Below are 52,405 nucleotides of genomic sequence, written 5' to 3'. Positions count from 1 at the left end.
GACGGCCCTTTTTGCTGTGTGTGATATTCACTTTATTAATGTAATAACCTTTCTCTTACCCTCTGTTTGTGACAACATCGAGAATAACTCGTTTCCGCCACACGTTTTTGCTCGTTGTTTTCACTGCGTTTTACCAAATTATAACAATTTACTTGTGCCGTATGCATGCGCATACCTTCGCACGCTTTTATGACTCTTATAGGGATTTTTACTATGGCAGATGTAACACCACCGCTTGCACAGCAGCACCTGGACCCCCATGATACACGCAAGCGGATTTTCGCCATTGTGGGAACCTCATCCGGTAACCTGGTGGAATGGTTTGATTTTTACGTCTATTCGTTCTGTGCACTCTATTTTGCCTCCGCGTTTTTCCCCAGTGGTGATGCCACGACGCAACTCCTGCAAACCGCTGGCGTATTTGCCGTCGGGTTTCTGATACGTTCGATCGGTGGCTGGTTATTTGGCTATATTGCCGATAAGCACGGTCGCCCCACCTCGATGCTTATTTCCGTTTGTATGATGTGCTGCGGCTCATTCGTTATCGCCTGTTTACCTACCTATAGAGTGATTGGCCATTGGGCACCTGCTTTGTTGTTGCTTGCCCGTTTGTTTCAGAGGCTTTCTGTTGGCGGAGGAGTATGGCACCAGCGCAACCTACATGAGTGAAGTCGCCGTTGAAGGCAAGCGTGGTTTTTATGCCTCCTTTCAATATGTCACGTTGATCGGTGGACAGTTATTGGCGCTGTTGGTGTTGGTTATCCTGCAACAGTGGCTCAGCGCTGAAGAACTGAAGGCCTGGGGATAGCGCATTCCCTTTGCATTGGGTGGGCTGCTGGCGATTGTGGCGTTATATCTGCGGCGTTCACTGCATGAAACGTCGAGCACCACCACGCACCAGCGTAAAGATGCGGGAACGTTTTCTGGTTTGTGGCGTAATCGGCGTGCTTTTATGATTGTGCTGGGTTTTACCGCCGCAGGTTCGTTGAGCTTTTATACCTACACCACCTACATGCAGAAGTATCTGGTGAACACAGCGGGTATGGATGCAAAAACCGCAAGCGGTGTGATGACGGGCGCTCTGGTGATATTCATGCTGCTGCAACCGTTGTTTGGTGCGTTGTCGGATAAAATCGGGCGACGCACCATGATGATCATTTTTGGCTCGATGGCAGCGTTGTTTACCGTTCCAATCCTCAGCACCTTGCAGAATGTGACAAGCCCATACGCAGCCTTTGCCATTATCGTGATGGCGTTAATGATCATCAGTTTTTACACCTCGATCAGCGGAGTGCTGAAAGCAGAAATGTTTCCTCCTGAGGTACGTGCGCTGGGTGTAGGGCTTTCCTATGCAATAGGCAACGCGCTGTTTGGCGGTTCGGCTGAGTATGTCGCACTGTCGTTAAAATCAGCGGGGATTGAAACGACGTTCTTCTGGTATGTCTCTGCTATGTGCCTGATGGCGATGTTTGTTTCTCTGCTGCTGAACCGAAAAGGGAAAGAAGTACAGATGTAAACGGCGCTACACAGTGCGCAGGATGAAGATTATTCAACTTCGGCCTGTGCGCTGTACAAGTAGGGGAAAACTGGTTATCTTCATGCATCTGGATGTCTAAACGTATAAACGGTTGCAGTGAGGTGTAGTGTCATGCCAATTCGGATCCCTGATGAGTTACCCGCAGTAAGTTTTTTGCGCAATGAGAATGTGTTTGTTATGACCACTTCTCGTTCCAGTACTCAGGAAATTCGTCCGTTAAAGGTGTTGGTATTGAACCTCATGCCGAAGAAGATTGAGACAGAAAACCAGTTCCTGCGTTTGCTCTCCAACTCGCCGTTGCAGGTGGATATCCAACTGCTGCGTATTGATAGCCGTGAATCCAAGAACACAACTACAGAACATCTCAATAATTTCTACTGTAACTTCGAGGATATTGAAAACAAAAACTTCGATGGTCTGATTGTCACCGGCGCGCCGCTGGGGCTGGTCGATTTCTGCGATGTGGTTTACTGGCCGCAGATCGCAAAAGTGATCGATTGGGCAAAAGATCATGTCACGTCCACGCTGTTTGTCTGTTGGGCGGTGCAGGCTGGATTAAATCTGCTGTATGGCATCCCCAAGATGACCCGCAGCAAAAAGCTTTCTGGCGTATATACGCATCACACGGTGCAGCAGCATGCGCTGCTTACCCGCGGTTTTGATGAAACCTTTCTGGCTCCCCATTCGCGCTACGCTGATTTCCCCACAGATATTATTCGTGAGTATGCCGATCTGGATATTTTGGTGGAGTCTGATGAAGCCGGTGCTTATCTGTTTGCCAGTAAGGACAAACGGCAAGTGTTCGTCACCGGGCACCCTGAATATGATGCTCATACCCTTGTGAGTGAATTCTTTCGTGATCGCGATGCAGGCTTGAATCCGACCGTGCCGTTGAACTACTTCCCTGATGACAACCCAGAGAATGCGCCAAAAGCGAGCTGGCGCAGCCACGGGCATTTGTTGTTTGCTAACTGGCTTAACTACTGTGTCTATCAGATCACGCCGTTCGATCTGCGCCGTATGAACCCAACGCTAGACTAAAACCTCCTTCCGTTTTACTCAGGGTGCCCAATGGCACCCTGAGTTGCTGACAAACTTATTTGAAACAGCCATACCCACCTACTTCGGTCATTTCTGTCGACCCCGTCATTCCCGCCCACCACCGTCATTCCCACGAAGGCGGGAATCTCTTGCCGAAGAAACGCGTTCATTCTCACGAAGATCCCCAACTTTCGCCGAGAGTGGCGAGGTAAAGTGACTTTGTTATTAGTCTGATGGGTGCCGAATGGCACCTTTTTTTATGCCTGCCCACTTTCATTGAAAATAATTTCCCTGATTTTTTAATGTTTTTATTTTTTTAAATAATAAAGATAAATTCTTTATTTGATAAAAATGGAAATCGTTTTTGATTTTTAATGTAATTGGATTACGCTTAATTCTGTTGGTTGAAAATTTCGCCCCTTGATAACCCCTCTCTGTTAACAGGGAGCGTGGTACTGAGAAAAGGAACCCGAGAGATGACACAGCAGACAATAAGCCGAGAGTTGGTATTCAGTGAACGTTTTGGCATGGCAGAGCATTCTGACAGAAGAGGCCACCGATTTTCTGGCAGAGTTGGTCAACCGCTTCTTGTTACCAAGAAATGGATTGTTGCTGGAAAGACAGCTACAGCAGCAGAAGATCGATGCAGGTGAGTTGCCTGATTTTATTTCGGAAACGGCTTCCATTCGGAATGCTGACTGGAAAATTCGTGGTATCCCTGCGGATTTACAGGATCGCCGCGTGGAGATTACCGGGCCTGTTGAACGGAAAATGATCATCAACGCCCTGAACGCTAACATGAAAGTGTTTATGGCGGATTTTGAAGATTCGCTGTCTCCCTCATGGGAAAAGGTGATCGATGGCCAGCTCAATTTGCGCGATGCGGTGCGGGGCACCATCTCGTACGTCAATGATGAAGGCAAGATCTACCAGCTTAAACCGAATCCTGCCGTGCTGATTTGTCGGGTGCGCGGTCTGCACCTGCCGGAAAAACATGTCACCTGGCAAGGAGAAGCCATTCCCGGTGGGCTGTTCGATTTCGCGCTCTACTTTTACCATAACTATCAAGCCTTGCTGGCAAAGGGCAGTGGTCCCTATTTTTATCTGCCAAAACTGCAATCCTGGCGTGAAGCGGCCTGGTGGAGCGAGGTGTTCAGCTATACCGAAGATCGCTTTAATGTGCCGCGCGGCACCATCAAGGCCACGGTGCTGATTGAAACGCTGCCAGCGGTGTTCCAGATGGATGAGATTCTGCATGCGCTGCGTGACCATATTGTTGGGCTGAATTGCGGCCGTTGGGATTACATCTTCAGCTATATCAAGACATTGAAAAACCATGCCGATCGCGTATTGCCTGACCGGCAATCCGTCACCATGGAGAAGCCGTTCCTCAATGCCTATTCACGTTACAGCAGGCGAAAGCGGGCATTGAAGCGATTTATCTTTCCGGCTGGCAGGTGGCGGCGGATGCGAATTTAGCGTCCAGCATGTATCCGGATCAGTAGCTCTATCCGGCGAACTCGGTGCCAGCGGTGGTGGCACGCATCAACAATACCTTCCGCCGGGCCGATCAGATTCAGTGGGCCAACCGTATTGAGCCCAATGACGATCGCCATGTGGATTATTTCCTGCCGATCGTAGCGGATGCGGAAGCCGGTTTCGGCGGAGTGCTGAATGCCTTTGAGCTGATGAAATCGATGATTGAAGCCAGGGCGGCGGCGGTCCATTTTGAGGACCAACTGGCCTCAGTGAAGAAGTGCGGGCATATGGGCGGCAAAGTGCTGGTGCCAACGCAAGAGGCAATTCAGAAACTGGTGGCTGCTCGTCTCGCGGCGGACGTGATGGGCGTGCCGACGTTGCTGGTGGCACGCACGGATGCCGATGCTGCCGATCTGCTGACGTCAGATTGTGACCCTTACGATCGTGAGTTCGTGACCGGTGAGCGCACCGTCGAGGAATTCTACCGCACCCATGCTGGTATTGAGCAGGCTATCAGTCGCGGTTTGGCCTATGCGCCCTACGCCGATCTGGTGTGGTGTGAAACCTCAACGCCAGATTTAGCTCTGGCACAGCGTTTTGCCGATGCCATTCATCGCCAATATCCCGGCAAGTTGCTGGCTTACAACTGCTCTCCCTCCTTCAACTGGAAGAAGAATCTGGATGATGCCACCATTGCGCGCTTTCAGGATGCGCTGTCGGAAATGTGCTACAAGTACCAGTTTATTACACTGGCGGGCATTCACAGCATGTGGTTCAACATGTTCGATCTGGCACATGCGTATGCACAGGGCGAGGGGATGAAACACTACGTGGAAAAAGTGCAGCAGCCGGAATTTGCCGATATCAACAAGGGTTACACCTTCTCCTCTCATCAGCAGGAGGTGGGCACTGGCTATTTCGACAAAGTGACCGCACTGACGGGTTCGAAGGAAGAGCAGCAATTCTGATCCTCATCGACCAGTCAGCAGGCTGGCCGTTGTTGCGGAGCACATCATGAGGCGTAATCTGGAGCAACTGGTGGCGCAGACCATTCTGCAAGGATTCGATGCGCAGTATGGCCGCTTTTTAGAGGTGACCGCAGGCGCGCAGCAGCGTTTCGAACAGGCTGACTGGCAGGCGGTGCAGCAGGCGATGAAGCAGCGTATCCACCTTTACGATCACCACGTTGGGTTGGTGGTAAAGCAGTTGCGCTGTATCACCGGGCCACGCTGTTACGACGCGACGTTTCTCGCCAGAGTGAAAACCGTGTACACCAACTTGTTACCGGACTATCCCCGTTTCGAGATTGCTGAAAGTTTCTTTAATTCCGTCTACTGCCGATTGTTCAATCATCGTGAACTCACGACGGATAAGCTGTTTGTGTTCAGCTCGCAGCCTGAGCGAAGGATGGGCGAGATATCGCGCCCACTGTGCCGCGATATTGTTCTGCGTGAAGGCTGGCATGATACGCTGGACAAACTGCTGTCGGAATTGCCGCTGCGCCTGCCGTGGGACGATTTAACGCGGGATATTGGCAATATTGTCACCAGCCTGACGCAGACGTTTAGCGCACAGCAGTTAGCCGGGGCGCGCTTACAGGTGGCTAACGAGTTGTTTTACCGTAACAAGGCGGCGTGGCTGGTGGGCAAGCTGATATTGCCTGAGGAGACGCTGCCGTTTTTGCTGCCCCTTCACCAAATCGAACAAGGCGCGCTGTTTGTCGACACCTGCCTGATCAGTAAAGCGGAAGCCAGCATCGTGTTTGGTTTCGCGCGCTCCTACTTTATGGTGTACGCCCCGCAACCGGGAGCGTTGGTGGCGTGGTTACGGGAGATCTTGCCAGGGAAAACCACGGCGGAGCTTTACTGTGCCATTGGCTGCCAAAAGCACGGTAAAACCGAGTACTACCGCGAATACCTCAATCATGTCGCCGCCTCTCACAAACAATTCATTATTGCCCCTGGCGTTAAAGGAATGGTGATGCTGGTCTTCACTCTCCCGTCCTTCGATCGGGTGTTTAAGGTGATCAAAGATCGCTTTGCACCGCAGAAAGAGGTCAGCGCCGCGCGGGTAAGGTCCTGCTATCAGTTGGTGAAAGAACACGACCGGGTGGGGCGTATGGCAGATACTCAGGAGTATGAAAACTTCGTGATTGATAAGCGCCGGATCAGTGCGGAATTGCTAGAAGAGCTCTACCGCGAAGTGCCTGAGAAACTCGAGGATTTAGGCGATCAGCTTCTGATCAACCATCTCTACATGGAACGCCGCATAACGCCGCTTAACCTGTATCTCGCTAGTGCATCGGTGCAGCAGCAGAGTGATGCGATTGAGGAGTATGGTAATGCCATTAAACAGTTAGCGGCGGCCAATATTTTTCCCGGCGACATGCTGTTCAAAAATTTCGGCGTAACGCGCCACGGGCGGGTGGTGTTTTATGATTACGATGAGATTTGCTACATGACTGAGGTGAATTTCCGCGATATTCCCGCGCCGTGCTACCCGGAGGATGAGCTGGCGAGCGAGCCCTGGTACAGCATAGCGCCTAACGATATCTTTCCCGAGGAGTTTCGCCAATTCCTGTTTGCCGATAAGGCGCAGTTGGCGATGTTTGAGGAGATGCACAGCGAGCTGTTTTCCGCTGATTACTGGCATCATCTACAGGCGCGCATTCGCGACGGCTATGTGGAGGATATCTACGCTTACCGCAGGCGGCAACGCTTTTGCGTGCGCTACGGTAAGCATCAACAGGCCAGCTAACGCCGGACACCGCTCTAGCTATAGCACTTAGCTATAAAAATAGCGCACCACGTGGAAGAACACCGGGGCGGCGAAGCACAGCGAATCGATGCGATCCATCATGCCGCCGTGACCTTCCAGCATGGCACCGAAATCTTTCACGCCGCGAGCGCGTTTGATGGCCGACATGCATAAGCCGCCAGCAAAGCCCAACAGGGTGATCAACAGCGAGATAAAGAAGGCTGCAACCGGGCTAAAGGGCGTAACCCAGAACAGCGCGGCACCGATCAGGCTGGCGCTGAGAATGCCGCCGACAAACCCTTCCACCGTTTTATTCGGGCTCAGCTTGGGCACGATGGCGCGCTTGCCCCACAGCTTGCCGAACACGTACTGCAATACATCCGAAATCTGTACCACAATCATCATGAACAGTACCAGCTTGATGTTCTCACCCTCAAAACCGGGAATGGAGAGCATCAGAAGCGCTGGGGCATGGCTGACGCAGTAGACGGCGATCATCAGGCTCCATTGGATCTTGGCACAGCGTTCGAGGAAGTGCATGGTATCGCTCGCCAGTGCCACGCGGGCGGGAATAAACAGAAAGGCATACACCGGAATGAAAATGACAAACAGGTTGTACCATTCGATCCCTACCAGCAGATATTGCAGCGGCAGGATGATAAAGAAGCACCAGAACAGCGCTTCATGATCGCCCCGACGCGTGGGCGTCAACGTCACGCATTCGCGCAGTGCGTAGAACGACATCAGCGCAAATAACACCACGGAGCCTATTGGGCCGATCAACATAGCGATCACCGAGATGGTACACATCACCCACCAGGCGCGGATTCTGGCGTTGAGGTTGGCAATCGTGTCGTTTTGCTTGCGGCGTGAAAGTATGAACCCGATCAGGCTGGCAACTATCAGCAGAATAAACAAACCGCCTAACAGCAGGAGTAATTCATTGTCGACTTTACGCATGTGACAACGCCTCCAGTGCCTGTTTCGCCCGGTTCAGAAACTCGATTTTAGTTTCATCCGGCACAGGACCAGTAATGGCCTCGCCGAAGGTGGCGCTACAAATAATGGGAACGACCAATCTTGAGCCTTTTGGCAGCACGCGATTCAGGTTTTCCAGCCATATCGGCACCAAACGCGCATCGGGGTAACGTTGCAGCAGGTGGAACAGCCCGCTTTTGAATTCGCCTAATTCGTCCCCGCCACCGCGTGTGCCTTCGGGGAAGAATATCAATGACTCCTGCTTTTCCAGCACCGTTACCAGTGGAGCCAACAGATCTTCACTGGAGAATGACGCTCCGGATTTCCGTTTACGCTCAATCAGCACGGCACCGAAAATGCGCGCAGAGAGATAGCGGCGCAGTGCCGATTTTTGCCAGTAATCGGCGGCAGCGACGGGGTGGACCCGATCGCGCATCGTGGCAGGCAGGCTGGCCCAGATCACCAAACCATCAAGATGGCTGCTGTGATTCGCGTAATAAATGGTTGGCTGTTCTACCTGCGGGGTGGTGCGCCAGCGTGCCTTGATACCCGTCAGTAAGCGACATACGGTAACCAGCAGCGCACGTACCAGCGTTTTGTCGGGGCTGAATGTCATGACGGTTCTCCTGATGACAAGTCGCGGATAATCTGGCGAGTACGATTGATGCAGGTTGCCCCGGCACCTAGCAGTATCGCAGCAAGGATGAGGGTAAAAATAGACTCTCCCCACTGTGGCACCATCGCGGCCACCACGGCACCGACGGTGAACAGCGCCATGCGATGCTGTTTCGCCATGGGACCGCTAAAGCGCTGCGCCAATCCGCAGGTGCCACCCAGCAGGCGAATATACGCGGTTGCCAGTGCCAGCAGTGCCGCACCCCAACCCTGCATCGGTGCGTAAGAGTGTTGCAGTATGCCGTAGCCTACGCCCAGCAGCAGCAAAGTATCGGATACGCGGTCGGGCAACTCGTTATACACCGCCCCAGCCGGACTGCGCATGCCCCCCTCAACCGCGACCATGCCGTCAAGCAGGTTACACAGTAAACGCCCCTGAATACCGAGCGCGCCAGCGATCAATAGCCCCCGTTGCAGGAGTACGCTGTCACAGCGCCACACGATGAGAAAACAGAGCGCGCCAAGGGCGGCGAACAGAATACTAAAGAGTGAGATAGCATTGGGCGTATAGCCTTTACGGCGTAAATAGCGTGCTGCCGCCGTTGCCCATCGCGTCTCGCGCGCCCGAATCGGACGGCGATCCTGGATGTCCTTTTCCATAACTGAGTGCTCGTGAAGTGAGGTCGAGAGCGCACATTATAGCCAAGTTTACAGAAATATTAACGGGTTCCACCATACGCCAGCGTCACCTCTTTGGCAGCGCTAATTACTAACGCCCCGAGTTCGGTCACGCGATCATCCGTGATGCGGGATATCGGGCCGGAGATGGAGATGGCGGCAAACGGTTCACGGTGCTCGTCGAACAGACAGGCCGCGATGCAGCGCAGCCCCAGCGCGTGTTCTTCATCGTCAAAGGAGTAACCGCGTCGGCGGATTTGCGCCAAATCTTCTTTCAGGTGCACTGGTGAAACCAGCGTGGCATGGGTATAAGCATGTAATCCTTTCCGATGCAACAGGCTGCTGACCTGATCGTCGCTCAGGTTTTCCAGAAAGGCTTTTCCTGCGCCGAAGGCGTGCATCGGGAGCTTTCCACCAATCGGTGCAGACATACGCATCAGCGCGGTACACTGTACCTGGTCGATAATAATAGCCTGATGATCGCTGTTGTCCAACACCGCCAGATTGACGGTTTCGCCCGACGCTTCCATCAGCTTGCGCAACATTGGGGGGCACCATGGCAAGCAGGTTGCGGCTTTGCAGAAAGCTGCTGCCGACGATAAAAGCATGAGAGCCGATGGTCCAGAACCCTAAATCACCCACCTGACGCACAAAGCCTTGCTGCTGCATGGTGGTCAATAAACGGTGGGTGGTGGAGTTGGGCAGACCCGCCTGCTGCGCCAGATCGGTAAGCGCCACGCTGCCGTTGGCTTGTGCGATCAGTTCCAGCAGCGTTAACCCGCGCGTCAGTGACTGTACCTGGCCTGTCGCCTGTACGTTGGTGCTGACCGCACCCCGTGGTTTTTTGCCGCGTTTGGCAGGCTCCGGTGGCGTCATATTTCGGCTCCTTTCTGTATGGTGGAATTAGTTTTCATTTTTTCCTCAAAGATTACAACTATTCTTTAGGTTTCAGGCAGGTTAGTAGCGAAAGGCACAAAAAAGGGGGGAAAGACTGAAAAACTCTCATGTGACGCGGAACGGGCAGATTGTTACGATAGGCAATCATAATTTGAATAAGACTAACAAGTTCGGTGGGGTTAGGGTGTCAGAGCAAAAACAGGTAACGGCGGTGAATCGGGTGGCGGCCTTGCGCGAGCAACTGGCGCAGCGCATTTTGGTGCTGGACGGCGGTATGGGCACCATGATCCAAGGCTACCGGTTGCAGGAAGCCGACTATCGCGGTGAACGCTTTGCCGATTGGCACAGCGACCTGAAAGGCAACAATGACCTGCTGGTGATCACCCAACCTGCGATTATTGCTGCGATCCACGATGCCTATTTTGAGGCTGGCGCGGATATCATCGAAACCAACACCTTTAACGCCACGCCGATCGCGATGGCTGATTACGACATGGCTTCACTGTCGGCGGAGATCAAACTGCTGGCGGCACGCCTGGCTCGCGCCAGTGCGAACAAATGGACGGCGCAAAACCCGGCCAAACCGCGCTATGTGGCAGGCGTATTGGGCCCAACCAACCGCACGGCATCCATTTCTCCGGATGTAAACGACCCCGCTTACCGTAATATCAGTTTCGATCAATTGGTCGATGCCTATCGAGAATCAACCCGCGCGTTGGTTGAGGGCGGCGTCGATATCATCATGATCGAAACCATCTTTGATACCCTGAACGCCAAAGCCGCAGTGTATGCGGTAGAAACCGAATTCGAAGCGCTCGGTATTGAATTGCCGGTGATGATCTCAGGCACCATTACCGATGCCTCTGGTCGTACCCTGTCAGGGCAGACCACGGAAGAGTTTTACAATTCACTGCACCATGCGCGCCCGCTCTCTTTTGGCTTGAACTGTGCGCTCGGGCCGGATGAGCTGCGTCAATACGTGGCGGAACTGTCCCGCGTTGCCGAATGCGTTCGGAGAATACGATCTCGATGCCGCCGATATGGCGGTGCATATTGGGGAATGGGCGCGTGCCGGATTCCTCAATATCGTTGGCGGCTGCTGCGGTACCACACCGCAACACATTGCCGCCATTGCCAAGGTGGTTGACGACGTTGCGCCGCGCCCGCTGCCGGATATCCCGGTGGCGTGCCGCCTTGCCGGACTGGAGCCGCTGACCATTGATGTGGCGACGCTGTTTGTTAAGGTAGGGGAACGTACCAACGTAACCGGTTCGGCACGTTTCAAACGCCTGATCAAAGAAGAAAAGTACGGCGAAGCGCTGAATGTTGCTCGCCAGCAGGTGGAGAGTGGCGCACAGATTATCGACATCAACATGGATGAAGGCATGTTGGATGCTGAAGCGGCCATGGTGCGCTTTCTTAATCTGATTGCCGGTGAGCCGGATATCACCCGTGTGCCGATCATGATCGACTCCTCCAAGCGGGAGGTGATTGAAAAAGGACTCAAGTGCATTCAGGGCAAGGGCATCGTGAACTCCATCTCGATGAAAGAAGGGCTCGACGTCTTTATCGATCACGCGCGTCAGGTGCGGCGTTACGGCGCTGCCATGGTGGTGATGGCGTTCGATGAAGTGGGGCAGGCGGATACCCGCGCGCGTAAAATCGAGATCTGTCGTCGTGCCTACCAGATCCTGGCGCAAGAGGTTGGCTTCCCGCCGGAAGACATTATCTTTGACCCGAATATCTTTGCCGTTGCCACCGGTATCGAAGAACACAACAACTATGCCGTGGACTTCATCGAAGCCTGCGCGGATATCAAGGAACAGTTGCCGCACGCGATGATCTCCGGCGGCGTCTCGAACGTGTCGTTCTCCTTTCGCGGTAACGAACCTGTGCGCGAAGCGATTCACGCCGTGTTCCTCTATCACGCGATTCGCAACGGGATGGACATGGGGATCGTCAACGCCGGTCAGTTGGCTATCTATGACGACTTGCCCGCCAAGCTGCCCGATGCTTTAGAGGATGTGGTGCTCAACCGCCGTGACGATGGCACCGAGCGACTGCTGGAGATGGCAGAGCGCTATCGCGGCAGCAAAACCGACGATGAGAGCAACAAAACCCAGGCGGAATGGCGCGGCTGGCCGGTGACAAAACGGCTGGAATACGCGCTGGTTAAAGGCATTACCGAATTTATCGAACTGGATACCGAGGAAGCGCGTCAGGAGGCCTCTCGCCCCATCGAAGTGATTGAAGGGCCGCTGATGGACGGCATGAACGTGGTGGGCGACCTGTTTGGTGCCAGGAAAATGTTCCTGCCGCAGGTGGTGAAGTCCGCGCGCGTGATGAAGCAGGCGGTGGCTTACCTGCAACCCTATATTGAGGCGAGCAAGACCAAAGGCAGCAGAGCAGGCAAGGTGTTGCTGGCGACGGTGAAAGGCGACGTGCACGATATCGGCAAAAACATCGTCGGCGTGGTGTTGCAGTGCAACAACTACGAAATTATCGATCTGGGCGTAATGGTACCGACCGAGAAAATCCTGAAAACCGCCCGCGAAGAGCACGTCGATATTATCGGCCTGTCTGGGCTGATCACCCCGTCGCTGGATGAAATGGTCAACGTGGCGAAAGAGATGGAGCGTCATGGCTTCACGCTGCCGCTGCTGATTGGCGGCGCGACCACCTCCAAAGCGCACACGGCGGTGAAGATCGAACAGAATTACAGTAGCGCAACGGTGTATGTGCAGAACGCCTCGCGCTCCGTCGGCGTGTTGTCAGCGCTGCTGTCGGATAGCCAGCGCGATGAGTTTGTAGCGCGTACCCGCAAAGAGTATGAAACCGTGCGCATTCAGCACGGGCGCAAGAAACCGCGTACTCCACCGATGACACTGGCGGCGGCACGCGCTAACCATAGCCCGTTGGATTGGGATGACTACACTCCGCCAATGGCACACCGCGTTGGTGTGCAAGCCGTCACCGCCAGCATTGAAACCTTGCGCAACTATATCGACTGGACGCCGTTCTTTATGACCTGGTCGTTGGAAGGCAAATATCCGCGCATTCTGGAAGATGATGTGGTCGGTGAAGAGGCCAAGCGCCTGTTTGCCGATGCGAACGCCATGCTTGATACCCTCAGTGAGCAGGGAACGCTGAATCCGTGCGGCGTGGTAGGCTTGTTCCCCGCGAATCGGGTAGGGGATGATGTTGAGGTGTATACCAACGAGCGCCGCGATGAGGTGCTGTTGGTGACTCACCACTTGCGTCAGCAAACGGAAAAAACGGATTTACCTAACTACTGTCTGGCGGATTTTGTTGCGCCAAAAACCTGTGGCAAGCCGGACTATCTCGGCGCGTTTGCCGTCACCGGGGGCTTGGAGGAAGACGCACTGGCAGAGGCTTGGAAAGCACAGCACGATGATTACAACAAGATCATGGTGAAGGCGCTGTCAGATCGTCTGGCGGAGGCGTTTGCGGAATACCTGCATGAGCGGGTACGTAAGGTGTATTGGGGCTATGCCGCTAACGAAAACCTCAGCAACGAAGAACTGATTCGTGAGAATTATCAGGGTATTCGTCCGGCACCGGGCTATCCCGCCTGCCCGGATCACACGGAAAAAGCGCAAATCTGGCAACTGCTTGATGTAGAAAAGCACACAGGCATGAAGTTGACAGAATCCTATGCCATGTGGCCGGGGGCCTCGGTCTCGGGCTGGTATTTCAGTCACCTGGAAAGCAAATATTACGCCGTAGCGCAGATTCAGCGCGATCAGGTCGAAGACTACGCCGCGCGTAAAGGCATGTCAGTGTCCGATGTCGAACGCTGGCTGGCCCCCAATCTGGGGTATGATGCGGATTAATACGATGGGATAGGCTCTTCACGGTCAGCAAACTTACTGCTTGCTGACCGTGGGACGACTTCCTAAGCGATTACTTCAATAGTGGTAGCGGCAGGCGGCTATAAGAATGGAACCCTCTGCAATGGCATAAACCAGGCGATGCTCTTCGGTGATGCGCCGGGACCAAAAACCGGACAAATTGTGTTTCAAAGGCTCTGGCTTACCCTTACCTTCAAAAGGCGTTCTCAAAACATCTTTAATTAGTGCGTTGATCTTCTTAACCATGCGTTTATCTGCATCCTGCCAGTACAGATAATCCTCACATGCTTCTTCAGACCACGTTAGCTTCATTCAATGATGTCTTTTTCTGTTCCTTCACCTGCTTTCAAACTTTCTATTGCGTTCATAAGCCTTTTGGCATTTGCCGGCGAGCGTAACAGATAGGCGGTTTCTTCCAAAGAGTTGTACTCTTCTAGGGACATGAGAACACAAGCCTCACCGTTTTGCCGGGTAATCAATATGGGGGCGTGATCTTCCACCGTTTTCATCATAGTTGCTGATAAATTCTGGCGGGCTTCGCTGTAACTGATAGTTCTCATCATGTTCTCCTCTTTGCACCTCATCATTGTACAATGATGAGTTTTTTCACTAGTACTAAATAGGGTATGCACTACGTTCCGGTTTTGTGTATCTAACATCTTGATGCCCACAGCGATCCAAGTGTTATATTATTTAATGAGAATTGTTATCATCTTTGTTGAAGCGGTTTTCTGCAAGTGTTAAGGTAAAGTCTGTGGTATTCTCCCTCGACCATTTCCCCAGCCGCGCTGGCCTGACGGTGGACCCCTGACGATGATGAACGCCTACTCCCCCTCGCTGCCCGAACACCAGTTTTCCGTTGATGATTTCTTTGCCTTTGGCGAACGCTACGGGATCGACTACCGCTTCCCTGAGCTGGTCTCCAGCCGCGATCGGCGCAAAGCGCAGCGCGTGGTGGTGCAAGGCCATGTGGAAGAGATGATTCTCTCTTCTGGCATCAGCCTGACCAGTTCCGATGTGCACGTGATGCAACCCTATGAGTCCACGTCGCTGCAAGGTTCACCGCTCTACACGCTGGTGGTGCTGGGCGGTTGTATCAACCTGCGGGTGAACCAGCGGGAATTTGTGGTACGTGCGGGTATGGCCTTCAGTACCCGTCTTGGGGAGCAGGAGGTGATGCATGTGCGTCAAGCGGTCGATCATCCGCTGCGCACCTTGGCGTTGGGTATTCATCCCGGCCAGTTGCAACTCCCCCCGCTGCTTGCCGCGTTACTGCATCAGTGGAAATGCCGTGAGAACGCAGCCTTTGTATGGCCGGTGCCCGATTACCTGCTGGCGGGCTTGCAGCATGCGTTATCCCCTTCGAGTGCAAGCCTGGCGCGTCAGTTGATGCTGGAAGGTACGATGCTGCAACTGCTGGGTCATGGCCTGGCGCTTGATCCCGTGGGTCAGCAAGGGCGTATAACCGCGCCACCCAGTGAGCTGCGGCGGCTGGATGCGTTGCGCGATCAGTTACAACTGCACCCGGAAAAGCCCTACACCCTGACGGCGTTAGCACAACAGGTCGCCATGAGTCCTACCAGCCTGTGCAATAAGTTCCGGCATGCCTATGGTATCTCGGTATTTGATTTCCTGCGCAACAGCCGATTGGCGCTGGCTTACCGTTTGCTGGAACAGGGCCATCCGGTCCAACAGACTGCCTGTATGTCGGGATATCAACACGCCACCAATCTGGCTACCGCTTTTCGGCGTCACTACGGCATTGCTCCCAGCGACGCGCATAGCGTCTAAGTCTGGTTTATTCCACTCGAGGTTCCCCGTCGCGTGCACCTTTGTCATTGCGCATACGTAACCCGTTAGCGCGCATAGCTTGCTCTTGCATGAAAACGGTAATAATTCGCATTTACAAGCACAGGTGAGGCGGAGAAGGGTATGTTGAGAAAAACACAGTTAGCGCTGATGGTTGGCTATCTGGCAAGCGGGTTTACCGGAAGCGTTCTCGCGCAGGATAACGGTAATTCAGCAACGGACAATTCGACAACGAACAAACCGGATACGCTGATTGTCACCTCTCAGGTGCAAAGCGGGGCCACCAAGCTGGCAACGCCCGATATTGAAACGCCGCAGTCTGTATCAATTGTTACGCGCGAACAGATGCTACAGCAGGGCGCAACCAATGTGCGTAAGGCGCTGGGCTATACGCCGGGTGTCTACAACAATCAGGTGGGTGGCACCAACCGCTTTGACTATATCGTGATGCGCGGTTTTTCGGACGGTAGTCTGGATAACGTGTTCCTCGACGGGCTAAAAATCATGGGAGACACCAACTCACACAGTTCGCTAGTGGTGGACCCCTGGTTTCTTGAAAGTATAGAAGTGGTGCGTCGCCCGGCCTCGGTGCTGTATGGCCGTGCCTCTCCGGGGGGCATCGTGGCATTGAGTTCTCGCCGCCCGGCCTTTGAGCAAAGTGGACAAATCAAACTGTTCGCAGGGAATAATTCACAGCGCGGTGCCACCTTTGATCTAACCGGTCCGCTGGACGATGACGACCGTGTGGCATTCCGCCTCGGCGGGATCGTGCGCAAAGCGGATACGCAGTTCACCACCAAAGAAGAGCGCTACGCATTGATGCCCAGTTTGACCTGGCGCATCAGTGATAACACCCGTCTGGATCTGATGGCGTGATCCGGAAGGGGGCAATCACTCGGGTGTACCGTATGAAGGTTCGGTGGTACCGCACAATGGCCGCTATATCTCAAACGGCTTCTACGATGGCGAGAAGAACATCGAGAAATACGATCGTCGCCAGAATATGGTCGGTTACAACATTGAGCACAATTTTGACAGCGGTTGGTCGGTGCGCCAGAAAGCGCGTTATTTGCAAACCCGGGTGCATCTAGATCAGGTCTATGGTTACGGTTGGTCGGGGAATAGCGATGAGCTGATCCGCTACTACCAAGGCGCGCGTGAAAAACTCAAAGCATGGACGCTGGATAACCAACTGGATGGCAGCATTGACACCGGCGTACTGAATCAACGTGTGTTGGTGGGGATGGATTATCAGCAACGTCAAAATGACGTTAACTGGCCTACAGGGCTTTTCCCTAATCTCAATGCTTTCAACCCGGTGTACGGTGCGGGCGCGCTGGACTGGTATGCGCCTACCCGAGAAAGGCACAAGCTGCAACAAACCGGCTTCTACGCGCAGGATCAGATTTCCCTCGACCGCTGGCGTCTGACGCTGGGTGGCCGTTATGACACGGTTAAAATCTCAAGCACCAACCAAACTACCGAAGCGCGTAGCGAACTGGACCAAGGCCATTTCAGCGAACGCGCGGCGCTGCTTTACCTGTTTGATAGCGGCGTTGCACCTTACGTCAGCTACTCCACGGCGTTTACGCCCACCAACTTTACCGATGCCAGCAGTGGCCTGCTCAAACCCATGGAAGGCAAACAGTGGGAAACCGGGTTGAAATATCAACCCGTCGGCACGCAGGATCAATACAGCGTCTCCCTGTATCGCATCAATCAGACCAACGTGGCGACGAAAACCCAGCCGAGCGATCCCTACCGGGCCATTAGTGAGATTGAGTCGGAAGGAGTGGAACTGGAAACGTTAACCCATATTACTGATAACCTGAGCATTCAGGCGGCTTACAGTTATAACGACATTCGCTACAAGAAGAGCGGTATCGCCATCGAGCAAGGTCAGCGCGCCGTGTATGCGCCACGAAACCAGCTCAGTGCCTGGGTGAGCTACGACGTCACGAGCGACATATTGGATGGCTTAACGCTGGGGAGCTGCGTGTGCTATGTGAACGGCGTGGTGAGCGATCGTGCTAACACTCATACCTTGCCGTCTTACACGCTGGTGGATATGGCGGTGGGCTATGACCTCTCCAAGGTTGGCTTGAAGGGGCTGAGCGCGCAACTGAACGTCAACAATCTGACGGACAAACGCTATGTCGGTGCCTGTAACTCACTGGATTACTGCTACTTTGGTGCAGAGCGCAGCGTAGTCGGCAGCCTGTCTTACGCTTTCTGATCGCTTTCCTCCCCCGACGCCTGTCGGGGGAGTTTCAAATTCCGCGCTTTCTCAGGGCTACAACGCTTATTCGTCCATTCATTGTGATAGTTTATTCCTTTTTTTCAAATAATTAACAAATAAAACGGAATTTTATGAACGTAACGTCAATTAACGATACGCCACATTATTATCGGCAGGCTGATAACTGTATCAATGTTGAAATGGGCTCGGTGGGCTGTGCCACGGATAGAATGTCTGTATTGCACACCGAGTGTCTGACCTATTGCTGCGCGTTAGCGGTGCTGTCGAAATGGAATGGGCGGTGGTATCAACAGCGTACGCTGCTGCACATCATCGGTGGGTACTTGTTTTGTGGGATAAGGTCAGAGAGCGATCGTAGAACCGATCTCGCCAGCCGATGGATAGCGAAGCTCAAGTCAGAGCTGGCTGACGGCGGGAAGATTATTTTTGTCGGAGGCATCAATTCCTCCTCGGACATGGCGTTTAGCTTGAGCATTCATCAAACCGATGATGAGGGTCACAAACCGCTCACCCTGCCGGGAACCGATATTACGATGGCGGGGGCACTGGGCTTAACGATTCATCCCAATGGTGAGGTGGTATTCGATGTGGCGGGTAGCCGGGGTGAACTCAACCAACAGGAATGTTTCTCAATATTACGCGAAGAGATATAGCGCTGTTCAGGAGATGTTCCCTGCCACACAACGTGGCAGGGAGGCAATTCAACTAATAAAGCCCGACGGCTTTCCACCACAGTAATCCCGCGGTCATAAATACCGCCTGATTCACCAGACTGATAATGAACCCGGAGCGCCACCACACGGCGGTAGGCACATAACCTGCGCCGAACAGTATCGGACCGCGAGCATGGGTATATTGCGTCAGCGAACAGTACAGGCTGCTGGTGAATGCCAGCATCAGCGCCATCGGCACGGGGGGAATACCGAGATTAATCCCCACACTGAGAAATACGGCATAGAGCGCAGCAATCTGCGCATTGCCGCTGGCAAAGAAATAGTGGGTATAAAAGTAGGCGGCGTTCAGCAGCAGTAACACCAGAACCCAACTGGTTCCGGCCATCAAATGACCGACGCTGCCGCCAATCAGATCGCCAAACCAGGTAGTGAAGCCCAGCTTTTTAAGCTGGTTGGCCATCATCAGCAGTGCGGCAAACCAGATTAACGTATCCCAGGCCCCTTTTTCGCTTTTGATGTCCTCCCAGCGCAGCACGCCGCTTAACAGCAGGAAGGAGAGGCCTACAAAGGACGCCGTGGTCGCGTCTACGCCCAGCGAGTCACCAAAAATCCACAGTACCAACAGCAGCAGTACGGTAAAGGCCATCAGCCATTCACCACGCGCCATCGGTCCCATTTTTTCCAGTTCGCTTATCGCCAGTTTAGGCGCATCAGGCGTGTGGCGGATTTCCGGTTTGGTCAGCCACAGCACCAGCGGTGGAACAATCATCAGGGAGATCAGGCACGGCACCACGGCGGCCAAAAACCAACTGCCCCAGGTGATGTGCACGCCGGCATTGGCAGCCAGTTTTACGGCCAGCAGGTTGCCGGTATAGGCGGTCATAAACAGTGCGGCGGTAATATCGTTGACGTTGCCGATGCAGACCACCAGAAACGTCCCGATCTTACTGCGCGAGGCATCTTCTGGCTTGGAGTCGAAACTGCGCGCCAGTGAGTCAGCAATTGGGTATATCACACCGCCGCAGCGTGCCGTATTGCTTGGCATGGCGGGTGACAACACCAGATCGGCAAAGGCCAAGCCGTAGGCCAGCCCTAGCGTTCTCTTTCCCAGCAGACGGATCATCTGCAATGCGATGCGTCGGCCTAGTCCAGTTTTGATAAAGCCGCGTGCGATCATAAATGCCACGACGATCAGCCAAATCAGGGAGCTGTTCAGATCGCTCAACGCGGTTTGAATAGCACCGCTGGCGCTGGTATCGCCTGCGGCGGCCGTTAGCGCAAACAGCGTCATACTGATGATGCCGATAGCACCAATGGGAAGCACGTTAGCCACGATAGAGACGATGGTGGCGACAAAAATCACTGCGGAATGCCAGGCGGGAGCGCTGAGGCCGGTTGGTGGGGACAGGTGCCAGAAAAAGGCGCCGATAAGCAGAATAATCGCCAAAGCAAGCCAGTTCAGGCCATACGACGTTTTGGTCTTCATCCGTTTTCCTTACAACTTGATAGGTGTCTGAAGGAGGAGCTGTAATCAGTGTAATCCCTAAGGGTTACAGGGTTACAGGGTTATCAGCGATCATAGCCGCACTGCTAGAAAACGCGAGATGAAAATGACACGCTTATTGATTTGAATTGGTTTTTATAAATATTGTTAGTTAAATAATTATGTGAAGCGTGTCACGTTTTAAGTGTGACAAAATATGACAAAGGCAGATGCCGTGCGGGGTGAGTAAAAAAAGCGCGAAACGCCTGAAAAGAGCTTCGCTAACCGGTGTGTAAATAATTCTTATACTTTTACTTTGCTTAACATTTCCCGCCAGAAAACCCCTCGCTTGTTAGGCATTGTCTGGCGGGTAAACCGGTTACGGTTTCTCTTTTTCCAACGATTTTCCTGACCAGTAGCCTGCCAGCAGGGGGCCGGAAAGGTTGTGCCACACGGAGAACAGCGCGCCGGGCAGAGCAGCGAGTGGAGAGAAGTACATCTTGCCCAGCATGGCGGCAAGGCCGGAGTTCTGCATGGCGACTTCGATAGCCAACGTGCGGCACGTAGACTCGTCAAAGCCGAACAGTCTGCCCCCCCAGTACCCGCCCAGTAAGCCAATGCCGTTGTGAAGTATGACGGCAATAATCACCATAAAACCGACGGATGCGATATGGCTCTGGCTGCCTGCGACCACGGCGCTGATAATCGCCAGAATAAACACCATCGAAAGCATTGGCAGATAGGGCTCAATGCGTTTTACCACACCGCTGAACAGGTGGTGAACAATCAAACCTGCGCCGATCGGGATCACCACGATCTTCAGGATGCTGAGCAACATGCCCATCACGTCCACGCTGATGGCGGCATCAACATACAGCCGGGTCAGCAGCGGTGTGGCAAACACGCCAACCAGCGTCGAGATGGATGAAATGGTGAATGACAGGGCGACATCGCCTTTAGACAGGTAGATCATCACGTTTGACGCCGTGCCGCTGGCAACGCTGCCCACCAGCACCATACCTGCCGAAAGGCCAGGCGGCATGTTAAACGCACGCGCCAACACCCAGACGGCGAGCGGCATCACCAGATAGTGCAGGAATATCCCAGCGGCAACCGGGGCTGGGCGTGTCAGCACCCGCTTAAAATCCCCGATATGCAGGGTCACGCCCATGGCGAACATGATGAGCATCAGCAGCGTGCTGATATGGGGACTGATGCCGTTAAAGGTGTCTGGTGAGGCATAGGCGGCAACGGAGAGCAAAACGGCCCATAACGGAAACAGCCGAGTCAACATGGCGAGCATAAAATATCTATCCTTATCACTATGAGGGTCCAGATAAAAAAACCGACCCAGAGGCCAGTTTTTTTGGGTGCAATGGCAGGGCGTTATTCAAACAGGCTGTGGTGTAGCGTCTGCACCACGCGCTCTGCGTCGTTGCCCGGCACTAGGAAACACAGGTTATGACTGCTGGCACCGTAGCAAATCAGGCGAATGTTAAACGGCTCCAGCACGCCAAACACCTCTTTGCCGACGCCGCACGCCTGAGAAAGCTGATTGCCGATCAGCGCGACCAGCGACAGGTTCTCTTCCACCTCGACGCGGCACAGGGAAGAGAGTTCGGTCAGCATGGCGCTGGAGAGCAGGCCGTCACCCGCAGAGGTGGAGCCGGTGGTGTCCAGCGTCAGAGCAACGTTCACTTCCGAAGTGGTTATCAGGTCCACCGAAATATTGTGGCGCGCCAGAATGCTGAACACTTCTGCCAGAAAGCCGCGTGCGTGCAGCATGTCCAGACTATGCAAGGTAAGCAGCGTTTGTTTACGGCGCAGTGCCAGCGCGCGGAACAGCGGTGGATTTTCTGTTTTATTGCACACCAGGGTGCCGCCGGCAGAGGGATCCTTGCTGGAGCCAACGAATACCGGAATATCGCTGCGCACGGCGGGCAACAGCGTAGCGGGGTGTAGCACCTTGGCACCAAACGTCGCCATTTCCGCCGCTTCTTCAAAGGTGATCTGGTCGATACGGTGCGCCGTAGGTACCACGCGAGGATCGGTAGTGTAGATGCCGGGAACGTCAGTCCAGATATCGATGCGGTCGACGTTCAACGCTTCACCCAGCAGAGCGGCGGTGTAATCGCTGCCACCGCGGCCCAGCGTCGTGGTGCGCCCTTTGGCTTCACTGCCGATAACCCCTTGAGTAATGATCAGGCTTTCTGCCAGAGGTGGCTGCAACTGGCTGCGCGTCAATGCGCCCAGTGTGTCGCAATCCGGCTCTGCGCGGCCAAAGCGATCGTTGGTACGCATGATTTTGCGCACATCGAACCACTCAGCGCTGATGTGGCGTTCGCGCAGGATCTCAACGAACAGCAGCGTTGACATCAATTCGCCGTGGCTGACCAACTCATCGGTCAAGGCGTTAGAGGTGGCGAGCGCAGCGGCTTCAACAGGCGCGCCACGTTTTCCAGCATGCGGTCGATCTCTTCACGGATCACTTGCGGATGGCTCAGACGATCGATGATGGCATATTGGATATGACGAATTTTTTCCAAATGGACATCGCGCTGTTCTTGCGCCACGCCTTCCGCTAAGGCAACCAGCAGGTTAGTGATGCCGGCAGAGGCGGAAAGCACTACAACGCGCACAGCAGGATCGGCCAACACAATATCCGCACTGCGGTTCATGGCGTCGAAATCGGCCACGCTGGTACCGCCAAATTTAGCGATTCTCAGAGAAGTAGTTGTAGACATAAATAAAAAACACCTCGTGTCAGGGGCGCTGTGGCGATAGTTGTCGCATATCAGCCGTCCATAAAATCAGCCTTGGCACAAGGAAAGAGCGGTAAGCAGGGAGCAGGCGTAGATAAGTAAGCGTCACTAGGGTACACCCAGAAGCGCTCCACCTTGCTGAGCGTGCAGTTTGTATTAATAACCGGCACGTTGCTGGTGACAACCCAGAGGATTCAGCCCCTGTAGTCTATGATGGCATTCCCGTATTGCCCATCATCTCGGCACCGCTCCCCCTGGTTTATCGTCACTGGATTTACGGATCCTGGGATAAATTACCTGGGCGGCGCTCCTCTTATGGCTTATGCAACCGCCTTCGGCGTGGATGCATAAGTTCACCCTTAAAAATAACGGGTTATCTTGCGACTGTCAACCTGCAAACTCGTAGTTGATCCGTAATTTACACTAAATAATTCGCGTTGCAGGAAGGTGGTAAGTGAAGGACAAATCTGTCTGGAACAGATTTGAACGCCGCGTGCGGCGGCCTCGTAAGAGGTGAGGCCCAGGGATGGGCCGAATAACGAGCGCAGCCAACGCATCTGCAACGTGAAGTATGACGGGTATAGCAAGAAAAGGGAGTGCAAGTGATGGTTTAAGGGATACAATCGATTCAGCCTTAGCGATTTTATTATCGGAGACAAGAGTGTTGTTATGAAAAATATCAATCCCAGCCAAACTGCCGCATGGCGCGCTCTGCAACAGCATTTTTCCACGATGGAACAGGTGCAAATCAGCGAACTGTTTGCTCAGGACCCGGATCGTTTCTCACGCTTTTCCGCCACGTTTGATGACCTGATGCTGGTGGACTACTCCAAGAACCGTATTACTCAGGAAACGCTGGATAAGTTGCTCAGTCTGGCGCGCGAAACACAGTTGAGCGAGGCCATTGCCTCAATGTTCTCTGGTGAGAAAATTAACCGCACCGAAGATCGTGCGGTACTGCACGTTGCGCTGCGTAACCGTAGCAATACGCCGATTGTGGTGGATGGCAAAGATGTGATGCCAGAGGTCAATGCGGTATTGCAGAAGATGAAAGGTTTTAGCGAGCGCATCATCAGCGGTAGCTGGAAAGGCTATACCGGCAAAGCGATTACCGATGTGGTGAATATCGGCATCGGCGGTTCGGATCTCGGCCCCTTCATGGTGACGGAAGCGCTACGGCCGTTCAAGAACCACCTTAATATGCACTTTGTGTCCAACGTTGACGGCACTCATATCGCTGAAACCCTGAAAACGCTGAACCCGGAAACCACGCTGGTGCTGGTGGCCTCAAAAACCTTCACCACGCAGGAAACCATGACCAACGCCCATTCGGCGCGCGACTGGTTCCTGAAAACCGCGCAGGATGAGCAGCATATTGCCAAGCATTTTGCCGCGCTCTCCACCAATGCCAGCGCGGTCAGCGCGTTCGGTATTGATACCGCCAACATGTTTGAATTCTGGGATTGGGTCGGCGGCCGCTACTCGCTGTGGTCTGCCATCGGCTTGTCGATTATCCTCTCCATCGGTTTTGACAACTTTGAGCAATTGCTGAGTGGCGCGCACGCTATGGACCAGCATTTTGCCACTACGCCAATCGATAAAAACCTGCCGGTGCTGTTGGCGCTGATCGGGATCTGGTACAACAATTTCTTTGGTGCGGAAACCGAAGCGATCCTGCCTTACGATCAGTACATGCACCGTTTTGCGGCCTACTTCCAGCAGGGCAACATGGAGTCCAACGGTAAGTATGTCGATTGTGACGGCAATCCGGTGACCTACCAAACCGGGCCGATTATCTGGGGCGAGCCGGGCACTAACGGGCAGCATGCGTTTTATCAGTTGATTCACCAAGGGACCAAACTGGTGCCGTGTGATTTCATCGCACCGGCCGTGAGCCACAACCCGCTGGGCGATCACCACGGTAAGCTGCTCTCTAACTTCTTTGCCCAGACCGAAGCGCTGGCATTTGGTAAATCCCGTGAGGTGGTGGAAGCCGAGTTTGCCGCCCAGGGAAAAACGGCGCAGCAGGTTGAGCATGTGGCACCGTTCAAAGTGTTTGAAGGCAATCGCCCAACCAACTCCATCCTGTTGCGTGAAATAACGCCTTACAGCCTGGGTGCGCTTATCGCGCTGTATGAACACAAGATTTTCACCCAGGGTGCGATTCTGAACATCTATACTTTCGATCAGTGGGGCGTCGAGTTGGGCAAACAGCTGGCCAACCTCATTTTGCCGGAATTGAAAAATGACCAGCCAGTAAGCAGCCACGACAGTTCGACCAATGGTTTGATTAACTGCTTTAAAAACTGGCGCGCCTGAGTCGTAGGCACCGATAGGGGGGATATCCCCCTTTTGTCACCAACATGGAGGTACGTATGCAGAAACGTGCTTTACTGGGCATCGCCGTGGCGGTTTTACTGGCAGGATGCAGCACCAGCACAGAATTGAGTTCAGCCGGGAAGTCGGCCAAGTTTACCGATAAGCAACCTGGCAGCGAATGTCGTCTGGTGGGTCAGGTGACAGAAGCGCAGTCCACCTGGTTAACGGGTCACGATGAAGGCAACGCGCAGCGCGGCGCGGCCAACGATCTCCGTAACAAGGCGGCGGCGCTCGGCGGCAACGTTATCTATGGCGCCACCAGTTCCAGCGAAAGCTTCTGGTCGAGCTTCGCTCCGCTTGATAGCAAGCTGGTCGGGCAGGTTTATCACTGTCCCTAAGCGACAGGCCTTCACAGGCGGATGCTCGCTGAGCCGCCGCCTGTGAAGGATTTCTCTGTTAGTTGGGCTTCAGCAACTGCAAATCCAGCAGCGTTTTGCTGGCTTCCCCGCCAATCTCGCGCGTTAAACGCGGCACCAGATAGCCGGAGACCTGCGACAGTAGTTTTTTCATGATGTCGCGTGCTTCCTCATCGCTCACCAGAAAATGCGCTGCGCCTTGTACTTTGTCCAGCACGTGCAGGTAGTAAGGCAGTACGCCCGCGTTAAATAGCGCGTTGCTCAGCGCCGCAAGCGTCGAGGCGTTATCATTCACGCCGCGCAGCAATACGCTTTGATTCAGCAGCGTAACGCCAGCCTGACGCAAACGTGCCATACTTTCACTCAGTTCGCTGTCTATCTCGTTGGCATGGTTGATGTGTGTCACCAGCAGCACGCGAAGGCGCGTTTGCGATAAGCGTTGACACAACGCCTCGGTAATTCGCGCCGGGATCACCACCGGCAACCGGCTGTGAATACGCAGGCGTTGTACGTGAGGGATGGTTTCCAGTTCGCTGATAAGCCAGTCCAGCTCATGGTCTTTCGCCATCAGCGGATCGCCACCGGAGAAAATAATTTCATCCAGTTCAGGATGCTGGCGAATATAGTCCAGCGCCTGACGCCAGTTGCTCTTGTTGCCCTGATTGTCCTGATAGGGAAAGTGGCGACGGAAGCAATAGCGGCAGTTGACCGCGCAGCCGCCTTTGACCAGCAACAAGGCGCGGTTGTGGTATTTATGGAGTAATCCAGGCACCACGCTGTGCTGTTCATCAAGCGGATCGACGCTGAACCCAGGGGTCACCACGAATTCGTCCTGCGCGGTCAGCACTTGCAGCAATAGCGGATCGAGAGGGTCCCCTTTGCGCATCCGCGCGGCAAAGGACCAGGGTACGCGCAGGGGAAATAGCGTGCGCGCTTGCGCCCCTTTGCGTAGTTCAGGGTGGTCATCCTGCGCCAAAAAGTGCAAAAGTTGGAGAGGATCGGTAATGACATCCGCAAGTTGATGTAACCAATCTTCTCTGGGATGGGGTTTTAGGGTTACAATGTGTGCCATTTTTTGGCTGAGTACCAGTATTAAATAGTAGAGGGCCTTTATGGCGACTTATTTTAGCAACGATTTTCGTTCCGGTCTTAAAATCATGTTTGAAGGCGAGCCTTACGCTGTCGAATCCAGTGAATTCGTTAAGCCAGGTAAAGGGCAGGCTTTCGCGCGCGTGAAAATGCGCCGTTTGCTGACCGGCAAACTGATTGAAAAAACCTTCAAATCCACCGACAGCGCCGAAGGTGCTGATGTGGTCGATATGAACCTGACCTACCTGTATAACGACGGTGAGTTCTGGCATTTCATGAACAATGAAACGTTTGAACAACTGGCCGCTGATTCCAAAGCTGTTGGCGACAACGCCAAATGGATGCTGGATCAGGCTGAATGTATCGTGACGTTGTGGAACAGCCAACCGATTTCGGTAACGCCACCAAACTTCGTGGAACTGGAGATCGTGGATACCGATCCGGGTCTGAAGGGCGATACAGCAGGGACTGGCGGTAAGCCGGCAACCTTGACCACCGGTGCTGTGGTAAAAGTGCCGTTGTTTGTTCAGATTGGCGAAGTGATCAAAGTGGATACGCGTTCTGGCGAATACGTTTCCCGCGTGAAATAAGCACTTCGCTGCCAAAAAACACCGTCGGCTTTGCTGGCGGTTTTTTTTGTCCTGCATCCGGCCAATGTTAACGTTTGCTGCCCATTCAGCCCCGATCTCTGCGTCATGACAGGACGCGCACCTTCAGATATCAAGGCGTAAGCTTACGAACCGGGAAACACCCGCTCGCACAGAAAATCTACCAGTACGCGTACCTTCGGCGACGGATGTTTGCTCGTGGGCCACAGCACGTGAAAAACGCCTGTACGCTCCACATAATCGACTAGAATGGGCTGTAATCGGCCATCAGCCAGCAGATCGCGAATAGAGAAGTCGGGCATATAGGCGATACCCAACCCTTGCAGTGCGAAGCACACGCGCGTCTCTATGTTGTTGCAGATCATCGCCGTAGGCAGTTGCAACGGTGGCTCTCCGGGAGCGAGCCGCAACGCCCAAGGCTCCAGCTTGCCGCTGTGGGGAAAGCGATAGTGCAGGCAGCGGTGTCGCAGCAGGTCGGCAGGCACCTGCGGTGTGCCCTGCCGCGCCAGATAGTCCGGAGACGCAACCAGCAACGAGCGGAAGGCGCCAAGCCGACGAGCGGTGAGGCGCGAGTCTTATGGCTCACCGGTGCGAACCACTGCATCAAAGCCTTCTTCGATCACATTGACGATCTGATCGGTGAAATCGAGATCCAGCTCGATCTCTGGATACGTATGCATAAATTCACTGAGCACCGGCAGTACCAGCGAACTGACCAGCGGCAGGCTTACCCGCAAGCGCCCACGCGGTATGCCGTTGGCCTGTAGATCTAACTCTGCGGCTTCGATCTCGGCCAGAATGCGCCGACAGCGCTCCAGAAACAGGGTGCCCTCAGCCGTCAGGGTAATGTTACGCGTGCTGCGATGGAACAGGCGTACGCCCAGTTTTTCTTCCAGGCGTGCCACGCTCTTGCCGACGGCCGAGGCTGACACCCCTAGCAACCGTCCCGCTGCCACAAAGTTGCGTGTTTCTGCCACCTGTACGAACACCACAAAGCGGTTAAGGCTGTCCATATCGCTCTCCCATTGCGGACATTTTATTCCGTATAGCAAGAAACTGTATCCATCTTTTTCTTGAGTCACAAGTTCTCTATCGTCAAGGCATTCCCGATTTAGCAACCGATGAAATCAAGGACTTTAACGTGACGATTCCTCTCTATCCTCTGCGCTCAGGTATTCCCTCTGCGAATCTCTCCACCCGTATTCAGGATGTTATCCAGCAGGCGTTGGAGACGCATCGTCTGGTGGGTAGCGTTGTCTTGGTGGCGCACCACGGTGCGTTGATTTACTAGCAGGCAGCCGGATGGGCCGATCGTGAACACGCACAGCCGATGGCGTTGGGCACGATCTTTCGGCTGGCGTCGGTGAGTAAACCCATCGTGTCGACGGCGGCGCTGGTGCTGGTGGCTCAGGGAAAACTCGGTCTGGATGACATTATCTCTCGCTGGCTGCCCGGCAGCAGGGTTTCCGCGCGACGGCGTGTTAACACGCCAGCCGGGCCGGCATCCTCAGCCACTGTCAAACCCCTTCGCGCTCTGTGCTACAGGCAGGCACTTTCTTGCGGCGTAACCACTGTGCTGGTTTCAGTTCTCTGACCAGCACCCCGATAACAATCAGCGCGGCACCCACAATCGCTAAGCCGGGCAAACGGTCACCGGCAAGACGACCGACAATGCCCGCCCACACCGGTTCGCTGGCGTAGATGACGGTGGCACGCGCAGGGGACACTGCATTTTGCGCCCAGTTCATGGTCAGTTGAATCACAATGCTGGCGGCACCGAGGCCGATGCCGCCCAGCAACCAAGCCCAGGAGAAGGCGGGCAACGATTCACCGTTTACCGGCATCAGCAACAGTGATAGCAGTCCCGCCGTCAGCAACTGTACGGTAGTCACCCGGCGCACATCGACGTTCCCGGCGAAATGGCCGATCAGAATGATTTCGGTCGCAATCGCCAGCGCACTGAGCAGCGTGGCCCATTCGCCCTGACTCATACTGAGATGGCCCGCATCGGGTCCTGCCAACAGCATCAGGCCGACAAACGCGAAAACAATCCCCACCAGACTCATGACGCCGGGGCGTCGCCGTAGCACCAGCCATTGCAGCAGCGGCACCAGAGGGACATACAGCGCGGTAATAAACGCCGATTGGCTGCTGGTGATGGTTTGCAGTCCATAGGTTTGTAAACCATAGCCCAGCAGGATACTCGCCCCGATGGCAAAACCCGCATAGCACTCCTGAAGCGTTAGCCCCTCCAATGCGCGCCGAAAGACCAGAAGACTGATTATACCGGCCGTGGTAAAGCGCAGCCCAACAAAAAACAGCGGACCACTGTGCTGCATGGCCAGATGAACCACTAAAAAGGTAGTTCCCCACACTAGTGTGATCAGGATTAACGCCCACTCCTGGGGTTTGATGCCCAGTATGGGATGGGGGATGGCAGAAAAGTAACGTTGCATTGCAGGTTCAGACAAAAGAGATCAGCTTTCTATCATAGGGGGAATGTTGTCGATAAGCCATCCCCCTCGTTGTCTAACGTAGTGTACAGGCGACCTCCTCCAATTGGCTGATGGCCGTGTTTCACTCTTCAAAAAAACCTTATTTTTCATGTTTTTAATGTGTGGTTTCGTCCTGATGGATAACCTGAACGGTGCAGCAACTGCCTAGCGCGTAGTCAGACAACGAAATGAGCGTGGTAAAGGCCAATTCGGGGATGGCCGGCCGCCAGCCTGCGGTCAGCATCGACGTGAACACGATACGGGCGTGGGGGATCACCTCCAAAAAGCACCCGATGTGTTCACTGCGATCGTCGTCTGGTCCCTGAATCCAGGTATGAAATGCTCCGCCAGGTTGCAGATTGAGGGCGATAACCTCAGTCGTGCCCGGTTTAGGGCTCCACCAGACTTTGAGCCATTCTGGGTCTGACCAGGCACGCCATATTGCATGTCGCGGGGCGTCCAGCACTCGGGTAATCACAAGATTGCGGGTATCCACAGGTTGGGGGATTGACAGTGTCATGGCATGGCTCCTGATAAGCGTGAATGCCAGTGTGCCGCCTATTTTCAGTGACACCGGAACAAAAAACGCTTATCGCGGCAGGATTGACTACACTTACTGAAGGCGGTGGAGATCGCCTCGGTAGTATTACTTTCCCTTTTACCTCTCCCTTGAGAAGGAAAATAACCATGTTCAAAAAAAGCGTGCTTATTCTTGCCTCATTGCTGATGCTCTCTGCGTTGACCGCTTGTAATACTACCCGAGGTATTGGGCAGGATGTCGAAGCAGGTGGGAAAGCCATTCAACGCATCAATAAACGGTCCGAACATTGCGCTACATGGCGATGAAAGGACGCTGAGCGGCGTCATCCTATAGACAGCCTGCCCACCGCAGTGATATATCCGTGATCTTTCTTCACGCCACTCTCGTGGCCGGCAGAAAAATGGGTATTTTGCGTAGCGGAATGGATGGAGAAGTACGATGTCGCCGTTGTTTATTACTGTAGGCATGCTGACCCTGAGCAATGTGTTTATGACGTTCGCCTGGTATGGTCATTTGCGTTATTTCAGTGGACGTACCTGGCTGATTGCCGCACTGGTCAGTTGGGGAATTGCGTTATTTGAATACCTTTTGCAGGTGCCAGCCAACCGCATCGGCTATCAGGTGGCCTCTGCGGGGCAACTAAAGATTTTGCAGGAAGTGATCAGCCTAACGGTATTTATTCCGTTCTCAATGATTATTCTGAAAGATCCGTTTCGTACCGATTTCATCTGGGCCGGTCTCTGCTTGTTGGGCGCGGTATTTTTCATGTTCAAAGATAAGATCCTGGGGTAATTGTTGCTGCATTTCCCCTATCGCTACGGCTGGCTTGTGTAACCAGCCGTGTTTTACCTTAGGCTAATTTCCGCACGACAGCCGTTGCTGGCATTAATACAGAACCATCCTCGGCATGCGGCACCATGTAGGGAATCGGGTTGCCCGTGCGCGTATCAATCAGATCTGAGTGCCGCTCACCGGACTTGAACCGGTGTTGTTCTCCCCATTGTCGTAGCGCCACTATCACCGGAAACAGCTTTTCTCCCTCAGACGTCAGTACGTACTCCTGATAAGCCGTACCGTCTGAGGCGTCCCGCATCTCTAGAATGCCTGCATTAACCATCTTGCGCAGACGATCGGAAAGGATGTTGCGCGCCACGCCCAGACTGCGTTGAAAATCACCGAAACGGCGTACGCCATCAAAGGCATCACGCACAATGAGCAGCGACCAGCGATCGCCAACCACATCGACACAGCGTGCAACGGGACAAGGTTCGTTGTTTATGGTTTCACGGTTTGGCATGGCATTTCCTGGCCGTTTGGTGTGGAACAGCAATCAAGTTGCATTTTAAAACCAGATAACCTAGCATTCAATCGGTTTTATTTTGCAACTGGATTTTGTGGCATTATATGATGAAGCGTTCCCTCACATCACCGTTGAATCAAAACAGCTCGCTGGCCCAGCCAACTTATATGCCGCGCAGCCTGATAGTGCTGTTTGCTATCGCCAGTGGCTTGAGCGTGGCAAATGTCTATTACGCTCAGCCTCTGCTTGATGCGCTGGCGGCGGATTTTGGTATCAGCCAGGCCACGGTCGGTGGAGTGGTCACGGCGACTCAGTTTGGCTGTGCCCTGGCACTGTTACTGCTGGTGCCATTAGGCGATCGCGTTGAACGTCGTCGCTTGATGATCATGCAACTCGCCGCGCTGGTGACAGCTTTGTTCATCGTTAGCATGGCATCGTCCACACTGGTGCTGTTGGTGGGAATGCTGGCGATTGGACTACTGGGAACCGCGATGACACAAGGGTTAATCGCCTATGCTGCCAGCGCTGCCGCCTCCTATGAACGGGGGCGCGTTGTTGGCGCAACGCAAGGCGGTGTGTTTATAGGCTTGTTGCTGGCGCGGGTGTTTGCGGGAGGCGTAAGCGAGTTGCGGGTTGGCGAGGCGTTTACTGCGGTGCTGCGGTACTGATGGTAGTGACAGCGCTACCGCTATGGTCACAGTTACCGGTTTTGCCTCCCTCACCGCAGCGCATCAGCTATCCACAACTGATTGCATCGATGTTGACGCTACTGCGACAGGAGAGGCTGCTGCAAGTCCGTGGCATGTTGGCATTGCTGATGTTTGCCGCCTTCAACATTTTCTGGAGTGCGCTAGTGTTGCCCTTGAGCGCGCCGCCTTATGGGTTCTCGCACACGGTGATTGGTGCTTTTGGGCTGGTGGGGGTGGCTGGCGCGCTGGCTGCTTCGCGCGCCGGACGATGGGCGGATCGAGGCTATGCCCAGCGCACCAGTGCGTTTGCGCTGCTGGCATTACTGCTGGCATGGTGGCCGCTGTCGCTGATGGATGCATCGCTGTGGGCGCTGGTAGTGGGGATTGTGCTGCTCGATCTGGGCGGACAGGCGCTGCACGTAACCAACCAAAGCCTGATATTTCGTGCCCGGCCTGAGGCTCATAGCCGTTTGGTTGCTCTCTATATGCTGTTTTACGCGCTGGGCAGCGGGATGGGCGCGTTTAGCACCACCCTGACGTATGCGTATGCGGGGTGGCAGGGTGTGTGTATGCTGGGGGCGGCTGTCAGACTGCTGGCGTTGTTGTTATGGTGGATAACGCGGCGGGTTGCTACGCCAGAATAAAAAACGGCCCGCAATGCGGGCCGTAGCAGATGACAGCGGATGGCGTGTTACAGAGTGACGACACCTATCACGGTGACCACACTCAGGATGGCTGCCAAACCGTAGAACACCCATTTTCCTGCCGGAACGTGGATTTTTAGGTCATGCATCAGGTGATGCAGACGGAGCAAACCACACCAGATAGGCAGAATGATCATCAGCAGCAGAAACAGCCACCCGATAAGGCTATGTGAGAAAGCGGCGATGCGCTCATAGCTCAGCGCGTCGGGGAACATCCCCAGCGGCAGCGGCACCCCGACCAGCAGGATAATCACTGGTGAGAAAATGGCGGTCCACATCCCACCGGCACCGAACAGTCCCCAGAAGGGAGGCTCATCGGAATGTTTTGGCGTTGGATTAATTACGTTGTTCCCCTCCAATCAGAATAGTAACGCGATGGCGAGAATAGCCAGCGTGACGATGACGGTTACAGCCCTTTGATAACCGGCTCTGGCCCCATTTTTTCATCTTTGACGATGATGATGCTGGCTTTGGGCGCCAGTTCAAACCAGGATTTGGTGTGAATAGCTGCCGCCACCAGTGCGATGATGTTAATCAGCAGCACCAGCGGGTTTTGCAGGAAGCCGACAAATCCGGCCCAGCCTTCTGCGCCGTGTTTCAACGAAAACACGCCATAGATCAGCATAATGCAGAACCATACCGCAGGAGCGGCGGTCATTTCGCGCAGCATGTAAAAGCGATAGAACCCGAGCCGTTGCCACCAGGTTGCAGGCATGCTGCGAACGTATGCTTTACGCTTGGTTGTCATTGTTGCCTCCCTCATTGCGGTTTAAGCATAGCGATCATGAAGTCCTTGGCGCTTTCGACCTTACCTTGCTGAATGGCGGCGGCAGGATCGACATGCTTCGGACACACTTCTGAGCAGTAACCGACAAAGGTACAACTCCAGACACCGTTTTTACCGTTCAGTTGCGGCATGCGCTCTTTCTTGCCGTGGTCGCGGTTATCCAGGTTGTAACAGTGTGCCAGCGTGATGGCAGCCGGGCCGATAAACTCAGGATTAAGGCCAAACTGCGGGCACGCGGCGTAGCACAGGCCACAGTTGATGCAGCCGGAGAACTGATGGTATTTCGCCATCTGCGCCGGTGTCTGCTTGTTGGCGCCGTCAGCCGGCGTTTTGTTGTTGCCGATGATGTAAGGCTTGATGGCTTCCAGACTCTCGATAAAGTGGGTCATATCGACCACCAGATCGCACTCGATCGGGAAGTTGCCCAGCGCTTCCACCTTCATACCGCTGGTCGCGTAGTCGTGCAAAAAGGTTTTGCACGCCAGCTTCGGCACGTTATTTACCATCATGCCGCAGGAGCCGCAGATAGCCATACGGCAGGACCAACGGTAAGAGAGGTCCGGTGCCAGGTTATCTTTGATGTAACCCAGCGCATCCAGCAGGGACGTTTCTCGGCTGTAAGGCACGTCGAACGTCTCGACGTGCGGTGCCTTGTCGGTTTCCGGGTTATAGCGCATGACTTCCATTTTCAGGGTAGCTAACTCAGCCATTCGCTTGCTCCTTCTTGCTCTTTTCCTGGGCTTCCGCTTCGGCACCGTACACGCGTTTTGCTGGTGGCAGCGTGGTGATCTTCACGTCGCCATAGGCCAGACGCGGTGCGCCGTTCGGGTTGTAATACGCCAGCGTATGCTTCAGGAAATTAACGTCATCGCGCTCAGTGCAACCTTCGTCCAGACGTTGGTGCGCACCGCGTGATTCTTTACGGTTGATAGCAGAGTGTGCCATACATTCAGCGACATCCAGGCTATGGCCCAGTTCGATGTTGTAAAGCAGGTCGGTGTTGAAGACGCTGGAATGGTCGTGAATTTTCACGCGCTTGAAGCGCTCTTTCAGCTCAGCGAGTTTATCCACGGTTTTCTGCATCAGGTCGGTGGTGCGATAAATACAGCAACCTTCTTCCATCGACATGCCCATTTCGTCGCGGATTTTTGCCCAGCTTTCCGTGCCTTCCTGATTCATCAGGTCATGCAGACGCTGCTCAATATCGCGTGTTTGCGCATCCAGCGCGCTGCCGTTGGCGGGTGCCGCTTCTTGCGCACGGCGCACTGCATTTTCCCCGGCCATACGACCAAACACGACCAGTTCTGCCAGTGAGTTGGAGCCAAGGCGGTTAGCACCGTGCAGGCCCACCGAAGAACATTCGCCTGCCGCAAACAGCCCTTTTATGGTGGTTTCGCAATCCTGATTGGTTTCAATGCCGCCCATGGTGTAGTGCGCCGTCGGACGAATCGGAATCGGCTCTTTCACTGGATCGACGCCAACGTAGGCTTTTGCCAGTTCGCAGATAAACGGCAGACGCTCTTTCAGCTTTTTCTCGCCCAGATGACGCAGGTCGAGGTAAACCACGTCGCCCAACGGGGTGGACACCGTGGGGCCTGCACGCCATTCGTGCCAGAAGGCTTGTGATACCTTGTCGCGCGGGCCCAGTTCCATATATTTGTTTTTCGGCTCGCCGAGCAGCGTTTCTGGTCCCATGCCGTAATCTTGCAGATAGCGGTAGCCATCTTTGTTGACCATGATACCGCCTTCACCACGGCAGCCTTCGGTCATCAGGATACCGGAACCCGCAGGCCGGTCGGGTGATATTGGACGAATTCCATATCGCGCAGCGCCACGCCGTGGCGGAACGCCATTCCCATGCCGCCACCGGTGACGATGCCGCCGTTGGTGTTGTAACGGTAAACGCCACCGGCACCGCCGGTCGCCAGCACCACCGCGTTAGCGCGGATTTGCACCAGCGAGCCTTCCATCATGTTGATGGCGACAAGACCACGCGCCTGAGCGTCATCGACCAGAATATCCAACACAAAGTGCTCATCAAAGCGTTGGATTTGCGGGTATTTCAGTGAGGTCTGGAACAGGGTGTGCAGCATGTGGAAGCTGGTTTTATCCGCGGTAAACCAGGTGCGCTCAATTTTCATACCGCCAAAACGACGGACGTTTACGAAACCGTCGGGTTTACGGCTCCAGGGGCAACCCCATTGTTCTAGCTGGATCATCTCCTGTGGACATTGATGAACAAAATGTTCAACGACATCTTGCTCGCAGAGCCAGTCGCCACCGGCAACGGTGTCGTGGAAGTGAAAATCAAAACTATCGTGATCCTGAGTGACTGCAGCTGAACCACCCTCGGCGGCCACGGCGTGGCTACGCATTGGGTAGACTTTTGATATCAGCGCAATTTTCAGTTGGGGATTAGCTTCAGCGGCAGCGATTGCCGCACGTAAACCAGCGCCCCCGGCCCCGATAATGACCAAATCGGCATTAAAGGTTTGCACTGCACTCATCCAGTTACTAAAGTTAATTAAAAATAATATATTCGATTCGTTAATCTCTATTTCCCACCGAACGCTTTCTGTAATTCATCGATATTTAAAGCAATTCGCGGACACATATTAAGAATAGCTAAACCTATATTTTTTTGTGGAAATGATTATACCGAATTATGAGTAGGTGAAATTTGATGTGATCCAGCATTTTGTTTTTTTTATTGTGTTTTGATTTTGGCAATAACAGCATGATGGTTAACGCTATTGCCTGATAAATAACACTTTTATTTCTTTAATAAGGAACTGGCTCAGGGTAATTGCACATAATGTTCTGGATATCGGTATCAAAAGGCCTATGCAGGAGGGAAACCTGAGCACGAGAAACTGCGGGAGAGACAGTGCGTGATTGTAGCGGAGTTGAATTGTTTGCAGGCGAATATACGGGTAGACTGCATCCCCTGTTTGCGTTAGGAGTAAAGAAACATGTGCGAAGGCGAACTCTGGCAGCCCACCGCCACCATTGAAAACTTATTGAAGCGTGCAGCCATCGTCTCTGAAATTCGGCGATTTTTCTCCGATTGCGGCGTATTGGAAGTGGAAACACCGGCCATGAGTCAGGCAACGGTGACGGATGTGCACATGGTCCCGTTCCAGACGCGTTTTGTCGGACCTGGCGTATCTGAAGGGATGACGCTCTACCTGATGACCAGCCCTGAATACCATATGAAGCGCTTGCTCGCCGCAGGCAGCGGACCTGTCTTTCAACTGTGCCGTAGTTTCCGTAATGAAGAGTCTGGACGACACCATAATCCCGAGTTCACCATGCTCGAGTGGTATCGCCCACACTACGATATGTATCTCCTGATGGACGAAGTGGACGATTTATTACAGCAAGTACTGGAGTGTGAAAGCGCAGAGCGTCTCTCATATCAGCAGGCTTTTCAGCGTCATCTTGACGTGGACCCGTTTTCTGCGGATAAGGAGCAACTGCGAGAAGCGGCAGATAAGCTCGGCATGGGCGATCTTGCCAGCCATGAAGAGGATCGCGACACGCTGTTGCAAATGCTATTTACCTTCGGTGTGGAACCGCACATTGGGCACGACAAACCGGCCTTTGTGTATCACTTCCCGGCGTCACAGGCTTCGCTGGCTGAAATCAGCTCTGAGGATCACCGGGTGGCGGAGCGCTTCGAGGCCTATTTCAAAGGTATTGAGCTGGCAAACGGTTTTCGCGAATTGACGGACAGCGATGAGCAGCGCCAACGTTTTGAGCAGGATAACCGCAAGCGTGCCGCTAACGGGCTTTCTCAGCAACCGATTGATGAATATCTGCTGGCGGCGTTGAAACAGGGAATGCCTGCCTGTTCTGGCGTCGCGTTAGGGGTGGATCGTCTGATTATGCTGGCTTTAAAAGCGGAAACCATTGGTGAGGTGATGGCCTTCACCGTCGGGCGTTCGTAATCATCACATCGCCGTTCCTCCGCGTCAGCGGAGGAACGGCACCGCGTGTTTGGTTCTCTCTGAGGCTATCTGCCTGTTACAACCCACCTTCCGGCCGATTGGCTGAACTCGGGCTGCGTCCATCAATACGCACGGAACTCATCTGCACCTGGAACGGCGGGAACGGCATCTCCATGTTGTTCTCACGGTAGGCTTCCAGAATCAGCTGGTGAATCTCATGACGCAGCGGCATGCGGTGTCCCATTTCTGCGGCAAAGATACGCAATTCGAAAATCTGGATACCCTGACGTAAATCCACCAAAAAGGCTTCAGGAGGCGGGTTTTCCAATACCAACGGGCAGCGTTTAACCGCATTGAGCAACAGTTCGGTCACTTTTTGGCTATCGGCATCGACTGGCGCTGGAATGGTCAGCACCACGCGCGTCACCGAATCCGACAGCGACCAGTTGATAAACTGTTCGGTGATAAAGGCCTTGTTGGGCACGATGATCTCTTTTCTGTCCCAATCGGTAATTGTGGTGGCTCGGGTATTGATGCGCATAATGCTGCCGGTGAGATCGCGAATGGTCACTGTGTCGCCAATGCGGATCGGTTTTTCAAACAGAATGATCAGGCCGGAGATAAAGTTGGCGAAGATCTCCTGCAAACCAAAGCCAAGGCCTACGGTCAGAGCGGCAACCAGCCACTGGAGTTGTGACCATTCGATCCCGATAAACGAGAACCCCACCAGGCATCCAATCAGCATCAGCATGTATTTGCTGACGGTGATAATGGCATAGCCAGAACCGGGGGAGAGATCGAGGTGCTGAAGCAATGCCAGCTCAAGCAGCGCGGGCAGGTTGCGCACCACCTGCGTCGTGATACTGAAAATCAGAATCGAGATCAACACCGCCCCGAGGGTAATCGGCTGTACCTTATCGACCCCTTTCACCGTACTGGTGACTTCCCACAGATTGATGTTTTCTAAAAAGCTGAATGCGGAGTGGATTTCTGACCACAGGACAATCACTGACACCAGTGCGATCAGTGTCAGAATGGATCGCACCAGTTGCAGCGATTTGGCGCTGATGGTATCCAGATCGACCACCGGCTCTTCGATGGTGTCTGAGGTGGTTTCCACTAAGATACCCGACTCTTCTTCACCGCGGGCACGCTGCGCCAATATTTCGGCACGCCGCTGTTTGGCCCTGTCAAACGCGATGCGTCGGCGTTGGATCAGCATCCAGCGCCGTATCACGTGGTACACCACCAGTAGGAAGAACCAGATGGCGACCGAGGTTTCCAACCGAGCCAGCAAGGCTTTCGACGTGGCCAGATAGCCAACACCCGATGCCAGCGCTGCAATCAGGGGCGCACTGATCATCAGGTTCCACAGCGCACGGTTGATGGTGTTTTCTCCTGAGCCTTCCTTGTTCAGGTAGAGCGGAATACCGGCACGTTTCAGGCTGGTGGTCACCAGACTCAACGCCAGACATAGCAAAATAAAGCACAGTCGCCCCAGCGTGCTGGAAAACTCGCGTTCGTTGAGGTTTTCAAACGTGATGATCGCCATGATCAGCGGAACAATAAAGGCGATCGACAATCGGTAGTAGCGCATGGCGCGCGCGACGCGCTCGGGTGACCAGCGTAAGTGGGCAATAAACAACCCATTCGAATGGGCGAAGGAGGCACTGACCATCACCAGCCACATCAGCGGGACGGTGGCGGTCACGCTGTCACCAATCGCGACGGCGATGGGGTAGGGCCAGGCGTTTTGCAAGCCGTACCCCAATGCGGCCCACAGCACGGGCAGCGGGAGTGCAATCAGTAGCGAATAGAACAGAGTACGCAGCGTCAGCGAAAAATGATCGAGGGTAACTTTGCCGATACGGCTGCTGGCGCGCTCTAGAAAAGCGTTGTAGTGACGGCGCGAACTGATGCCGAAGCCGACTAAAATCAGCGCGGCCATCAGCGGGAACGCGATTTCCCGGCTGGTCACCACCATGATGACGGCGCTGCTGAGCTGAGTAAAGGTATCCAGCGAGAGCAGATGGTAAAGCGCCTGCACCACCTGTACCGGGAAGGCGAAGGAAATAGGATTCACATCGGCAACCCAGAACAGATAGCGGTGAACCGCCTCGCGGATTTCCAGCAGCGCTTCTTCCAGTTGGCTAGTCGCCACTTTAAGCTTGGTCAGTTCAAGGATCTGCGCATCAGTGCCGGAAATCAGCGATGTGAGTAAGTCGCGCTGGGTACGAATCTGATCGCCAAGCACGCATTGCTGACTGTTACTGTTGGGCGTGCAGTTTTCTTGTCTCGGGCGTTCTGAGGTGCGAGCGGCACTGAGCAGGTTTTCATAGCGTAACCGTTGTACACGCAACTGGGCCATGTCGGTGTCCAGCCGTTGCGGTTGAGGCATGTCCGGCAGGTGTGCCACCTGCGCGCGCAGTGCTTCACCCAGTACGGTAGATGCCCCAATCCACTGAGCTTGCTCACGCAACGTGCTGAGTGCTTGCCGCACTTGCTGTGTTTGGGTGGTTGCCTGACGCTGCTGTGAGGCGATCAAATCAAGATGCTGTGCCTGCTGATTCAGTTCCTGAGACAGTTCGCGGTTAAGCTGTAGCTGTTCGCTGATGACCGCGGGCAAATCATCACCGCGTTCCACCAACTGCTCGGTGCGCTCGAGCACTTTCTCCGCTTCACGCTGGCGTAAGTTATTGATGCTGTAACGTAATGCTTGTAGTTGTTGATCCAGACTGTCGTGGCGCAACTGGTAGAATTCCACGCGTAAGCGGGAGAGCTCCTGGCGATTACTGGCGGAAAGCTGGGCCAGTTCCAGTTCATCAACCCGGCTTTGGCGCAACGCCTGCTGAGCTTGCAATAACACTAACTGCGCCTGGACCAGCGGTGTGACCGGATTGCCTAACGATTGGATTTGACGATCAATTTCGTTTAATACCCGGCTGGCTTCGGTTTGCTGCTGCGGCAGTTGGGGCAGAGAGTCGATCACTTCACGCAGTCGCTCTCGTTCCTGTTGCAGTTGGCGCGATTGATCCAGCAGTTGGCTGCTGGTTTGCACCACTTTTTGCTCCAAATCGACAACCGAGAGTTTGTCGCTAATGGCGGTGGTTTTATTTTCTTCAGCCGCCAGCAGTCGGCGCAATTCCTGCGTCAGTTTGGGGAAATCGTCAATAACGTGTTGATATTGCTCTGTGCGTGCCAGTGACTCTTTGCGTTCCTGCAAGATGTTTAACGCAAGACGAAACTGTTCGACGATATCAGCCTGATCGGGGGTGTTTTTATTGGCTTCAACCTGTTCCAACTGTTGGCGCACACGCGCCTCGTTAGGCACGGGTGCTGCCAGCGCGGTGACAGAGAGCAGAACAGCAGCAAAGAAAATCACGAGTTGACGCACGATGGTTCTCCCTCTCTCACGCAGGTTCGCAGGCATACAGGTTACTTAAGGCGTGTGGTGCATTGCGTCATCGCCATGGTCCGCCGCATCCGGCACAGATTCTGCGGCAACGGGTGTTTCTTCTGTGGAATCCACCATTTTTGCTTCGGCAAAGGGTTCGCCCACACGGGTAACACTCAGAGGATTAAGGTGCGCGGCAAACTGAAGCGTATCGGGCGCAAACAGGTTGATTACCGTAGAGCCCAGTTTGAAACGGCCCATTTCCTCGCCTTTTTGCAGGGCGATGGCACCTTGCTCACCCGCCGCAGGGTAGGTCCAACGCTTGATGATGCCTTCACGCGGCGGCGTCACGGTGCCAGACCAGACGGTCTCAATGCTGCCGACAATAGTCGCACCCACCAGAATTTGTAACATCGGGCCAAAATCGGTATCGAACAGGCAGATAACGCGCTCGTTGCGGGCAAAAAGATTGGGTACGTTGTCAGCGGTAAACAGATTGACGGAAAACAGGTCGCCCGGTACGTAGATCATTTCACGCAGCACGCCGTCGCAAGGCATATGCACACGGTGGTAATCGCGCGGCGAGAGGTAGGTAGTGGCGAACAGACCATCGCGAAAGCGATCGGCCATCACGTAGTTGCCTGCCAGCAGCGCTTCCAGCGAGTAGTCGTGGCCTTTGGCCTGAATCAACTTGCCGTCGACAATGGGGCCCATTTGCGATAACACGCCATCAGCCGGTTGTACCACGCGGTGTGCGTGCGGATCAATCGGGCGCACGTCCGGACGCAGCGGGCGCACGAAAAAGTCATTGAACGTCCGATAGGCAGCGGTATCCGGGTGTTGCGCTTCCTGCATGTTCACTTTGTAGTAGCGAACGAAAAGATCGATAACCCCTTTGGTCAGCCTGCCGGCCTGCTTGTCTGCACCCCAGCCTGCTAACCGCGTCAGTGCGATTTTCGGTAGCCAGTATTGTAAGGCGATTTTCAGTTTATCCAGCACAGTGAGCCCCTTAGGTTTTTATGCGCCCATCTAAAAAGGGGCGCATTGTAGCGATGGATGCGGTAAAAGTCAGCGGTCCGTATCAGAATCAGAGAAGGTTTTACGCGTTTTTACCTGCGCCATGCTCTCCAGAATACGGTGATAGTTATCGAAACGTTCTTCGGCTATGTCGCCGCGCTCCACGGCAGCGCGCAGCGCACAACCGGGATCGTTATCGTGGCGGCAATCGCGGAATTTACAGGTGCCGAGGTAAGGCCGGAAATCGATAAAGCCCTGTGTAACCTGCTCCGGCTCCAGATGCCATAAGCCAAATTCACGCACGCCGGGGGAATCAATCACATGGCCACCGTGCGGGAAGTGATACAACCGGGCCGCCGTGGTGGTGTGTTGGCCCAGACCGGACACGTCGGATACGTCGTTGACCAGAATCTTGGCGGCGTCAGGGTAGAGTAATGCGTTCAGCAGGCTGGATTTTCCCACCCCGGATTGGCCGGCAAAAATGCTGATCCTGTCCGTTAACGCATGCTCCAGCGTCTCCATCCCTTGCTGCGTGTGGCTTGATACCATGATGACCGGATAGTGCAGCGCACGATAAATGCCCATCAGCCCATCGACAAACGCGCGGCCTTCATCATCCAGCAGGTCGATTTTGTTCAGCACAATCAGGGGCGCGACCTCCAGGGTTTCGCAGGCCACCAGATAGCGGTCAATGATGTTCAGTGACAGCTCAGGCAAAATCGCGGAAACGATCACCACCTGGTCGATATTAGCGGCGATAGGTTTAACGCCGTCATAAAAGTCCGGGCGTGTCAGCACCGACTCGCGCGGGTGCACCGCCTCAACGATACCGCTGATCCCGGCCTGCGTCTCTTTACCGGCACGCCACACCACGCGATCGCCGGTTACCAGAGATTTGATGTTACGACGAATATTACACCGGTGGATAATGCCATCCTGCGCTTCCACATCTGCATGCATACCAAAACGGCTGATAATGATGCCTTCTTGCGGCTCTTCCAACTGGTTCTCATCCCACTCGATTTTGCTTTCTCTGTGCTTAAGACGACGTTGGTGGTTCGCTGTAACTCGACGTTGCTGTCCTTTTGACAGTTTATTTTTGCTCACTGAGCCTCGTTTGAACTGTGGTTATCGCCCACAATGGCTGAAGAGACTATAATACACTCTATTTGATTTTAATTAACTGATGCCTGTTATTCCCGCTTCTCTGGGGATGGTTGGAAAAGGAAGTAAATGTATGTCCGTTGAAAATAGTCAGGTAAGCGAAAACAATCTTATTTGGATCGACCTGGAAATGACGGGGCTGGACCCGGAGCAGGATCGCATTATTGAAATTGCAACGCTGGTAACCGATGCCAATCTTAATGTGTTGGCCGAAGGGCCGACGATCGCGGTACACCAATCCGATACCCAGTTAGCACTGATGGATGACTGGAACGTGCGTACCCACGGTGCCAGCGGCCTGACAGAACGGGTTAAAGCCAGTGCCTATGATGAACGCGCGGCTGAAGCAGAAACCATTGCTTTTTTGCAGCAGTGGGTGCCTGCCGGGAAATCTCCGATTTGCGGTAACAGCATTGGTCAGGATCGCCGTTTCCTGTTTCGTTATATGCCTGCGCTTGAAGCCTATTTTCACTACCGCTATCTGGATGTCAGCACGCTGAAAGAGCTGGCGCGCCGTTGGAAACCCGAGATTATGGCCGGGCTGAAAAAACAGGGTACCCATCAGGCGATGGACGATATTCGTGATTCTGTGGCGGAACTGGCCTACTACCGCGAGCATTTTATCCGTCTGTAGTCGTTACGGGCGTTTTTTGCCCGACCGATGGCGAAATTGCTGTTTTTATCGGCAGTCAGTCATTTTTTCGCGGTAAGGGGCTTGCGGCGGCAACGATTTCTCGTATAATTCGCACCCCGTACCGCAGCAGAATTTGTGGTGCGAGTGAAGATGGTTATTCCTGCGGGAATAGCTCAGTTGGTAGAGCACGACCTTGCCAAGGTCGGGGTCGCGAGTTCGAGTCTCGTTTCCCGCTCCAAACTTTCCAGCGTGAAAGTTTAGGTAACCAGCTTCACGATCGGTTTTCACAGCAGCGCTTGCTGATGTGGCCTTCCTAAGCGGGAATAGCTCAGTTGGTAGAGCACGACCTTGCCAAGGTCGGGGTCGCGAGTTCGAGTCTCGTTTCCCGCTCCAAGTTTATCTTCTCTTTGTCTCATTATCTTCTGTTTTTTCTCATGTTTCATATTGCCGATGAGGCACCTTATGGATCGTTTCGTCATTCTTTCCGGGTGTTCTGGCGGTGGCAAAACCACGCTGCTGGCAGAGTTGAACTGGCGTGGCTATACCGTTGTGGAGAAACCCGGCCAACGCATCGTGCGTGAAGCAATGTCTTCGGGCGGTGATGCAGTGCCGTGGAAGAATATGGAAGCATTTTTACGCCGGGCGATAACGCTTGCAGCGAATGACTATGCTCAGGCGAGAGATCATGGTCAGTTATGGGTATTTTTTGATCGCGGGTTAATCGATGCTGCAGCAGCACTTCAGGCAATAACCGGTGAGCCGGTGCTCACTACGATCGCATCACGCTATCGTTATCACTCACGCGTGTTTCTTGTTCCTCCCTGGCCTGAAATTTATGTGCAAAACAGCGAGCGACGCCACAGTATGGATGCCGCTATAGCTGAATTTGAGCGATTACAAGATGTCTACCCGACATTGGGGTATCGAGTGTCAATGTTGCCTAAAGCCTGCGTGAATGCACGCGCTGATTTCGTTTTACGAACGTTGGCTGAGGTGTGGTGACAGACTCCTTTTTCCTATATTAATTCAAAGCCAATCATTTTGATTGGTTTTGGCAGTCTATTGATTGGATAAGGCACCTCAGGTACAACCAAATCCACTATTATGATTCCATTGCGTGCCGGTATAGTAGCCGGGACGGCATTTCATAACTCCACAGGACGAGGTTTTCCATGCAACTCATCAGTCAAAGCTTTCAGGATGGTCAGGCGATACCGGGTGAATTCGCGTTTGCCGTGCCAGACCGTGCTGCACACGTTGCGCTATCATCGAACCGTAACCCGCATCTCGCGTGGCGCGATGTTCCACCGGGCACGCAATCCTTCGTGATTTTGTGTCACGATCCCGATGTGCCGAGCAAAGGCGATGATGTGAATCAGGAAGATCGAGAAGTGCCGGCAACCTTGCCGCGCGTCGATTTTTTCCATTGGTTGCTGCTTGATGTTCCGCCAACCGTGACGGAGATTGCAGTGGGGGCGCATTCAAACGGCGTTACACCGCGTGGAAAATCGGGCCCTGCCGCACCTGATGAAGGCTGACACGGTATTAATGATTACACGGCCTGGTTTGCCGGGGATGAACAAATGAAGGGCGATTATTATGGTTATGACGGCCCGTGCCCGCCGTGGAATGATGCGTTAGTTCACCACTATATTTTCACTGTTTACGCACTGGCGGTTCCTGCATTGGCCGTGAATGGACCGCTGGATGGAGCGAACGTGCGCGCGGCGCTGGCGACGGCACCGGTATTGGCGAAAGCCAGCCTGACTGGGCTTTACAGTTTGAATCCAGCGGTGCCAGTGGCGTGAACCACGTCGGGCAAGCGTTGACAGTGCCGGTGCTTCAGGGAGAGGGAGGGGAGCGCTGGCGGTTGTCCTCGTCCTCGCCCGTGGTGCGACATGGCTTGTGCGCACTGGCCCAGCCTTGCCTGCGGCAACCGCAACAAACCGCACGTTTCCAGTTTCATGAGACAACCGTGTTACTGGTGGTATCAGGGCAGATGCGTTTAGCGTTCGCAGAGCATGAGGTCTTGGTCGATGCCATGCGGCCTGCGTTGGTGCTGGTCGACGCAGGCCCCTGTGTGGACATCGTGAAAACCCCGGGAGGGGCTGAGCGCTGTTTCCGTTCGGTTTTTATGACAATCGCGAGCGCGCTGCTGGAAAGTCACTCAGCGGTCTCTTCTCTTGTAGGGGGCGTTGAACGCATCGCTGCTGGGCCTGTTCAGGTGATGCCATTGGATGACGATTTGGCATCGACGTTATGGCATTTGATTGAAAGCGTCGAGATCAGGCCCGTGAGCGATGAGCGGCTTACCTACCGGTTACTGGAACTACTGAGCGCCTTGGCTGAGCGTGGTCATGTATTCTGCCAACCACGGCACAATGACACGGTAGCGCGTCTGCAAGCGCTGATGGCGCGTGCGCCGCATCGTCACTGGACCGCACGCGAAGCGGGCCGAGAGCTGGCGATGAGCGAAGCCACCCTGCGGCGACGTCTTGCCGCATAGCAAGAGCGCTTTGAAACGATCCTAAGCGATATTCGTATGCACCACGGCATGATGCTGTTGCAAACCACCGCCTGGAGTATTCCTCGCATTGCCGAAGCCTGCGGATATCAATCGCGGGCGCGCTTTTCTGAGCGCTTTCGCACCCGCTTTGGCTGCTTGCCCTCTGCCATTCGCTGAGGCGGCTATGATGATGTGCTACCTGAAGGTGAGGGCGGGTTACCCCCTGTTTTTGAGGTAGCGCGACGTTCCTTATTCAGGCAGCCTTCGATAGTCGCTAACAGTTTTCCCGTGCCGCAGCAATTATCCTGATACCCGGCCACGTGTCGGCGATTAATCACGCGATCGTGCGGACATCCCCCATTACAGAGGGAAAACCAACGACACTGGCGCATTTTATTGAAGGCTTCCTGCTCCTCACGCTTTGCCGCCTGATTATGTGCCGAGTAGGCCAGCAGCTCTGCCAAATCAGTTTTCATTAACGAGCCGTAATGGCTACCCGCATCGCCTACATATTTGTCGCACGGTGAAACGTCTCCGTTTGGTTCCAGGGTAATCACCTCCTGGGAACAATTTTCTGACCAGTAGCAGGCGGCCAGTTGCGTTCCAGGATTCTTGATGGCTCGAATAAAATCGCTGAATTGTGGAATGTGTAAAACGGTGCGATAGTCGTCCCACCAAAGCGTAAATGCCCGAACCAGAAACGCGACAAACTAGGCATAAGTGATATAATTTTCGTCTATTTTCCCTCCCGCAGGGATGCGATTATCAGGGACGATGTTGAGAAATTCGATGTCATTGAGACCTATCTTACCGAAGTAATCGAACATTTCTCGCAGATCCGTTTGATAGACGTGGCGGTCAACAACGATGAGTGCCCCGTAGGGGATGGAATGTTGTTTGAGCTTTTTGAGTCCCTCCGCGACGCGTTGTGCTGTTCCTCGACCTCGGTAATCGACGCGACGTGAGTCATGAACGGCAGGAATGCCATCTAGACTAATACCAACATGCATTCCGATCCCTTTAATAAAGGCTAACCATTCATCCGAGATATTTACCGCGTTTGATTGCATTGAGTTGGTAATATGCTGTTCTGGTTGTTTGAATTGTTGTTGTAGCCAGAGTAGCTTTTGAAAAAATAGAGGATTAAGTAGCGTCACTTCGCCACCGTGCCAAACGAACTCAAAGTGTTTAATGTTGGGGATAGCCAATATTTTACGGATAGTTCGAGCCAATATATCAAATCGCATCGTTTGGTTTGGTTTGGTTTGGTTTGGCCCCTCAGCCCAGGAGTGGCAATAAGTGCAACGTAAGTTACACAGGCGAGTGGCTTTCAATACCACCACCAACTTTTTGGCTGCCACGGGTTGGGCGGTGACTGCTTGCTGTTGCTCGGTGTGGAAAATATGCAGTTCTTCGGTACTGAGCAACGCTTGTGCCGGAATTTTGCCAATCAGATAGGCGCTCATCTGTCGGTAGTCTTGCGTGGCGATTTTTTCGAGATCGTTGGTGCTCAGTGCTGATGTTATATCAGTATCAATCTGAACAATTGGTATGATTCCATTCATGATGTCTCTCCTTGCTATGTCATGTGAGACAACAGTCCTTCATCATTAAGTGTCGTTTGGCATACTTTGAGGCCTCGGGGGAATGCGTAACCATGACAACGGTAGTACCGACCTGATTAATCTCTTCTAGCTGCTTCAATACGGTTTTGCTGTTATTACTGTCCAGGTTGCCCGTTGGCTCATCGGCCAAAATCAATGCTGGCCGTGAAATCATGGCGCGAGCGATGGCAACCCTCTGTTTCTGACCGCCTGAAAGCTGGGCTGGGTAGTGTGCGCTTCTACCGGATAATCCAAACTGCTCAATGGTTTGTTTAACGCGAGCTTTTCGTTCAGATTTCGGTACTTGAGTGGTAACTCGATATTTTTATATACCGACATAAAATCGATCAGATCGAATGACTGAAATATGTAACCGATCAGTTTGCGGCGCAGCGCTACTTTTTGGCCGTGGTGCATCCGTGTAATGTCGTGCTGCGCCAGCTGCAATCGGCCGGCATCAAGCGTTTCAAACATGCCGAGTACGTTGAGCAGCGTGGTTTTTCCTGAACCTGATGGCCCCATAATGGAGACAAATTCCCCCGCCGTGATACGAAGATTGATGTCACGCAGCGCCAGTGTTTTCAGAGTTCTAGTGGTGTAAAATTTTTCTGCGCTTTCCAGTTGTATCATCTTATTCAAACTCGATAATGTTGGATTTTTCAACGTTGCCGCCTGTAAGCACCACAACCTGTTGCCCGGCAGACAACCCACTCAGTACTTCCGATTGTGTTTCCCCCTGACGTTTAATCACCACGGGTGTTTTAACCGCGCGATGATGTTTTTCATCATAGCGGTACACCCACGTCTCATCTGTCTCGAAAAAGACGGCTTTTGTGGGAATGAGAAATGCATCTGGCTGGGTTTCGAGTGAAACGCGCAACCGCGTTTCAATGAAAGTTGTTGTGGCTGAGCGAGTGTCAGTTTGGCAATGAACTTACCATTTTCTACCACGAAAGAGACGGAGGTGATGAGCAGGGGGATATCAATACCTGCATAGTTTGCGGTGACACGATCGTGCGGCCGGATTTTATCCAGATAATATTCGCTAAACGAGGCTTCAAAATAATAGGAATGCGGATTGTCTAAGTTGGCAACTTTTTCACCGGGTTTAATCTGTTGCCCCACCTTGATCGTCAGCGGTGACAGGATACCGTCAATCGGGGCGGTAATAACCAGCTTGTCCAGACCGCTCTAAATTAAACGGGTCAAGGTATCCAGATGCTTGACTGAAGCCGCTATTTCAGCAAGCTCGTCCGGTAGCATACGGTCTTGCCGCTCCTGATACGTCGTTAAAATAGCGTAGCGTGTTTTCCAATGCGCCAATTCATCCAGCAGTTGTTCATAGGTGGCTTTTTCCAGAATGCCGCGCTCGTACAATGTCTTTTTACGCGCCGCTTCTTTATCGATTTTCTCCAAATGAAAATATGAATCTTGCCGTACCAGACGCGTATCGAGATCATCCTCCTCGAGTAATCTGCGCATATTGCGCAGGTTGTTGGTCTGTTCAGTGACATCGGCAATACGCGAGGTGACCTGCAAAACGAAGTCGTCGTTCGACAATCGGGCAATAACATCTCCCTTTTTCACGTCGTTGGATGCGCTCTGTCGCACCTCAATGACCGTACCACCGCGTTCAGAGGCGATAATCACGCTTTCACTCGGGATAGCCACCGCCCGTGTTACTAGCGTATCGGTAAATACGCCGCGCTGGGCGACGTGTAACGTCACCAGGGTAAACGGCATTCGCGTTACTTTTTCTGCGGTGGCCAGGTTGATAAGCCACAGGCATAACAGGCCGAAAATCAGCAGTCCCAGGCCGACTATCCCTTTGGCAGCGTGATGTCGAGTGAATTTGGGATCTAATTGAATGTCCATCATGGCTTACCCTCGCCTTAACCACGGGCGGGTCATCCTGCCATCGTGCAACACCAGTGACAGTGTCATAATGGCTACCACCATGAGCCCCAGCAACAGCAGTGCCGCAAACGCATTGACATAGACCACCCCGGCAACGGTGTCATACTGCTGTAGCCAGCGCCTTAACAGCAAACATCCCAGGGCCAGTGACGCCAGTAAAGAGAACAACATGGGTAGTACATGTTGTTGCAGGAAAAACACTACGTCTGTCACAAGAAAACCCCCCACCGCTTCCATGATTTTCAGTGTGCTGTCTAACCGCTGAGCCTCTGATAGGCTGATCACCAAGGTGCTGATAACCATCAACATCAACGCTAATAGCGCGGTGAGTGTAATGATGTTGAGCATCTGTGAATCGTTATGGAAATGACGGTTATGAAGCGCCTGTACCGTTTGCAGAGATAAGTTTGGTGGGCCATAGCGTTTAATCAGTGCAACAACAGAGGCCTCCTGTTGATCGTTCGAATAGGCCACTGTCGCGAATTTTTCCAGGCGATCGTTGATGAAGATGATTAAAGGCTGGGTGGAAGGAAGGTGCTCTCCAAGGTCGAAGTTTTCCACTATCCGTAACACCCGAAGTGCTTTTTGTCCTCCCGGAAAGGGAATGTAGTAGCGGGTATTCAGCACTCCATCGACGGTTTTCTGCCCCATGGCATCCACAAAGGCACGGGTGACGATTGCGTGGCATACCTCGTCATCGGTGCTGGCCCGCAGCGTATTCTCTTGGCCTGCCACTGTTTTTAATCCCCAGGCCTCCACAAAGTATTTGTCGGCAGAAAGGGTATTGATGACGGTAAATTGGTCTTGTACCTGTTGTTGCGCGTGCTGCACGTTAAGTATGTGGCGCGACATATCAAACGGTTGCCAACTGCTCAAACTGAAAGCTGATGTGCCTGCGGTTTCCTGAAGTTGATGTTGTAACTTGCGTACGCGCTACTGAGTGTATAAAACCCTTCATCAAGCGTGAACGTCAGGCGGTGCGCTTTTTGGTAACCCACATCTGCATGCATCACCGTAAGATGTTGCGTCATCACACCCGCCCACAGGTAAACGGTGGTACCTGCTACCAGCAGTTGCACCATCATCATTATGCGGTTGAGGTAATACATACTCAGCTTTTCATAGCGATGCGGGGTCTGTGAAGCGCCGTTGCCAAACAAGAAGAAACAGAGACTCAGCAGGTGTGAGAGTAGCATCGTCAAGCCAATGAACAGGGTGACGCCCAAAAATACCGTCAGCAGGCGTGTCATTGGCTGGCGGAGGAGCAATTCGCTCACGTCCGCGGACAGCGGTAAGAGGGTGCCGAGCAGTAAGGTCGCCAGAGACACCGTTGTCAGGAACTGCGGCAAGAACACGCTCAGCGATTCTGCCAGGATCTGTGCACCTGAAGCGCCAAGACTGCGTTTGATATGCAGGCTGGGGCGTTTGGCGGCATTGAGAATGCCGTTGATATTGAAAAAATTGGCCACGGTGGTGAATAGAACAAACAGTGCCGCAGCGTACAGCGTATGCAGCAATGACTTTTCACGCGTCTTGACGAATTCATCGGCATAGCCATCGTCGTAGTGCATATTGAGGATATTTTTGGCGCTGAACGTCAGAAACGACAAGGGTGTAAAAGGTGCTCCGGGTAGCTGCGGTGCATTATTGGCGACGATACTAGCCAGCAGTTGTGGATCAAAATGCGGCTGAGAGGGTTTGAGGCGAGCGAAAGCGTAGACATGGCTGTCATACCAGTCCAGGCGTTTGTCGGGGTATCCTGCTATCCGTTCGGGGGTGAAGGCGATCGTGGCGGGCAGTTTTAGACTGCTGTCAGGGTTAGGTTCCACGATAGCTTTGATGGTGAACTGGCCGCTTTCCCCCAAATCCACTGTTTTGCCAAGGGGGTCATTTAATCCAAGATAGTGGCGGTTAAAATCGGCCGTGATGTAGATGTCATGGGAGCCGGGTGCAGGCAACGCTTCACGGTAGGGATGCAGTTGTGCCATGAACGTTGGGGTGACGGCAAATACTGCCACGCGGGGAATAACGCTGCCTTGACGGTGCAGGTGAGTCGACAACCGGTAGGCGTATCCGACGTCTTCGATATTGGGATGTTTCTATAATGCCTCCACTAGCGGAAACGGAACCTGCGCTGAGCGCACGATATAGCCATTAGGGAGGTTGAATTGACTTTCAATGCGATATAAACGCTGATGCTCCGGCAACCACCGTTCAATATCACGGTCTGTAACATAGAGCATAACGATAAGAAATGTCGTCACCAAACTAATAGCTGTAATAATAATGGCTAATAGTGCCGCTGCTGGTTTTTGCTTTATATCGTTGGTGAACGCATTTAAGATCATCGGCAACGGATTCCAGCGTGAAATTGAGGTATTAAGGTGTTGGTGTGTGAAACACAAAGCCACTGCAAGCGATGCTTAAAT

General features: G+C 53.6%; 36 protein-coding genes, 2 tRNA genes, 15 pseudogenes and 1 riboswitch. Of the genes and pseudogenes, 24 read left to right on the top strand and 29 right to left on the bottom strand.

From position 1 onward, the window contains the following. Window positions 1-213: 213 nt before the first annotated feature. From CS369_RS16940 to aceK, 5 genes and pseudogenes are all read left to right on the top strand, one after another. Window positions 214-1,516, top strand: a pseudogene (locus CS369_RS16940) (MFS family transporter). Between the two features lie 132 nt (window positions 1,517-1,648). After that, window positions 1,649-2,578 (top strand): homoserine O-succinyltransferase, encoded by a 930-nt coding sequence (gene metA / locus CS369_RS16935; protein ID WP_196908005.1) that lies wholly within the window; start codon window positions 1,649-1,651, stop codon window positions 2,576-2,578. Between the two features lie 476 nt (window positions 2,579-3,054). Next, window positions 3,055-3,985 (top strand): annotated as a pseudogene (locus CS369_RS16930) (malate synthase A); the annotation flags it as partial. Then, window positions 3,985-5,025, top strand: a pseudogene (gene aceA / locus CS369_RS16925) (isocitrate lyase); the annotation flags it as partial. The pseudogenes CS369_RS16930 and aceA, both read left to right, overlap by 1 nt. A 46-nt stretch (window positions 5,026-5,071) precedes the next feature. Next, complete coding sequence (gene aceK, locus CS369_RS16920; protein WP_196908004.1) at window positions 5,072-6,814, top strand: bifunctional isocitrate dehydrogenase kinase/phosphatase; 1,743 nt, start codon at window positions 5,072-5,074, stop codon at window positions 6,812-6,814. A gap of 27 nt (window positions 6,815-6,841) precedes the next feature. On the opposite strand, the gene CS369_RS16915 is transcribed toward aceK, so the two are convergent. From CS369_RS16915 to iclR, 4 genes and pseudogenes are all read right to left on the bottom strand, one after another. Then, complete coding sequence (locus CS369_RS16915; RefSeq protein WP_196908003.1) at window positions 6,842-7,774, bottom strand: phosphatidate cytidylyltransferase; 933 nt, start codon at window positions 7,772-7,774, stop codon at window positions 6,842-6,844. After that, entirely contained in the window at window positions 7,767-8,408 is a 642-nt protein-coding gene (locus CS369_RS16910) for a 1-acyl-sn-glycerol-3-phosphate acyltransferase (RefSeq protein WP_196908002.1), read from the bottom strand. Before CS369_RS16910 ends, CS369_RS16915 begins: the two co-directional genes overlap by 8 nt. After that, window positions 8,405-9,067 carry a CDP-alcohol phosphatidyltransferase family protein gene (locus CS369_RS16905; RefSeq protein WP_196908001.1) on the bottom strand — a complete coding sequence of 221 codons (663 nt, stop codon included), beginning with the start codon at window positions 9,065-9,067 and terminating at the stop codon, window positions 8,405-8,407. Before CS369_RS16905 ends, CS369_RS16910 begins: the two co-directional genes overlap by 4 nt. Before the next feature lie 59 nt (window positions 9,068-9,126). After that, window positions 9,127-9,961: pseudogene (iclR, locus tag CS369_RS16900) on the bottom strand (glyoxylate bypass operon transcriptional repressor IclR). 232 nt (window positions 9,962-10,193) lie between these two features. On the opposite strand from iclR, the pseudogene metH reads away from it, so the two are divergent. After that, a pseudogene (metH, locus tag CS369_RS16895) lies at window positions 10,194-13,836 on the top strand (methionine synthase). A 75-nt stretch (window positions 13,837-13,911) separates the two neighbouring features. Here metH and CS369_RS16890 read toward each other — a convergent pair. Beyond that, window positions 13,912-14,166 (bottom strand): Txe/YoeB family addiction module toxin, encoded by a 255-nt coding sequence (locus CS369_RS16890; RefSeq protein ID WP_196908000.1) that lies wholly within the window; start codon window positions 14,164-14,166, stop codon window positions 13,912-13,914. Continuing rightward, the gene (gene yefM / locus CS369_RS16885) at window positions 14,163-14,414 is read right to left on the bottom strand and encodes a YoeB-YefM toxin-antitoxin system antitoxin YefM (RefSeq protein ID WP_196908014.1); all 252 of its coding nucleotides are present in this window, start codon (window positions 14,412-14,414) and stop codon (window positions 14,163-14,165) included. Before yefM ends, CS369_RS16890 begins: the two co-directional genes overlap by 4 nt. A gap of 253 nt (window positions 14,415-14,667) precedes the next feature. Here yefM and CS369_RS16880 point away from each other — a divergent pair, with 253 nt between their 5' ends. From CS369_RS16880 to CS369_RS16870, 3 genes and pseudogenes are all read left to right on the top strand, one after another. Then, on the top strand, window positions 14,668-15,645 hold the full coding sequence (locus CS369_RS16880; protein WP_244665067.1) for an AraC family transcriptional regulator: 978 nt from the start codon (window positions 14,668-14,670) through the stop codon (window positions 15,643-15,645). Window positions 15,646-15,786: 141 nt separating this feature from the next. Beyond that, window positions 15,787-17,899 (top strand): annotated as a pseudogene (locus CS369_RS16875) (TonB-dependent siderophore receptor). Window positions 17,900-18,033: 134 nt separating this feature from the next. Continuing rightward, on the top strand, window positions 18,034-18,576 hold the full coding sequence (locus tag CS369_RS16870) for a hypothetical protein (RefSeq protein ID WP_196907999.1): 543 nt from the start codon (window positions 18,034-18,036) through the stop codon (window positions 18,574-18,576). Window positions 18,577-18,628: 52 nt separating this feature from the next. Here CS369_RS16870 and CS369_RS16865 read toward each other — a convergent pair whose 3' ends face one another. The 3 genes and pseudogenes from CS369_RS16865 to lysC all read right to left on the bottom strand — a co-directional run bounded on the left by CS369_RS16865 (window position 18,629) and on the right by lysC (window position 22,824). Further along, window positions 18,629-20,083, bottom strand: a complete 1,455-nt coding sequence (locus CS369_RS16865) for a DASS family sodium-coupled anion symporter (RefSeq protein ID WP_196907998.1) — start codon at window positions 20,081-20,083, stop codon at window positions 18,629-18,631. A 376-nt stretch (window positions 20,084-20,459) separates the two neighbouring features. Then, window positions 20,460-21,383, bottom strand: coding sequence for a ketopantoate/pantoate/pantothenate transporter PanS (gene panS, locus CS369_RS16860; protein WP_196907997.1), 924 nt, complete (start codon window positions 21,381-21,383; stop codon window positions 20,460-20,462). A gap of 83 nt (window positions 21,384-21,466) precedes the next feature. Next, window positions 21,467-22,824: pseudogene (gene lysC, locus CS369_RS16855) on the bottom strand (lysine-sensitive aspartokinase 3). A 133-nt stretch (window positions 22,825-22,957) separates the two neighbouring features. Continuing rightward, window positions 22,958-23,165, bottom strand: a riboswitch (Lysine riboswitch). Window positions 23,166-23,511: 346 nt separating this feature from the next. Between lysC and pgi the strand changes: the two are divergent. Together pgi and CS369_RS16845 are read left to right on the top strand one after the other, a co-directional pair. Continuing rightward, the gene (gene pgi, locus CS369_RS16850) at window positions 23,512-25,161 is read left to right on the top strand and encodes a glucose-6-phosphate isomerase (RefSeq protein ID WP_196907996.1); all 1,650 of its coding nucleotides are present in this window, start codon (window positions 23,512-23,514) and stop codon (window positions 25,159-25,161) included. A gap of 56 nt (window positions 25,162-25,217) precedes the next feature. Then, window positions 25,218-25,559, top strand: coding sequence for a DUF4156 domain-containing protein (locus CS369_RS16845; protein WP_196907995.1), 342 nt, complete (start codon window positions 25,218-25,220; stop codon window positions 25,557-25,559). Between the two features lie 58 nt (window positions 25,560-25,617). Here CS369_RS16845 and epmB read toward each other — a convergent pair whose 3' ends face one another. Next, window positions 25,618-26,649, bottom strand: coding sequence for an EF-P beta-lysylation protein EpmB (epmB, locus tag CS369_RS16840; RefSeq protein WP_196907994.1), 1,032 nt, complete (start codon window positions 26,647-26,649; stop codon window positions 25,618-25,620). 40 nt (window positions 26,650-26,689) lie between these two features. Here epmB and efp point away from each other — a divergent pair, with 40 nt between their 5' ends. Beyond that, window positions 26,690-27,256: an elongation factor P gene (efp, locus tag CS369_RS16835; protein WP_196907993.1), complete on the top strand. Its 567-nt coding sequence runs from the start codon at window positions 26,690-26,692 to the stop codon at window positions 27,254-27,256. A gap of 143 nt (window positions 27,257-27,399) precedes the next feature. Here efp and CS369_RS16830 read toward each other — a convergent pair. Further along, window positions 27,400-28,287, bottom strand: a pseudogene (locus CS369_RS16830) (LysR family transcriptional regulator). 161 nt (window positions 28,288-28,448) lie between these two features. On the opposite strand from CS369_RS16830, the pseudogene CS369_RS23950 reads away from it, so the two are divergent. Continuing rightward, a pseudogene (locus CS369_RS23950) lies at window positions 28,449-28,736 on the top strand (serine hydrolase domain-containing protein); the annotation flags it as partial. A 55-nt stretch (window positions 28,737-28,791) separates the two neighbouring features. Here the strand turns inward: CS369_RS23950 and CS369_RS16820 are convergent. Together CS369_RS16820 and CS369_RS16815 are read right to left on the bottom strand one after the other, a co-directional pair. Further along, a complete protein-coding gene (locus tag CS369_RS16820; protein WP_196908012.1) occupies window positions 28,792-29,730 on the bottom strand; it encodes a DMT family transporter in 939 nt (312 codons plus the stop codon). A gap of 154 nt (window positions 29,731-29,884) precedes the next feature. After that, on the bottom strand, window positions 29,885-30,289 hold the full coding sequence (locus CS369_RS16815; RefSeq protein ID WP_244665066.1) for an SRPBCC domain-containing protein: 405 nt from the start codon (window positions 30,287-30,289) through the stop codon (window positions 29,885-29,887). A 167-nt stretch (window positions 30,290-30,456) separates the two neighbouring features. On the opposite strand from CS369_RS16815, the gene CS369_RS16810 reads away from it, so the two are divergent. Beyond that, window positions 30,457-30,615, top strand: a complete 159-nt coding sequence (locus tag CS369_RS16810) for an entericidin A/B family lipoprotein (RefSeq protein ID WP_196907992.1) — start codon at window positions 30,457-30,459, stop codon at window positions 30,613-30,615. A 133-nt stretch (window positions 30,616-30,748) separates the two neighbouring features. Next, entirely contained in the window at window positions 30,749-31,102 is a 354-nt protein-coding gene (locus CS369_RS16805) for a DMT family protein (RefSeq protein ID WP_196907991.1), read from the top strand. A 58-nt stretch (window positions 31,103-31,160) separates the two neighbouring features. On the opposite strand, the gene CS369_RS16800 is transcribed toward CS369_RS16805, so the two are convergent. Further along, a complete protein-coding gene (locus CS369_RS16800; protein ID WP_196907990.1) occupies window positions 31,161-31,607 on the bottom strand; it encodes a helix-turn-helix domain-containing protein in 447 nt (148 codons plus the stop codon). A 110-nt stretch (window positions 31,608-31,717) separates the two neighbouring features. Here CS369_RS16800 and CS369_RS16795 point away from each other — a divergent pair. Continuing rightward, a pseudogene (locus CS369_RS16795) lies at window positions 31,718-32,943 on the top strand (MFS transporter). Window positions 32,944-32,990: 47 nt separating this feature from the next. Here CS369_RS16795 and frdD read toward each other — a convergent pair. The 4 genes and pseudogenes from frdD to frdA form a co-directional block, all read right to left on the bottom strand. Continuing rightward, the gene (gene frdD, locus CS369_RS16790; RefSeq protein ID WP_196907989.1) at window positions 32,991-33,362 is read right to left on the bottom strand and encodes a fumarate reductase subunit FrdD; all 372 of its coding nucleotides are present in this window, start codon (window positions 33,360-33,362) and stop codon (window positions 32,991-32,993) included. Next, window positions 33,363-33,751: pseudogene (frdC, locus tag CS369_RS16785) on the bottom strand (fumarate reductase subunit FrdC). 11 nt (window positions 33,752-33,762) lie between these two features. Beyond that, a complete protein-coding gene (locus CS369_RS16780; RefSeq protein WP_196907988.1) occupies window positions 33,763-34,500 on the bottom strand; it encodes a succinate dehydrogenase/fumarate reductase iron-sulfur subunit in 738 nt (245 codons plus the stop codon). Further along, window positions 34,493-36,288: pseudogene (frdA, locus tag CS369_RS16775) on the bottom strand (fumarate reductase (quinol) flavoprotein subunit). The gene CS369_RS16780 and the pseudogene frdA overlap by 8 nt, the downstream one beginning before the upstream one ends. A gap of 474 nt (window positions 36,289-36,762) precedes the next feature. On the opposite strand from frdA, the gene epmA reads away from it, so the two are divergent. Continuing rightward, entirely contained in the window at window positions 36,763-37,740 is a 978-nt protein-coding gene (epmA, locus tag CS369_RS16770; protein ID WP_196907987.1) for an elongation factor P--(R)-beta-lysine ligase, read from the top strand. A gap of 76 nt (window positions 37,741-37,816) precedes the next feature. On the opposite strand, the gene mscM is transcribed toward epmA, so the two are convergent. From mscM to rsgA, 3 genes are all read right to left on the bottom strand, one after another. Further along, complete coding sequence (gene mscM, locus CS369_RS16765; protein WP_244665065.1) at window positions 37,817-41,134, bottom strand: miniconductance mechanosensitive channel MscM; 3,318 nt, start codon at window positions 41,132-41,134, stop codon at window positions 37,817-37,819. Window positions 41,135-41,179: 45 nt separating this feature from the next. Then, window positions 41,180-42,133, bottom strand: a complete 954-nt coding sequence (asd, locus tag CS369_RS16760) for an archaetidylserine decarboxylase (RefSeq protein ID WP_196907985.1) — start codon at window positions 42,131-42,133, stop codon at window positions 41,180-41,182. A 69-nt stretch (window positions 42,134-42,202) separates the two neighbouring features. Further along, on the bottom strand, window positions 42,203-43,258 hold the full coding sequence (rsgA, locus tag CS369_RS16755; protein WP_196907984.1) for a small ribosomal subunit biogenesis GTPase RsgA: 1,056 nt from the start codon (window positions 43,256-43,258) through the stop codon (window positions 42,203-42,205). Window positions 43,259-43,388: 130 nt separating this feature from the next. Here rsgA and orn point away from each other — a divergent pair, with 130 nt between their 5' ends. The 7 genes and pseudogenes from orn (at window position 43,389) to CS369_RS23945 (ending at window position 46,632) form a co-directional block, all read left to right on the top strand. Beyond that, complete coding sequence (gene orn, locus CS369_RS16750; protein WP_196907983.1) at window positions 43,389-43,949, top strand: oligoribonuclease; 561 nt, start codon at window positions 43,389-43,391, stop codon at window positions 43,947-43,949. A 162-nt stretch (window positions 43,950-44,111) separates the two neighbouring features. Further along, window positions 44,112-44,187: transfer RNA gene (locus tag CS369_RS16745), tRNA-Gly, on the top strand. Window positions 44,188-44,266: 79 nt separating this feature from the next. After that, window positions 44,267-44,342: transfer RNA gene (locus tag CS369_RS16740), tRNA-Gly, on the top strand. A 69-nt stretch (window positions 44,343-44,411) separates the two neighbouring features. Next, window positions 44,412-44,951 carry an AAA family ATPase gene (locus CS369_RS16735; protein WP_196907982.1) on the top strand — a complete coding sequence of 180 codons (540 nt, stop codon included), beginning with the start codon at window positions 44,412-44,414 and terminating at the stop codon, window positions 44,949-44,951. Between the two features lie 170 nt (window positions 44,952-45,121). Continuing rightward, window positions 45,122-45,757 (top strand): annotated as a pseudogene (locus CS369_RS16730) (YbhB/YbcL family Raf kinase inhibitor-like protein). Continuing rightward, on the top strand, window positions 45,754-46,455 hold the full coding sequence (locus tag CS369_RS16725; protein WP_244665064.1) for an AraC family transcriptional regulator: 702 nt from the start codon (window positions 45,754-45,756) through the stop codon (window positions 46,453-46,455). Before CS369_RS16730 ends, CS369_RS16725 begins: the two are co-directional and overlap by 4 nt. Before the next feature lie 18 nt (window positions 46,456-46,473). Then, complete coding sequence (locus CS369_RS23945) at window positions 46,474-46,632, top strand: helix-turn-helix domain-containing protein (protein WP_280514818.1); 159 nt, start codon at window positions 46,474-46,476, stop codon at window positions 46,630-46,632. Between the two features lie 77 nt (window positions 46,633-46,709). On the opposite strand, the pseudogene darE reads toward CS369_RS23945, so the two are convergent. The 8 genes and pseudogenes from darE to CS369_RS16690 form a co-directional block, all read right to left on the bottom strand. Further along, window positions 46,710-48,020 (bottom strand): annotated as a pseudogene (darE, locus tag CS369_RS16720) (darobactin maturation radical SAM/SPASM protein DarE); the annotation flags it as partial. A gap of 19 nt (window positions 48,021-48,039) precedes the next feature. After that, window positions 48,040-48,689 (bottom strand): annotated as a pseudogene (locus CS369_RS16715) (ATP-binding cassette domain-containing protein). A gap of 1 nt (window position 48,690) precedes the next feature. Then, complete coding sequence (locus CS369_RS24680) at window positions 48,691-48,813, bottom strand: hypothetical protein (protein WP_280514814.1); 123 nt, start codon at window positions 48,811-48,813, stop codon at window positions 48,691-48,693. After that, on the bottom strand, window positions 48,807-49,229 hold the full coding sequence (locus tag CS369_RS16710; RefSeq protein ID WP_280514817.1) for an HlyD family efflux transporter periplasmic adaptor subunit: 423 nt from the start codon (window positions 49,227-49,229) through the stop codon (window positions 48,807-48,809). Before CS369_RS16710 ends, CS369_RS24680 begins: the two co-directional genes overlap by 7 nt. Before the next feature lie 21 nt (window positions 49,230-49,250). After that, window positions 49,251-49,937, bottom strand: a complete 687-nt coding sequence (locus CS369_RS16705) for a hypothetical protein (RefSeq protein ID WP_196907981.1) — start codon at window positions 49,935-49,937, stop codon at window positions 49,251-49,253. Between the two features lie 3 nt (window positions 49,938-49,940). After that, window positions 49,941-50,852, bottom strand: coding sequence for a hypothetical protein (locus CS369_RS16700; protein ID WP_210769501.1), 912 nt, complete (start codon window positions 50,850-50,852; stop codon window positions 49,941-49,943). Next, the gene (locus CS369_RS16695) at window positions 50,849-52,036 is read right to left on the bottom strand and encodes a hypothetical protein (RefSeq protein WP_196907979.1); all 1,188 of its coding nucleotides are present in this window, start codon (window positions 52,034-52,036) and stop codon (window positions 50,849-50,851) included. The genes CS369_RS16700 and CS369_RS16695 overlap by 4 nt, the downstream gene beginning before the upstream one ends. Window positions 52,037-52,075: 39 nt before the next feature. Continuing rightward, window positions 52,076-52,330, bottom strand: a complete 255-nt coding sequence (locus tag CS369_RS16690; protein WP_196907978.1) for a hypothetical protein — start codon at window positions 52,328-52,330, stop codon at window positions 52,076-52,078. Window positions 52,331-52,405: the final 75 nt, after the last annotated feature.

The sequence above is a fragment of the Candidatus Symbiopectobacterium sp. 'North America' genome, from assembly GCF_015762685.1.
GTDB lineage: Bacteria > Pseudomonadota > Gammaproteobacteria > Enterobacterales > Enterobacteriaceae > Symbiopectobacterium.
This window is presented reverse-complemented; position numbering and strand designations above follow the sequence as displayed.

Bases quoted from the DNA above. Each gene is read 5' to 3' on its own strand.
- metA (WP_196908005.1), top strand. From the start codon at position 1,649: ATGCCAATTCGGATCCCTGATGAGTTACCCGCAGTAAGTTTTTTGCGC.
- aceK (WP_196908004.1), top strand. From the start codon at position 5,072: ATGAGGCGTAATCTGGAGCAACTGGTGGCGCAGACCATTCTGCAAGGA.
- CS369_RS16915 (WP_196908003.1), bottom strand. From the start codon at position 7,774: ATGCGTAAAGTCGACAATGAATTACTCCTGCTGTTAGGCGGTTTGTTT.
- CS369_RS16910 (WP_196908002.1), bottom strand. From the start codon at position 8,408: ATGACATTCAGCCCCGACAAAACGCTGGTACGTGCGCTGCTGGTTACC.
- CS369_RS16905 (WP_196908001.1), bottom strand. From the start codon at position 9,067: ATGGAAAAGGACATCCAGGATCGCCGTCCGATTCGGGCGCGCGAGACG.
- CS369_RS16890 (WP_196908000.1), bottom strand. From the start codon at position 14,166: ATGAAGCTAACGTGGTCTGAAGAAGCATGTGAGGATTATCTGTACTGG.
- yefM (WP_196908014.1), bottom strand. From the start codon at position 14,414: ATGAGAACTATCAGTTACAGCGAAGCCCGCCAGAATTTATCAGCAACT.
- CS369_RS16880 (WP_244665067.1), top strand. From the start codon at position 14,668: ATGATGAACGCCTACTCCCCCTCGCTGCCCGAACACCAGTTTTCCGTT.
- CS369_RS16870 (WP_196907999.1), top strand. From the start codon at position 18,034: ATGAACGTAACGTCAATTAACGATACGCCACATTATTATCGGCAGGCT.
- CS369_RS16865 (WP_196907998.1), bottom strand. From the start codon at position 20,083: ATGAAGACCAAAACGTCGTATGGCCTGAACTGGCTTGCTTTGGCGATT.
- panS (WP_196907997.1), bottom strand. From the start codon at position 21,383: ATGCTCGCCATGTTGACTCGGCTGTTTCCGTTATGGGCCGTTTTGCTC.
- pgi (WP_196907996.1), top strand. From the start codon at position 23,512: ATGAAAAATATCAATCCCAGCCAAACTGCCGCATGGCGCGCTCTGCAA.
- CS369_RS16845 (WP_196907995.1), top strand. From the start codon at position 25,218: ATGCAGAAACGTGCTTTACTGGGCATCGCCGTGGCGGTTTTACTGGCA.
- epmB (WP_196907994.1), bottom strand. From the start codon at position 26,649: ATGGCACACATTGTAACCCTAAAACCCCATCCCAGAGAAGATTGGTTA.
- efp (WP_196907993.1), top strand. From the start codon at position 26,690: ATGGCGACTTATTTTAGCAACGATTTTCGTTCCGGTCTTAAAATCATG.
- CS369_RS16820 (WP_196908012.1), bottom strand. From the start codon at position 29,730: ATGCAACGTTACTTTTCTGCCATCCCCCATCCCATACTGGGCATCAAA.
- CS369_RS16815 (WP_244665066.1), bottom strand. From the start codon at position 30,289: ATGACACTGTCAATCCCCCAACCTGTGGATACCCGCAATCTTGTGATT.
- CS369_RS16810 (WP_196907992.1), top strand. From the start codon at position 30,457: ATGTTCAAAAAAAGCGTGCTTATTCTTGCCTCATTGCTGATGCTCTCT.
- CS369_RS16805 (WP_196907991.1), top strand. From the start codon at position 30,749: ATGTCGCCGTTGTTTATTACTGTAGGCATGCTGACCCTGAGCAATGTG.
- CS369_RS16800 (WP_196907990.1), bottom strand. From the start codon at position 31,607: ATGCCAAACCGTGAAACCATAAACAACGAACCTTGTCCCGTTGCACGC.
- CS369_RS16780 (WP_196907988.1), bottom strand. From the start codon at position 34,500: ATGGCTGAGTTAGCTACCCTGAAAATGGAAGTCATGCGCTATAACCCG.
- epmA (WP_196907987.1), top strand. From the start codon at position 36,763: ATGTGCGAAGGCGAACTCTGGCAGCCCACCGCCACCATTGAAAACTTA.
- orn (WP_196907983.1), top strand. From the start codon at position 43,389: ATGTCCGTTGAAAATAGTCAGGTAAGCGAAAACAATCTTATTTGGATC.
- CS369_RS16735 (WP_196907982.1), top strand. From the start codon at position 44,412: ATGGATCGTTTCGTCATTCTTTCCGGGTGTTCTGGCGGTGGCAAAACC.
- CS369_RS16705 (WP_196907981.1), bottom strand. From the start codon at position 49,937: ATGATGGACATTCAATTAGATCCCAAATTCACTCGACATCACGCTGCC.